Raw genomic sequence first — 57,671 nt, forward strand, 5'->3', positions numbered from 1 at the left:
AGTCCCAGGTGGCAGCTGCTCTGTTGCCGGTGCGGATAGCAGCAGTGCCGGCACCAGCGGCGGCGCTCAGCCTGCGCAGCGAGCGCGGCTGGACGTTGACCGTGCCGGGCGATGTGCCGGCCAGCTGGCTGGCCGAGTTGATGCGCGCGCTGTGATGCAGCTGGCAGCCGATGGGATCTGGCTGGCCACAGCGGCGGTGGACATGCGTACAGGGATCGATGGGCTGTCCTTGCATGTGCAGCAGGCCCTGGGGCGCCCGCCTTGCGACGGCACCGCCTACGTGTTTGCCAACCGCCGCCGGACCCGCCTCAAGCTGGTGTGCTGGGACGGCACCGGCGTCTGGATGTGCCTGCGTCGGCTGCACCGCGGGCAGTTCGTCTGGCCGCAAGCGGACGAGGCCTGCTGGCAGATGAGCGCCGAGCAATGGCGGTGGCTGGTGGCGGGCGTGGACTGGCAGCGCCTGTCGGCGCCGACACCGGCGCAATGGCGACTGTGAGGACGTAAACTGTTGTGCTTGTAAACGTGCTCGATGGCCGCTACACTGCTCAGTCATGGACCCGCTCGACGAACTTGCCCGCACCGACATTGACCCAGCGCTGCTGGCGCAAGTGCGCGCCCTGGTCGCACAGCAGCAGGCCGAGCTGCAGCAGCGCGATGCCGTGCTGGCCGAGAAGGACTTCAAGATCACCGCGCTGACCCATGAACTGGCGTACTACCGCCGGGTCCGTTTCGGCAAGGCCAGTGAAGAGCTCGCCGGCGAACAGCGCCTGCTGTTCGAGGAAACGGTCGAGATGGACCTGGCCGCCATCGAGGAAGAACTAGAGGGACAGGCACCAGCCGCCCGGCAGCGCAAGCGCGCCGGCCGCCAGAGTTTGCCGCCGGAGTTGCCGCGCATCGAGCACCGCCATGAGCCAGCGTCTTGCCAGTGCGGCCAATGCGGCGCCGACCTGGTCAAGATTGGCGAGGACGTCAGCGAGCAACTGGACGTGGAACCGGCACGCTTCTTCGTACACCGCCACATTCGCCCGCAATACGCTTGCCGTCCTTGCGAGACGGTGACGGCCGCGCCAATCCCGGCTGCCGTTATTGATGGCGGCATGGCCGCCGTTGGCCTGCTGGCATGGATCGCGGCGTGCAAATACCTCGACCATTTGCCCTTGTACCGGATCGAGCAGATCGCGGCGCGCCAGGGTGTGCCGCTGGCTCGTTCAACGCTGGCAGCGTGGATCGGCCGCATCGGTGTGGCCCTGCAGCCCTTGGCCGACCGCCTGGCCGAGCTGCTGCGGCAACACGCGTGCTTGCATGCCGACGAAACACCAGTGCGCCAGCTTGATCCCGGTAGCGGCAAGACCCATAGCGCCTACCTGTGGGCCTACCGTTCCGGCGTGCTCGATGCCGGCCCGCCTATCGTCGTGTTCGACTACCAGACCAGCCGTGCAGGCGCCCATGCGCGCGCCTTCCTGCATGGCTGGCGCGGCCATCTGATGGTGGACGACTATGCCGGCTACAAGGCCATGTTTACCGATGGCCCCATCGAATTGGCTTGCCTGGCCCACATTCGACGCAAGTTCTTCGACGTGCATGCCGCCAGCGGCAGCCCTGTGGCTGGGGAAGCATTACGCCGCATCGCCGAGCTGTACGCCATTGAGCAGCAGGGCGCCGGACTGGATCCGCCGGGACGCATTGCGTTACGCCAGCAATTGGCAATGCCGGCGCTGGCCGAACTGCACGCATGGCTTCTGGCGAGCCGGCGGACCATTGCCGTCGGCAGCGCCACTGGCAAGGCGATCGACCATGCGCTCAAGCGCTGGCCCGCGCTGCAGCGCTACGCCGGCTCCGGCAGTCTGCCCATCGACAACAATCCGGTCGAGAATGCGATCCGCCCAATTGCGATCGGCAAAAAGAACTGGCTGTTCGCGGGCTCGGAACGGGCGGGCCGTCGTGCTGCCGCTATCCAAAGTCTGTTTGCCACTGCCAAACTCAACGGGCTCGATCCGGCACGCTGGTTGGCTGACACCCTCGCCAAACTCCCAACTTGCCCCAACAGCAGGATCGACTCGCTGCTACCGTTCGCAAACTCTACACAGGCCTAAGCGCTGACGGAAGGTGGCTCGGTTAGCCGCTTACGTTTGACCGCCCTTGTCTATGCGACATCCAGACGAGGGCGCGTTGTCGCCTGTTCCAGTGGGACCGAAACACGGATGGTCGTGCCTGTGTGCGGGCTGCCGCTGATAGAAATCGAGCCGCCAAGGAGGTTGACGCGCTCCTCGATTCCCACCAATCCGAAGGAGCCGGACTTGTTGCGACTGCGCGCATGAAGGCCGACGCCGTTGTCGCTAATGCTCATACTCAGTACGCCCTCCTGCTGGCGTAGTTCCACCCGCACCAGACTGGCATGCGCATGTCGCAGTACATTGCTCAGTGACTCTTGCAAGATCCGAAAATAGGCGATGGCGCAAGCGTCGGCAACTGCGATTTCACCGTCTGGCTCGATCAATTCGCAGACGATGCCGGAACGTTGGTGAAACTGTGTGATCTGCCACTCGACCGCCGCGCCCAGCCCCAGGTCCAGCACATTGGGCCGCAGGTCGTTGATGATCTGGCGCACGCTCTTGATCGTGTAGTCGATTTGCGCCAGCGTGCAGCGGGCGCGCTCGTGCAGGCGCGGGTGGCGGTGGCTGGTGCGCGTGGTCAGCAGGTCGGCCTCGATGCGCAGCGCCAGCAGGTTCTGGCCCAGGTCGTCGTGAATCTCGCGCGCGATGCGCTTGCGCTCCTCTTCCTTGATCTGCTCGGCGTGCGCGGCCAGCCCGCGCAGCTTCTGGTGCGACAACTGCAGCTTGGCTTGGCTCTTGCGCAATTCCTTGGTCATCGCCTTGGCCATGCGGATCGCCCGCAGGTGCGACGACGACTGCGCGTGGAACAACGCGTAGGTCAGCATCGTACCTGCAAAGCCCGTTAGTAGAGCTAACCAGGGAAGGAGCGTGTCGAAGCTCGAATTCAATGACTCCTTGGGGGCTGTGAAGCGCGCGCGCCAAGTGTGGCCGTGAAAGTCGATTGGCATTTCGTAGGAGAACTCGCCGGCGTCTTGTTGCTTGGTCTTGTCCGGTGCGGCGCTGTCGAACAGAAGCGTGCCGCCGTTGTCGGATACCAGCATGGCCCTGTCGCTGTGCCCGCCAATGTCGTGTAAGATTAAGCGCGTATTGTTCACCGGCATTTTCTCCAAGGCTTGCATCAACAGGCGATATATGCAGAAGCCGATGCCGACCGAACCCTTGTAGGCGTCGTGCCGTTTTTCGACCGTGTCTAACGCATGGCTCCCCCGGTATGCCGGCAGGCGCAATGAGATCTCGGGCCGGATAGGGCTGGTATCCAAGGTGCTCGGCTGGGCCGATGCGATCATCGCGCCACTGTCACGCGATTGGACCAGCGCACGCGCCGTTGCGGGTAGTGTGGCAATGTCCGTGCCTAGCCGTTTCTTGAGGTCAGCCGTGGATTCGATCAGCGCAATCACGGCGGCGTCGTGCGGCTCCGCCGACTGTGTAATCGACACGCCCGGATGTTCGTCGACCCCATGGCTGACATCTGCATATCCATCCCGCTCGACCAGTGCTTGCCGCTTTTTCGGCACATCGAGGGCAAAATCGACCCTTACAATGGCGGGGAAGTTTCGTGCCAGGTCCAGTCCTTGAACGTAGCGGTGGAAGTTGTCGTGGGTGACCGTATCCACCGAATGGAAGAAGCTTGCCATACCTCTTAGCACATCCGTGTAGGCCTTGATCCCAGCGATGACATTGAGCTGGCTGCTCCGGGCTTGGCTGCGGAAGCGTTCGCTAGCATCATTCTCTATCGATCGCTGCGTCAAGCCGTACAGTAAGATGCCCACGGCGAGCGATAGCGGCAGTCCGATCCAATATAACGAATTGGTGAACCAGAAATATTTTCTTCTAGTAAATAAGGTGCACACGATGAATATCTCAACATGAAATTTCATTCAAATAGATCAATGGTCAGCTCCGTCAAATCCCTCTCTTCAGGCGTCGTACGCCATGTTGCTCCGCCCATCGCAATGGCCTGGGTAACCGAGGCGCGTGCGGATATGTGAAGGCGGTAGCGAGATGGGAATCGGATGTATTTAATTTGCCGCACGCGAACGAAAGTTGCGTTCGGGAACATGGCGCGCGGGGGGCATGACGGCAAATTGAGGGCTTCGTTGTTGAGGAAGCGATGCCAGTGTATCCCAGAATTGCGCTTTTTTATACCTTTAAGGAAACAAATAGTGCAAAATTGCACGTTTTCCACATCTGGTGAGCGCTGATATCCCCCGGTGATACGCCGAAGTACGTCGATCAGGTAATCGTAGGGATCGATGTTGTGCAGGCGGCACGTGACGACCATGGGCCTAATCACGCCGACGTACTCGGCACCGATTTCAGTCCAGCAGAAATTCCAATTTTTCCTGCCCCTGATAACGTAGGGCACGCTCCCAAGGTTTTTATCGGCAGGCACATCGGAATCGTCGAGGGCCACCTCGAGTTCGACGTGCTGTTCGCGTGAATCGGCTATCGCCTTGATCAATGGACTACTGGGCAGCAATCCCCGATGGGCGAACTGGACCCCAATCCGCGCGAGGAACTGCGGGACCGAAGGCCTGGCGTGCGCGATCCGATAGGGACGCGCTGGGTCGCGACCAACGGCGCTGACCACTGAGGCACTGGGCCGCATCGCCGAACTGTACGTGATCGAAGCCGAGATCCGGGGCAAACCCCCAAATGAACGAAGTCAGGCGCGGCAAGCTCGCGCGCGTCCCTTGGTCGATGATCTCGAACACTGTTTGCGCACCACGCTCGACACGCTGTCGCGCAAGTCCGACACTGCGGCGGCGATCCTGTACGCGCTCAAACTCTGGCCGGCGCTGCTGCTCTACTGCGATGACGGCACCATCGAGATTGATAACTCGGCGGCCGAGTGCGCTTTGCGCGGCGTGGCGATTGGCCGCCGAAACTACCTGTTTGCAGGGGCCGACAGCGGCGGTGAACGCGCAGCCGCGATTTATTCGCTGGTCGACACGACCAAGCTGAACGGTGTCGAGCCCGAAGCCTGGTTGCGTCACGTGCTGACGCATATCGCCGATCATCCCGACAACCGGATTGATGAATTTTTGCCTCGGAACTGCAGCCCACCAGCAGCCCTCTGAGATCACGCCGCTTCCCAGCGGGGTGATGCCATCATCGATCAAATTTCCACTGCGCTCAAGACGTCACAGAGCGGACGCTGACGGTGAACAGGTGGTTGATCCAAGTTTTTTGATGCTCATTTTCTCACCCAGAATCACCTTTCCCTGTGGTTCGGACGGACTACGGGCGTCAAAACGCCGAAATTCTCGCTTCCTTCGAGTAGCAAAGACGCCGCACATTGTAGGCGGCTGCCTTTCAGTTCAAATTCAACATGGCGCGCCAAGCCGATCGAGCGCAGCATCTTGCCGCCCAGTTGCGCCATGCCGGCGAAGACATGCTGAGAGGTCCACGTCCGGTTCTGCGAGGGGCTCTGGGTGCAACTCCCACGGTCTACTCACCCCTATAGCACCAACCGCGCTAGCGCACCGGCCGCAACATCGCCGCGCAGATGCCCGTAGTGTTTTTCAATCATTGCTACAGAGGTGCCGCTGATCTGTGCGACCGTTAGCAAATCGAGGCCACCATGAACTAAATCGGTAATTACGCTGTGGCGTATCGTATAAGCCGTGGTATTTGCCGGTAAACCTGCCTTTCTTGCGGCCGTTTTGATTGGCCCATTCCAAGAGTCCTTCGTCCACCTCGCACCATCTGCGCGGGAAAATAAAGGAGCCTGTTCTGACTTGTCGCGGGAAGTTGTCTGCAAAATCGGAACAGCCGCAGTTGGCAGCAATATCGTGCGGTCATGCCCACCCTTGTCCTTTCCAATGAGAAGTGCGGGTAGCCGTGGGTCGTAATCGCGCACATCGAGCGCAGCCAACGCGCCTGGCCGAAGAGGTAACAACGCCATACCTCTGATGAACAGACGGATGTCCTCTTGGGCGGCGTCCGCGAGCGCGCGTCTTTGATCCATCTCGAGGTATAACCTGCGTCTTTGAGTGGCGTTCGCGATGGCCTTTAGCGCAACCTTCCACGCCGAGTCCGAGCCGATTTTCCCTTCTGTATGGGCATAGTTGAGGGCTGCCCGGAGTGCGGCCAAGTCCCGGTTAACCGTGCTTTTCGCGCGTGCACGTGTTCCACCAGAGTAGTTGGCCTTTGCGGGCGTAGCTGCAAGTTGTCGCCGAAAGTCGCGTAGGTGATCGGGTTTTAGATCAGCTAGGGGCAGTTGCTGGATAGGATTTCCGTCGATCCACCTTTGGTAGCGTTCAGCGAGGTCGTTCGCCGCGCTGTCGCCACGGATATCTCGAGCCCTATGGATATAGGCTATGCACGCGTCCCATACTGTGAACGAGCTGGACTTCTGCGGCTCTTCGGAACAAGTCTGTGGCAGATTGTCTCCGAAGGCGAATGCTTGAGCTGCAACCAGGGCTTGGTCGAAGCGCTCGCTTGGCCTATATGCTTCCATCTTTCCCAAGCTGGTTTCGATTTTCTGGCCGTTTCTTAACGTCCGAACAGCCCAGTTGCCTTCGCCTTCCGGGCTCATCTTGCGATAGCCTAAATGAAGGCCTTGTTGTACACGATGCCAGTAGGGCTCGCGTCGGGGCTTCAAGCGAGCCCTAGCCGAAACGGTGTCAATTTTGTGTCCCATGATTGGGGGTGGAGTGCGAATCAAAGCCCCAAACTTACCTCAGATCGCGGGGAGAAGCCATTTTTGTGCACCGTAATCCAACTGAAGATTCTTTGGAAAGCAATGTACGGAGCCGGTACGGAAAACTGTCGCGCGCATGGGCACACGACTGGAGACATAGGCGGGAATTCGGGACTGGTAAACTTGGCTCTGGATGTCCACGCTCATGTCGGCTCACGGCATTCACACTGCAGGGGTCGCAAGTTCGAAACTTGCACTTCCCACCAGAATTCATTCAGTAAAGAAAACCGGCTCGCGCCGGTTTTTTTTTCGTCGTTGAAGTCGATGACGAAGATGTACAGGTCGCGGTCCTTGAACTGGCCGGCCTGGTCGTTGAAGGCCGGATAGGCCTTTTTCGCGCCGTCGGCCTTGTTTTTCTCCGAATATTGTTCAGGCGGCTGGTGATTTTCGCAATTGCCGCGCCGGTGCGCCGCGTGCAAAATCGCCCGACCACAGTCCCGCCCGCGGATTGAGCACCGGAGCCCAGACATGAAGAAAGCCATCCCCAAGCCACCCGCGGCCGTCCGCCTGCTGCTTTGCGGCGCGCTGCTCGCCTGCGGCAACGCGCCCGCCCAGGACGACGGCGCCCGGATCACGCCGGAGCAGGCGCGCGCCAACCTCTCCCGTGCCGTCGTGCTCGCGGCGGACGACAAGCGCGCGTTCCCCGCCGCGCCGGCCGGTTTCGCGGACACGCTGCCCGGCGTGGCGCAGGGCAGGGTGGAGGAGTTCGGCTATGAATCGCCCGTCACCGGCACGCGGCGCAAGGCCAGTGTCTACCTGCCGGCCGGCTACACGCCGGAGCGGCGCTACCCGGTGTTGTACCTGCTGCACGGCATCGCCGGCAACCAAGACGAGTGGCGCGGCTACGTGCGCGCGAACACCATCCTCGACAACCTGATCGCCGGCGGCAAGGCGCCGCCGATGATCGTCGTGATGCCCAACGGCCGGGCGCTGGCCGACGACCGGCCGCCGCCCGCCGAGGGCCTCTTCACACCGGGCCACGTGGAGGGCTTCGCCAAATTCGAACGGGAGCTGCTGGGGACATTGATCCCGGCGGTGGACGGCCGCTACGCGACCGTCGCCGAACGCGACATGCGGGGAATCGCGGGACTGTCGATGGGCGGGGGCCAGGCGCTGAACATCGGCCTCGGGCATCCGGACACCTTCGGCTGGATCGCCGGCTTCTCGGCGGCGCCGAACACCCGGCCGGCGGCGGAGCTGCTGCCCGGGCCCGGCCAGGCGAGCCGCCAGCCGCGGCTGCTGTATCTGTCGTGCGGGGACAAGGACGGGCTGATCAACGTGTCGCAGGCAGTGCACCGCCGCCTGAAACAGCTGGACATGCCGCACGTGTGGAACGTGGACGGATACGGCCACGACCGGGAGAGCTGGGCCGACAACCTGTACCACTTCGCCCGGCTGGTGTTCCGGCGCTAGGCGGCGCGCCAAAGCCGGGCGGGGGGCGCCGGCTCCCCCGCCGCGGCTGCGGAATTACTTGCCGTCCTCTTCGACGATGGCCAGGTCCCACGGCGCCAGCGTCACTTTTTCCGAGGCGGCGACGCGCCGGTTGGTCAGCAGGTCGGTGCCGGGCTTGTGGGCGTAGTTGAAGCTCACCTCCGCGCCGGAGTAGTTGAAGTAGTAGCGGATCTTCCGGTTGAAGGCATTGGTGCCCACGCGCGTGTGCACGTTCGGCGGCAATTGCTGGTCAGCCCCGATCAGGCCCAGCTCCTCCAGCGACGACTGCAACACCGCCTTCTGCAGTTTGTCCGACAGGTAGGTGCCCTCGTAGATCACCTTGCCGGCGCCGTACTGGTTGGACGTGATGGCGGGCCAGCGGCCGAAGAACGGATGGTCGTAATAGGCCAGCGCCTGCGCCGTGTCCAGCTGCAGGAACTCGGCCCAGTGCTGCACCTTGTTTTCCGCGCCGGTCTTGAACGGGTCGCCTTTCAGCGCGAGCGGCTGGGCCAGGTTGGAGAATTCCTGGTAGTGGAAGCCCAGCGCCTCGCGCAGCGGTCCGGGCGCCATGGTCCAGCGCACGGCGGTGTTCTCGTTCGTGAAGCCGCTCTTGAAGGTCATCACGACGCGGCCGCCCTTGCGGATGTATTCGGTGATGCGCTTCAGCAGCGCGTCGTCGGCCACGTACAGCGAAGGCACGATCAGCATCTTGTAGGACGAGAAGTCCTGCGACTCCGGGAAGACGAAATCGGTGCCGACGTTCAGGTCGTACAGCTGGCGGTGGATCTGGCGCACTTGCGAGGCGTAGTCGGCCTTGGTGCCGCCGCCGCCCCATTGCGAATCCTTGGCGAACGGCATGTCGTTGATGGCGTTCATCGAATCGCGGCTCCACAGGATCGCGACGTCGTTCTGCAGCTTCAGGTTCACCAGCTTGGGGCCGATCTTTTTCAGCTCGCGCCCGGTGCGGCCCATCTCGGCGTAGGCCCGGTTCGGCTCCAGGTCGTGCGACAGCACGCCCTTCCAGTAGGTCTCCTGGTTGGCGTGGACCGAGGCCCAGTGCCAGTATTCGACCATGTTGGCGCCGTTGGACAGGTGGGTGTAGACGTCCTCGCGGAACTGCCCGTCGTACGGCGGGAACTGGAAGGACGAGCTCCAGTCCGTGGTCTGCGCGTTGGTCTCGGTCACCAGGAAATTGCCGCGCTTGAGCGAACGCGTGAAGTCCGCGTCCAGCGTTTGGCCGGCGCCGCTGTAGTGCTCGCGCTGGCCCCAGTGGTAGATGTTCACGGCCGGCATGTCGAGCCCGCGCGAGACGGCCTCCTCGTTGATGTCGCCGTGCATGGAGCCGGCGAAGTCGTGCGTCACGAACTGCCGCGGCGACGCGCATTCGCGTATCAGCTTGGCCTGCCAGTGCAGGAAGTCGGTGACGCGCATCTGGCTCCAGCGCGACCACTCCAGCTTGTAGCCGGTGCTCTGGGCGCCGTCCGGACGCGGCAGGTCCACCCAGCTGTGCAGGTTCTGGCCCCAGTAGTTCAGGAACCAGGCCTTGCTGAGGTTTTCCGGCGTGCCGAACTTCTTCTCCAGGTAGTGCTGGAAGCGCAGGAACACGTCGTCGTTGGCCGCGCCGTAGCTGCTGGTCTCGTTGTCCACCTGCCAGCCGATGACGTTGGGATTGTCCTTGTAGCGCGCCGCGATCTTGCGGATCAGGCGCTCGGCGTAGAAGCGGTAGGCCGCCGAGTCGGTGTTCATGTTCTGGCGCATGCCGTAGGTGTTCTTCACGCCGTTGAACTTCTGGGCCAGGATTTCCGGGTTCTGCTTGGCCATCCAGGCCGGGATGGAATAGGTGGGCGTGCCCATGATGACCTTGATCCCGGCCTTGCCCATGGCGTCGATGACGCGGTCCATCCACGCGTATTCGAAGCGGCCGTCCTCCGGCTCCCACAAGCTCCACGTCGATTCGCCCAGGCGGACCACGTTGAAGCCGGCGGCCTTCATCATCTCCACGTCCTTTTCCAGGCGCTCGTAGGGCATGTATTCGTGGTAGTAGGCCGCGCCATACAGGATGGTGGGGAATTCGGGCGGGGCGGCGGCCGGCGTCTGGGCTGCGGCCGGCGCGCACGCGGCGGCGGCGATCACGCACGACAACGCGTATGAGAGCAGTGTCCTTTTGAGCATTCGATGTCTTCCTGGATGATGATGTGGGGATGGCTAGCCGCCTATTGTGGCGACTCCGCGCGTGGCCGCCAAGTATGAAATTCACCGGCACGAAGAACGATTTGTCTTGAATCCGCCGCCGGACACGGGGCCGTGCCCGGCGGCGGCGCGGTCTGCGCAATTTCATGTGCGGCGTTGAGGGTTTTGACAATTGCGGCGCCGCGGCGCTGCTCCCACAATACGACCTGATGCAAGGCCCGATCGCCCCAGTCGGGCCACCGTTTCACCCTGTGGTTAGCAGTCTCCTACTGGCCTTTGCAGGCAGTTTTTGGGGCGGCCCCGGCCGCCCCCTTTTTTCGCGACCAAGAAGGATGAGCATGAGTTCGAGCATGCCCAATGACTACCAGGACCGCTCCGAGGAACTCGGGCGCCACGAATTCACACTGAAGGCGGCGTGACATGCGCGCGGCGGACACGCTGGCGCTGCCGCGCGGCGGAGTGCGGCTCACCCGGCTGGGCATGGGCTGCGCGCCGATCGGCGGGCTGTACCACTCCGTGACGGAGGACGAGGCGCGCGCCGCGATCGACGCGGCGTGGGACCTCGGCCTGCGCTATTTCGACACCGCGCCTTACTACGGCGGCACGCGCTCGGAGCTGCGCCTGGGCGCCGCCCTGCGCGACCGTCCCCGCGACCAGTACGTCGTCAGCACCAAGGCCGGACGCCTGATGCGGCTGGATATTTCCGTGCGGCCGGGCGACGACGGCTGGGCCGACCCGCTGCCTTTCCGTCCCAGCTACGACTACACTTACGACGGCGTGATGCGCTCGCACGACGACAGCGTGCGGCGCATGTCGCTGGGCCGCGTCGACATGCTGTTCGTGCACGACATCGGCCGCTCCACGCACGGCGGGGACCACTGGCACCATTGGCGGCAACTGACCAAGGGCGGCGGCTTCCGCGCGCTGCGCGCCTTGCGCGAGGAGGGCCGCGTGCGCGCCATCGGCCTCGGTGTCAACGAGGCGGAGGCGGTGCACGCCGCGATGCAGGAATGCGAACTCGATTGCACCGTGTTGGCCGGGCGCTACACGCTGCTCGAGCAAGCCTCGCTGACGCCGCTGCTGGACGCCTGCGTCCGGCACGGCAACGCCATCGTCATCGGCGGCCCCTTCAATTCCGGCGTGCTGGCCGGCAACGGCAAGTTCGACTACGCCGACGCCCCCGCCCGCGTGCTGGCGCGCGTCGAGGCGATCGGGGCGGTGTGCCGCGAATACGGCGTGCCGCTGCAGGCGGCCGCGCTGCAGTTCCCGATGGCGCATCCGGCCGTGGTGTCCTGCATACCGGGCGCGCACGGCGCGGCGCAGCTGCGGCAGAACGCCGCCTGGTTCGACCAGCCCATACCGCCGCAGCTGTGGCGGGAGCTCAAGCGGCGCGGCCTGCTCGACGAGCGCGCGCCCGTGGACGAGGGGGCGCGCATCGCCTAGGCGCGCGTAGCATGGATTTTTGTCAAAAACTGCAATGAAAGCAATCATGAGATTCAAGAAGAAAATCACCCTGTTGTCCATCGCGGCGGCCCTGTGCTGCGGCGCCGCCGGCGCGAACGAGGCGCCGGCCGAAAAGCCCTGGATGAATTCGAGGCTGGGCGCCGCTGAGCGCGCGGAGCTGGCGGTCAAGGCGATGACCATGGACGAGAAGCTGAAGCTGGTCTTCGGCTACTTCGGCATGGACCAGGAATCGAAAAAGACCACCCGTCCGCCGGAGTCCTACAAGCAATCGGCGGGCTTTGTTTACGGCGTGCCCCGCCTGGGCATTCCGCACCTGTGGGAAACCGACGCCGGCCTCGGCGTGGCGAGCCAGGCCGGCCCGGACGTGCGGCACGGCACGGCGCTGCCGTCCGGCCTGAACACGGCGGCCACCTGGGACTTGAAGACCGCCTACGAGGGCGGCGCCATGATAGGCGCCGAGGCGCGCGCCCACGGCTTCAACGTGCTGCTGGCCGGCGGCGTCAACCTCATGCGCGATCCGCGCAACGGGCGCAATTTCGAATACGGCGGCGAGGACCCCCTGTTGGCGGGCAAGATCGTGGGCGCGCAGATCAAGGGCATCCAGTCCAACCGCGTGGTCTCCACGCTGAAGCACTTCGCGCTGAACGACCAGGAGACCGGCCGCACCACGCTCAACGTCAAGATCGGCGACCAGGCGGCGCGCATGTCGGATCTGCTGGCCTTGCAGATCGCCAAGGAGGAGGGCAATCCCGGCGCCGTCATGTGCTCCTACAACCGCGTCAACGGCGTGTACGGCTGCGAGAGCGAGTATCTGCTGAACGAGGTGCTGAAGGGCGACTGGGGCTTCAAGGGCTGGGTCATGTCCGACTGGGGCGCGACCCACAGCACGATACCGGCCGCCAACGCCGGCCTGGACCAGCAATCCGGCATGCCCTTCGACCTCGCCGACTATTTCGGCCCGCCCCTGAAGGAGGCGGTGCAGAACGGCTGGGTGCCGCAGGCGCGGCTGGACGACATGGCGCGCCGCGTGCTGCACGCCATGTTCGAGCACGGCGTGGTGGACCACCCGGTGGCGGCGCCCGATCTGAAAACGCTGGACTCCGCGGCCAACGCCGCCGTGTCGCTGCGGGACGCGCAGGCCGGCATGGTGCTGCTGAAGAACCGCGGCAACGCCTTGCCGCTGAGTAAGTCCGCCAAGCGTATCGCGGTGATCGGCGGCTACGCGGACAGGGGCGTCATGGCCGGCGGCGGCTCCTCGCTGGTGTATCCCGCCGGCGGCAACGCCGCGCCGGAGCTGACGCCCAAGACCTGGCCCGGTCCGGTCATGATCTATCCCTCGCCGCCGCTGAAAGCCATCCAGAAACGCCTGCCCAAGGCGGTGGTGGCCTACAACGACGGCGCCGATCCCGCCGCCGCCGCCAAACTGGCGCGGGAAAGCGACGTGGTCCTGGTGTTCGCCACGCAGTGGACGGCGGAGGCGATGGACGTGCCCAACCTGTCGCTGCCCAACAAGCAGGACGAGCTGATCGCGGCGGTGGCGGCGGCCAACGACAGGACCGTCGTGGTGCTCGAAACCGGCGGTCCCGTGACCATGCCCTGGCTGCCCAAGGTGTCCGCCGTGCTCGAGGCGTGGTATCCGGGCAGCAATGGCGGCGAGGCGATCGCCGGCGTGCTGTTCGGCGAGGTCAATCCCTCCGGCCATTTGCCGGCGACGTTCCCGGCCTCCGAGTCGCAGCTGCCCCGTCCCGCGCTGGACGGCTATCCCGAGGTGGCCGACCGGCGCTTCGACGTCGATTACAGCGAGGGCGCCGCCGTCGGCTACAAATGGTTCGACCTGAAGGGGCTGAAGCCCTTGTTCCCCTTCGGCCACGGCTTGTCGTACACGGAATTCGCGCTGTCCGACCTGGCCGCCGGCGTCAAGGACGGCGTCCTGAGCGCGGCGTTCACGGTGAAAAACACGGGCAAGCTGGCGGGCAGGGAGGTGGCCCAGGTCTATGTGTCCCCCGTCGACACCCGGTGGGAGGCGCCCAGGCGCCTGGTCGGCTTCCAGAAGGTCGACCTGAAGCCGGGCGCCCGCGTCAAGTCCTCCGTCACCGTCGATCCCCGCCTGCTGGCGATGTACGACTCCGCCACCAAGACCTGGCGGGTCGCCAAGGGCGCCTACAAGGTCATCCTCGCCGCCGACGCGGCCGAGGCGGGCGGCGGCAAGGCCGCCAGCGCCGTGGTGCACCTGGAGGACGCCGTCTACGACGTGAACGGCAAGCCGCTGGGCGGCCAGGCACGCTAAGGCCGGAAAAGAGCGGGGCGCGCGCCGCGCGGGCGGCGCGTGTCCTGGGCGCTCCGCCTCGCTCCGATGGCCGCTGTGGCGAAAACGCGCCACCCTTTCCCCCCGGTCGCGGAGGCCGGATTGAACTGTTATGATGGCCGCGGCGCTCCCGGCCGCGGGATGCGCGGGACAGTTCAACCAATAGTAAACAATGCTAGAGTTCTACAAGAAGGCGCTACTCGCACTCCTACTCCTCATGGTCGCCGACGCGCTGCTCGCGGCTTTCCTCGTTTACCAGAGCTACCTGACACTCACCCTTTTGCCGGCGCACGAAAGCGACGTCCGCTGGCGCTACGTCCCCAGCACCGATATCGAGCAGAACGGAACCTCGACCATCCGCATCGAGGACGCCCAGCGGGATCACCTGCGTTTCGACTTCCAGCTGACGGACGCCGCGAGCTATCCCTTCGTGTCCGCGGCGTTGCAGCTGGACGATGGCAGGGGACGGCTGGTCCAGGCGGACTGGACGAACTACAACACCATCACTTTCGTCGCCAAGTGCGCGCCGGCCTCCAATGCGATGGTGTTCGCCCTCTCCATCTTCGACGAGAAGATTTCCAGGCTGGGGGAATTCGTCAGTTACAGGCCGCCCGGAACCTACTTTTCCTGCAACCAGCGCGGCGTGCCGATCAACCTGGACATCACGCGGCTCACCATACCCGATTGGTGGCTGCTCTCCAGGCAACTGGACTTGTCGCATCAAAGCTACAAGCTGGACAAGGTATCGAAGCTGGTGTTCGGATCGGGCCCGTCCAGTCCGCGCCACCTGCCTTCGCACCTGGAAATCAGCGAACTCAGGCTGCATGGCCGGGATTATGGCTATATCGTCTGGCTGGCGGTGATTCTTTTGGCGAGCTGGAGCGCTTTCGGCATCTGGTTTTTCCGAGCTTATTCCAGCGCGCTGATATCGAGCATGGATTCCAGGCTGAAAAAGGATTTGCCCCTGGTCGCATACCGGCAACTAACGCTGGAACCGTATAAGGACAAGGAAAAGGCGTCCATACTACGGTTTATCGCCACCAATTACACCGACGCCGAGCTGGACCTCGAGTCCGTCGTCACCGGGAGCGGCGCGAACCGGACCAAGGTCAACGAAGTGCTGAAAACGGAACTCGGCATGACTTTCACCAGCTACCTGAATAAGCTGCGCCTGACGGAAGCGGCCAGGTTGCTGTCCGAGAAAAGCGGCGCCGCGATCGCGGAAATCGCCTATTCCGTCGGCTATGGCAATGTTTCCTATTTCAACAAGCTGTTCAAGGAAGAATACGGCTGCACGCCGAAAGCCTTCCGCACCGCCACCCAGCAAGACAAACCCGCCGCCCAGTCCCCGTCCGAGCCGTCCGTCCCCCCTGTGGACGCACAGGCATAGCCGACTTGCACTAACTACAGGACTCATCGCAATTTCCGCAATTTGGTGGCCGGTCAGGCACGCTAAGCCGGACGGGCGGGGCACGCATCGACATGCCCCGCGGATCGCGGACGCCGGGGTGAACTGTTATGATGTCGGCGGGACCCTGCGGGAGGGGCGCGCGCGGAAACAGTTCAATTGACACTAAATAATGCAAGAGTTCTATAAGAAGGCGCTGTTCGCGCTTATTTTCCTCGTGGTCGCGGACGCGCTGCTCGCTTCCTTCTTCATGTATCAGAGCTATCCGACCCTGACCCTCCTGCCCGCGCGTGAGGGGGGCGTGCGCTGGCGCTACGTTAGCCGTACGGATATCGAACAGGGCGGAACGTCGACCATCCACATCCACGAGCCCGGCCGGGAACGGCTGCGTTTCGACTTTCATCTGACCGCCATCGCCCCTTATTCCTTTGTTACCGCCGAATTGATGCTGGAGGATGGGAAGGGACGGCCGGTCCAGGCGGACTTGTCGAAGTACAGCACCGTCACCTTCGTGGCCAAGTGCGCGCCGGCCGTCACTTCGATGGCGTTCGCCCTATCCGTATTCGAGGATAAAGTCTCCAAGCCTGGCGAATTCGCTTCATATAGGCAACCGGGCACCTACTTTTCCTGCAATGAGCATGGGGTGCCGGTCTCCCTGGCCATGACCCGGCTCATCACTCCCGAGTGGTGGCTGCTATCGAGGAAGCTCGACCTGTCGGACCAGGACTATAGGCTGGACAAGGTGTCGAAACTCGTGTTCGGATCGGGGGCCACCAGTCCCCGCTACGTCGCTTCCTACCTGGAAATCAGTGAACTCAGGCTGCACGGCCGGGATTATGGGTATATCGTCTGGCTGGCGGTGATTCTTTTGGCGAGCTGGAGCGCTTTCGGCATCTGGTTTTTCCGGGCTTATTCCAGCGCGCTGATATCGAGCCTGGATTCCAGGCTTAAAAAGGATTTGTCCCTGGCCGCATACCGGCAATTAACGCTGGAACCATATAAGGACAAGGAAAAAGCGTCTATACTACGGTTTATCGCCACCAATTACACCGACGCCGAGCTGAACCTTGAATCCGTCGTCACCGGCAGCGGCGCGAACCGGACCAAGGTCAATGAAGTGCTGAAAACGGAACTCGGCATGACTTTCACCAGCTACCTGAATAGGCTGCGGCTGACGGAAGCGGCCAGGTTGCTGTCCGAGAAAAGCGGCGCCGCGATCGCGGAAATCGCCTATTCCGTCGGTTATGGCAATGTTTCCTATTTCAACAAGCTGTTCAAGGAAGAATACGGCTGCACGCCGAAAGCCTTCCGCGCCGCCACCCAGCAAGGCAAACCCGCCGGCCAGTCCGCGGCCGAGCCGCCCGTCCCCCCTGTGGACGCACAGGCATAGCCGACTTGCACTATCTACAGGACTAATCGCAATTTCTGCAATTTGGTAGAAGTCCCCCTACCGGCGTTAGAGCCGCCACGGCCCAGGCAATAAGCTTGGGCTGTGAGTTACCTTTTGGTACTCCCTCCGCGCCGTCCTCACGGCGCATGAATAAAACAATAAAACTGCGGCGAAAACAACAGTAGAACAGCACGGCGGCGAGACGCTTGTGTTTCTAATGTTCGTTATATATAGTAAACAACAAGATTTGCAAGGCGAATCGCCACCTCTGGGCGTTAGCCAAAATGTTTTTATTATAAAAATATAGGAGGAGACTAATGAAGCCCTTCAATTCCATTGATGCGCTACATCGCGCGTCGGGATTTTCCTGGTATTCGATAAAATGAAGACCACGAAAACGCACCGCATTGCCTTATTGTTCAACGCCAACAAGATATTCGACCGCGATATTATTTCCGGCATCGCCGCCTATTTGGGGAGCACGCGCGCGGCCTGGGATTTATATTTGGAAGAGGACTTCCGCCTGCGCCTGGGCGACATCGAGCGCTGGCAGGGCGACGGCGTCATCGCCGATTTCGACGACCCGGCCGTGGCCGAGGCCCTGTCGCGCTGCAGCGTTCCCGTGGTGGCGGTGGGCGGTTCCTATGCCAGCGAGGAGGAGTATCCACGCGGCGTGCCCTATGTGGCGACCGACAATTTCAAGCTCACCAAGCTGGCCCACGACCACCTGATCGACGTCGGCCTGCATCGCTTCGCCATGTTCAGCCTGCCCAAGGCCAAGGAGAACCGCTGGGCGCAGGAGCGCGAAAACGCCTTCAGCGCCCTGATGCGGAGCAACGGCATGGAGCCCGAGATCTTCCGCGGCTGCGAGACCAGCGCCTCGTCCTGGGACGAGGCGGTGCAGGGCCAGATCGCCTGGCTGCGCAGCTTGCCGAAACCGGTGGGCATCATCGGCGTCACGGACGCGCGCGCGCGCCAGTTGCTGCAGGCCTGCATCATCGCCGGCATCGAGGTGCCGGAGCAGGTGGCGCTGATCGGCATCGACAACGACCCGCTGGTGCGTGTGCTCACCCGCATACCGCTCAGTTCCGTGATCCAGGGCGCGCAGGAGATGGGCCGCACCGCCGCCCACTTGCTGGAGCAGATGCTGCACGGCGTGCGCCTGCCCAACACCCGCATCCTGGTGCCGCCGGCGGGCATCAACGTGTTCGCCTCCAGCCAGCACCAGCCGGTCAAGCATCCGCAGGTGATGCGGGCCCGCCATTTCATCCGCCAGTACGCCTGCCAGGGCATCAAGACCCACCAGGTGGCCGAGCACGTGGGCGTGTCGCGCTCCTCGCTGGAAGCCTACTTCCGCCAGGAATTGGGCTGCAGCGTGCACGACGTGATCCTGCGCTTCAAGCTCGACGCGGCCAAGGCCGGCTTGGCGAGCGCCGAACGCACCATCGCCGACGTGGCGCTGGGCTGCGGCTTCACCTCCACGCAGTATATGCACCTGGTGTTCAAGCGCGAACTGGGGTGCACGCCGCGGGCCTACCGGGACCGCGCGCTCAGCGCCAGCGGGTCCGTCTAGGGCGCCCGCGTCCCGGGATTTACGACGAAGAAGGAAGTGCATGAAGATTTACAGATATACCGCGATGGCCGCCGCCATGTTCGCGGCGTCCGCCTATGCCGCGCCGCAGGTCGGCGTCACGATCGAGGCCGCCAAGCCGGGTCCGGTCATCAGCAAATACGTCTACGGCCAGTTCGCCGAGCACCTCGGCACCGGCATCTACGGCGGCCTTTGGGTGGGGCCGGATTCACGCATTCCCAACACCCGCGGCTGGCGCAACGACGTGGTCGGCGCGCTCAAGGAGCTGCGCGTGCCCGTGGTGCGCTGGCCGGGCGGCTGTTTCGCCGACCAGTACCACTGGCGCGACGGCATCGGCCCGCGGTCGGAGCGGCCGGTGCGCATCAACACCAACTGGGGCGGCGTGGACGAGGACAACGCCGTCGGCACGCACGAGTTCTTCGAGCTGGTCGAGCAGCTGGGCACGGACGCCTACGTCAACGGCAACCTGGGTTCGGGCAGCGTGCAGGAAATGGCCGAGTGGGTCGAGTACCTGACGGCCGGGGGCAAGTCCAGCCTGGCCGCGCTGCGCGCCCGCAACGGCCATCCGGCGCCGTTCAAGGTCGCCTTCTTCGGCGTCGGCAACGAGGGCTGGGGCTGCGGCGGCAACATGCGGGTCGAGCAGTACGCGGACGCCTACAACCGCTACGTCAGCTTCCTGCATCCCGCGCCGGGCAGCAACACGCAATTCATCGCCGCCGGCGGCCACGACGAGGACACCAGCTGGACCGATTACCTGAGTTCGAAGATCCAGGTGGGCCGCTTCGACGGGATCTCCTTCCACTATTACACCTCGCCCGGCGCCGACAAGAACGGCAAGTTCGGCGCGACCGGATTCGACGAGAGCCGCTGGATCTGGACGCTGAGCCAGACGCGGCGCATGGAGGGTTTCATCGCCAACAACGTCGCCAAGATGGACCAGCACGACAAGAAGAAGAAACTCGCCTTCGTGGTCGACGAATGGGGCACCTGGTACGAGCCCGAGGCGGGCAGCCCGCCGGGCTTCCTGGTGCAGCAGAACTCGCTGCGCGACGCCATGGTGGCCGCGCTCAACTTCAACATCTTCCACGCCCACGCCGACCGCGTGCGCATGACCAGCATCGCGCAGATGGTGAACGTGCTGCAGGCCATGATACGCACCGACGGCGACAAGATGGTGCTCACGCCGACCTATCACGCCTTCAAGATGTACGTGCCGTTCCAGGACGCGACCTCGGTGCCGGTCAAGCTCGAGAACAATCCGCAATACACGCTGGGCGAGGTTTCCATTCCGGCCGTGAGCGCCTCCGCGGCGCGCGGCAAGGATGGCAAGCTGTATCTGGCGCTGGTCAACACCAATCCCCGGGAAGGAGCGGAAATCGCCGTCGCGGTGGACGGCGCCAAGGCGAGCTCGGCTTCCGGCACGGTGCTGACCGCCGCCGCCATGGACGCGCACAACACCTACGCGGCGCCCGGCGTGGTCGCCCCGGCGCCGTACGAGGCGGCCGCCAGCGGCGGCAAGCTGGTCTTGAAACTGCCGGCGAAGTCCATCGTGGTGGTGGCGGTGCGGGAATGACGGTGTGAAGCCGTAGCCGCGGGGAAGGGCGGCCGGAGCCGCCCCCCTATCAGAACGCCGGCAGCGCGCGCCGGCCCTTGACGGTTGTTTGCAGCCTGGCGCCGGCCGCCGGGCGCATGCCCGCCGCCGCGGCCGGCTGCCCGCCGCCCACCCACAGGTAGGCCGGACCCGGCTCCACGCTGCGGTTGCCGGCCTGGTCCACCGTGCTCAGGGCCTTGGCGTCCAGCGCGAACGTCACCCGCCGCGTCTCGCCGGGCTTGAGCGAGACGCGGGTGAAGCCGGCGAGCGTGCTGTTCGGCGCGGCGTCGCCCTTGCGGGTGACGTACACCTGCACCACCTCGTCCCCCGCGCGCTGGCCCTCGTTCTTCACGTCCACGGCGAGGTTGACGCCGCTGCCCGCGCGGATCTCCCTGGGAATGGCCGCCGCCGGCGCGTAGCTGAAGCGCGTGTAGCTCAGCCCGTGGCCGAAGGGGTAGAGCGGCTCGCCCTTGAAGTACTTGTAGGTGCGTCCCTTCATGCCGTAGTCCTTGAACGGCGGCAGGTCCGCCTCGGACTTGTAGAAGGTGACGGGCAGCCGGCCCGCCGGGCTGAAGTCGCCCGCGATGAGCTCGGCCACCGCCTGGCCGCCTTCGCCGCCCGGATACCAGGCCTGGATGATGGCCGGCACCTTCTTGTCGGCCCAGTTCAGCGCCATGGCGCTGCCGCTCATGTTGACCAGCACCATCGGCCTGCCGAGCGCGCCCAGCCGCTCCAGCAGCGCCTCCTGGGGCACGGGCAGGTCGATGCTGGTGCGGTCCCCGCCGGCGAAGCCGGGCGCGCGCACCGTCATCTCCTCGCCCTCCAGCTGCCAGTTCAGGCCGCTGACGTAGACGATCAGGTCGGCCTTGCCGGCCGCCTCCAGCGCGGCCGAGTCGTCGAAGCTGGGCCGGGTCCATTGCAGCCGCTGGTCGCCGCCCCAGCCTTGCTGCACGGCCTCGACCTCGATCCGGTACACCTTGCCCGCCACCAGGCCGACCTCGGTTTTCGAGGTCGGCCAGGCGATGTCCCACAGGTCGGTGACCAGCTGGCCGTCGACGCGGATGCGGTAGCCGTGATCGCTCTTCAGCCGGAAATTGTGGGCGCCGCTCTCGGTGGCGCGCAGGTAGCCGCTCCAGCGCATCGAGCTCTTGCGTTCGGTGGCGTCCGGCCAGCCCCATTTGAACTCGGCCTTGGCGACGTTCTCGACCGCGGCCGGGGCGCCCTCGAGGCCGAGGTTGTCGAAGCGTTCGCGCTTCAGGCCGGGCTGGGCGCAGGCCGCGTCCAGGCACAGGTCGGCCGCCGGCACGTCCTGCAGCGGCGGCGCCACCCAGCCCGTGCCTTCGATGTGGGTCAACTCCGCCCGCGGGAAGCGGGCCCGGATGCCCTCCAGCACGGTGATGGGCCGCGACGGCGTGCCGTTGTAGTTGCCGACCAGCGCGTCGACGCTGTCCGCGTTCGGGCCGATCACGGCGATGCGCCGCGGCGCCTTGGCCAGCGGCAGCAGGCCGTCGTTCTTCAGCAGCACCAGCGACTGGCGCGCCGCCTCCAGGTTCAGGCTCCGGTGGGCCGGGGTGTCGTAATCCTTGGCGCTGATCTCCTTGAAGGGCCGCTGCGCGGGGGACTCCAGCAGCCCCAGGCGGATGCGCGCCTCGAGCAGGCGCAGCACGGCGCGGTCGACGTCGGCCTCGGCCACCAGGCCCTGCTGGACGGCGCGCACCGTGGTGGCGGGATCCGCGGTCGGGCTGCCGCCGAATTCGCAGAACACGTCGGTGCCCGCCTTCAGGGCCGCCGCCACCGCCTGCTCGGGCGTCCTGGTGTAGCGGTGCGCCCCCTCCGTGTGGATGTCGGCCACCGCCCCGCAGTCGGACACGATATGGCCCTGGAACTTCCAGGAACCGCGCAGGTAATCCTGGAGCAGGGCGGTGTTGGCGCAGGCCGGCACGCCGTCCACGGCGTTGTAGGCGCACATCACGGACAGCGCCTTGCCCTCGGTCACGGTGGCGTGGAAGGCCGGCAAATAGGTTTCGGTGAGGTCGCGCCGCGAGGGGTGGATGTCGTCCTTGTGGCGGTCCGCCTCGGGGCCGCTGTGCACGGCCAGGTGCTTGACCGTGGCCGAGACCTTGGGCGCGCCCGTGTCGCGGCCCTGCAGGCCTTGCACATAGGCCACGCCCATGCGCGAGGACAGGTGCGGGTCCTCGCCATAGGTCTCCTGGCCCCGGCCCCAGCGCGGGTCGCGGAAGATGTTCACGTTCGGCGACCAGACCGTGAGGCCGCGGTAGATGCTGGAGCCGCCGTCGGGCTCCACGGTCTCCAGGAACTTGGCGCGGAACTCGGTGCCCACCGTGTCCGCCACGCGGGCCACGAGCGGGCTGTTCCATGTGGCCGCCAGGCCGATGGTCTGCGGGAAGACGGTGGCGTTGCCGGCGCGGGCCACGCCGTGCAGGCCCTCGTTCCACCAGTTGTAGCGCGGAATGCCCAGGCGCGCGACGGCCGGCGAATCGTGTTGCAACTGGCCGGCCTTCTCTTCCAGGGTCATGCGCGCCACCAGCGCCCTGGCCCGTTCGCCGGGGGCGGTTTGGGCGAGGGCGGAACAGCATAGGGTCATGGCCACGGCCGCCGCGAGGACGGTCCTGGAATGATGGGGATGTTTCATCGGGGTGGTTTCCTCTGGGTACGGGGGGATCGGCGGATGGTATCACCGCCGATTCGCGCCGGCGACGGCGGAAACCACGCTTGTCATAAATTGTTTTCGGCATTGGTAATTTTAGTAATTCGGCGCCTTTTATCAAAATCACCGAGCCGCGGAACAATATCTCCCAAGTGCCATTTCCGCGACGCATGGGGCGGATTGGAGGTGCTAGCATCGCCTCGTTTTCCACCCCATTCCATGCCCATGATGAATCACCACCTTGCCGTAGACGCACCGGCGCGACACGCCGGAACCAAGCTCAAGAAACTCGCCCTCGCGTGGACGCTGGCGCTCACCGCGCTCGGCTCCGGCCACGCCGGCGCGCAGGGCGCCGAGATCCGTCCGGACTGGCCCGGCGCGGGCCAGCTGTTCGTCGGCACCAACTACCAGCCGGTGGACCGCAGCCGCGAACAGGTGGTGCAAGACATCGCGCTGATGAAGCAATCCGGCTTCAAGATCGTGCGCATGGGCGACCTGTCGTGGGACTATTTCGAGCCGTCCGAGGGCAAGTTCGAATTCGCCACCTTCGACTGGATCATGGACCAGATGCACGCCGCCGGCATCAAGGTCATCCTCGACATTCCCGGCCAGCCGGCGCCGCTGTGGCTGCACCACCGCTATCCCGGCGCCAACCTGGTCAGCCAGCAAGGCACGCGCCTGGACCCGGCCGAGCGCTACATGGACAACAACAGCGACCCCGACTACCGGCGCCTGGTGAAACGCCTGGCCGACACCCTCACCAAGCGCTACGCCAAGCATCCCGCGCTGCAGGTGATCGGCTACAACAACGAGATCGGCAACGGCTACCTGTCGTACTCGGAGGCCGACCGCAAGCGCTTCATCGTCTGGCTGCAAAAGAAATACGGCACCATCGCCGCGCTGAACAAGGCCTGGGCCACGCAGCGCTGGTCGCGCAAGATCAACGTGTGGGACGAGGTGCGCCTGCCCTACGCCGAGGGGCCCGGTCCGTTCGAGCGCCAGCTGGACCTGCGCCGCTACTGGTCCGACGTCAACATCGCCAACCTGAAGGACCTGGACGCGATCCGCCGGAAAAACACGCCGGACAAGCCGGCCATCTCCAACCTGTGGGACAGCGCCGGACGCAAGGGCTTCGACTACCTGTCGACCTACCGCGAGTACGCCAACTACGGCGCCATGGGCTTCTACCCAGGCGCGCCGGTCAGCTCCGGCTACGAGGCGCTGATGATGAAGGCCGGCATGTCGACGCCGATCTGGTTCAACGAGTTCACCGCCGGCGGCCCGGGCTACTACGGCACCAAGGGGCGCTCGCGCATGTGGGCCCATTTCGGCCTGCTGCTGGGCTCGCAGGCGGTGCTGGCGTGGACCTACAACAGCCACCTGGGCGGCGAGGAGCAGGCCCTGTTCGGCCTGCTCGACCATGACGACCGGCCGTCCTGGAAGCTGGGCGAGTTCGCCACCATCGCGGCCGACTTCGCCAAGCTGGAAAAGCTGGGCTTCCCGCGCATGACCCAGCCGAAAGTGGCCTTCGCCTATTCGTTCGACAACATGCAGGCCACCAACCCGGTCGGACCGCAGGCGACCAACACCGTGCGCCAGTACCTCGCCACGCCCTACCTGGTGCAGGCGCACAACGCCTTCGAGCCGCTGTTCAAGGACAACATCGACGCCGCCGTCATCAACATCGCGCACGAGGACCTGAGCCGCTACAAGCTGCTGGTGGTGCCGGGCATGTACCTGATCGACAAGGCCGGCACCGAGGCGATCCGCAAGTTCGTCGCCGACGGCGGCACCGTCATCATGACCGCCGTGTCGGCCAAGGTGGACGGCCACAACCAGTGGCACGCCACGCCCCTGCCGGGCGGCCTGACCGACGTCTTCGGGCTGCGCACCAACGAGTTCTACAACGGCGGCACCCTGGTCACCAAGATCGGCGGCGAGGAAGTGAAGGGCTCGAACGGCCACTACGAGGTGCTGGAGCCGTCCACCGCGGAGACGCTGGCGCGCTTCTCGAACGTGGACGGCGCGCCGCCGTCCATCACCGTCAACAACTACGGCAAGGGCCGCGCGATCTACGTCGCCACGCCGGCGCAGCCGGAGATCATGCGCCCGCTGTACCGCCAGCTGTACGCCAGCCTGGGCATCTCGCCTGGACCGAAGACGCCGGACGGCGTGTACGCGCGCGCCGTCGAGGGCCGGGTGCTGTACGTGAACACCACCGGCGAGCCCAAGGACGTCGCCATCGACGGCGCCATGACCGGTGTGCTCTCGGGCAAACAATATTCAGGCACGCTGCGGCTCGAGCCGCTGGGCGTCGACCTGCTGGCCAAATGAGGAGGACGCCATGAAAGCAAACCCATCGATTTCCCTCGCTTCGGCGCTGGCGCTGGCGTTGTTGAGCGGCGGCGCGGCCGCCGCCGAAGTCCATCCCCTACGCCACCGGCCACGTCGTCGCCGAGGGCGACACGCCGGCCGTCATCGCCGAAAAGGCCGCGAAGGTCTTGCCGCGCCCCAACCAGAGCGCCTGGATGCGGCTCGAGCGCACCTTCTTCCTGCACTACGGCGTCAACACCGCCAACGAGGTGGAGTGGGGCAGCGGGCGCGAAACGCCGGCCATGTTCAACCCCAGCGCGCTGGACGCGAAGCAGTGGCTGCGCGCGGTCAAGCAGTTCGACGGCAAGATGCTGGTGCTGGTGGCCAAGCACCACGACGGCTTTTCGATGTGGCCGAGCCGCTACACCGGCCATTCGTCCGCCGCCAGCCCCTGGCGCGGCGGCAAGGGCGACCTGGTGCGCGAGGTGGCCGACGCCGCGCGCGCGTCCGGCGTCAAGCTGGGCATCTACCTGTCGCCGGCCGACCTGTACCAGCTCAAAACCAATCCGACCAACCCGGCCGGCTACTACGGCAACGGCAGCCCCAAGCTGAAGTCGACCATCCCCACCGATCCGGCCAGCTTCAAGAGCGACCCGTCGAAGGGCCGCGCGCCGACCCCGGGATTCAAGACCTTTTCCTACGAGGTGAACGACTACAACCGCTACTTCCTCAACCAGCTGTATGAATTGCTGACGCAATACGGCCCGGTGCACGAGGTGTGGTTCGACGGCGCCAACCCCGACCCCAGCGTGCCCGAGACCTACGACTACACGGCCTGGTACGACCTGATCCGCAAGCTGCAGCCGGACGCCGTCATCATGGGCAAGGGGCCGGACGTGCGCTGGGTCGGCACCGAAAGCGGCTACGGCCGCACCACCGAGTGGAGCGTGGTGCCGCTGCCGACCGCGCCCGAGCGCTTCCAGTGGCCGGACATGCACGGCGACCTGGGCGGGCGCGAACTGCTCAAGCCGGGATCGCACCTGACCTGGTACCCGGCCGAGACCAACGTGACCATGCTGGCCAACGGCCAGTGGTTCTGGGCCCGCGACAAGCGCCCGCGCCCGGTGACGCAGCTGGTGGACATCTATTATTCGTCGATCGGCCGCAACGGCAACCTGATCCTGAACCTGTCGCCCGACAGCCGCGGCCTGGTGCCGGACGACCAGATGACGGCGCTGGGCCAGATGGCCGAGATCGTGAAGAGCACCTTCGGCCGCAACCTGGCGGCCGGCGCCAGGGTCACGGCCGACCACGCCGCGCCCAGGCGCGCCGCGGCGGCCACGCTGGACGGCAGCCTCGACAGCTGGTGGGAAGCGGCGCCGGGCCGCCATGGCGGCGCGCTGACACTGACCATGCCCAAGCCGGTCAGCTTCGACGTGGTGTCGCTGCAGGAGGCCGTGGACCGCCGCGGCCAGCGCATCGAATCGTTCGCGCTGGAGACCTGGAACGGCGCCGACTGGGTGGCGGCCGAGCACATCGCCTCGGACACGCTGACCACCGTCGGCCACCGCCGCCTGGTGCGCCTGCGCGCGCCCGTGACCACCGACCGCGTGCGCGTGCGCATCACCGGCGCGCGCCTGGAACCGTCGCTGGCCGAGATCGGCCTGTACAAGCAGTCGGTGGACCTGCTGCCGCCGGCCATCGCCGACCGCGACGCCGAGGGCAGGGTGGGCATCAGCCACCCCGGCGGCGGCACCATTGTCTACACCACCGACGGCTCCGAGCCCACCGCCAAGTCGCCGGTGTACGGCGCGCCGCTGGCGCTGGCGGCCAGCGGCGTGGTCAAGGCCGCGCGGCTGCTGCCCGGCGGGCGCCTCGGCGTCATGGGCCGGCGCGACTTCATCGGCCTGTCGCCGCGCGGCTGGAAGGTGGTGGCGGTGGACAGCGAGGAAGCGGGGCAGGGCGGCGCCTCGGCCATCGACGGCGATCCGGCCACCCACTGGAACACGCGCTGGGAGTCGGAACGCCCGAAAACGCCGCACGCCATCACGGTCGACATGGGCCGGGCGCGGCGCATCGGCGGCCTGGTCTACCTGCCGCGGCAGGACGGCCAGCTCAACGGCACGGTCGAGAACTACCGCTTCGAGACCAGCGCGGACGGCGTGCACTGGGGCACCGCCGTCGAGCGCGGCACCTTCGCCAACATCCGCAACAACCCGGACTGGCAGCAGGCGCGCTTCACCCCGGTGGACGCCCGCTATTTCCGCTTCACCGCGCTGGACGACGTCTGGCGCAACGGCTCGACCAACGCCGCGGAGCTGTCCGTGATCCCGGCCGGATCCGATTGACCGGTGGCCCATTCCACGCCGACTTAAGACGACTTCATCCATGAATGTGATCCTCCAAGGGGGCGCCGCGCGCGCCGCCCTGCGCCGCCTCGCGGCGGTATTCCTCGTGGCGCTCGCCGCGCTGGGCTGCGGCCACGCCGCCGCCGGCGAGCGCCTGTCGCTGGACGCCGGCCGGCGCTTCCTGCAGGGCGACGTGCCGCTGCCCTCCATCACCACCGACGGCGTGCACGCCAACCCGGCCATGAAGGACGGCCGCTGGACGCTGCCGGTGGCGAAGGGGCCGGCGTGGCGCACGCTGACCGTGCCGCTGGAGGCGCGGCAGGACCAGCCTTCCGGCCTCGTCGGCCCGGTGCTGGTTGAGGCGGGCGCGCCATGAGGGCGGCGCTGATCCTGATCGCGCTGGCGGGCGCCGTGGTCGCCCCGTGCGGCGTGGCGGCCGCCGAGACCGTCGCCCGCCACGCCGCAGTCGCCGGCGATGCCTCCGGCGCCGGCAAAGTCGCCGTCCGCGACGGCAAGTCGCTGGCGGCGGCGCTGCGGCGCGCGCGCGCCGACCGGCGCATCCGGCATATCGAGCTGGCCGCCGGCACCTACGAGCTGGCGGCGCCGCTGCTCATCGACGAACGCCTGTCTGGCGGCGCCGGCGCGCCCTTCGTGCTGTCGGCCGCGCCGGGCGCGCGGCCCGTGCTGAGCGGCGCGACGCGCCTGCCCGCGCTGCGATGGCAGCCCTGGCGGGACGGCGTCTGGCGCGCCCGCTACGCCGGCCCGGCGTTCCAGCGGATGTGGCTGGGACAGCGGGCCCTGGTGCGCGCCCGCTATCCCAACGTCGACCCGGCGCAGGCCGGCTTCGGCGGCGCGGCCGACGCCACCTCGCCCGAACGCGTGGCGCGCTGGAGCGACCCGGCCGGCGCCGTGCTGCACGCGCTGCACGGCAACCAGTGGGGCGGCGTGCAAGTGCCGATACTGGGCAAGAACGCCGACGGCGGCCTGGCCTACGGCGCCCAGACCGGCAACAACCGCATCATGCCGCCCAGCGAGCGCGACCGCTACGTCGAGAACGTGTTCGAGGAGTTGGACGCGCCCGGCGAATGGTTCGACGACCGCAAGCGGGGCTGGCTCTACTTCAAGCCGCTGGCCGCGGCGCGGCCGCCGGCCACGGGCTTCCGGGCCGGCGCGCACGAGGCGCTGATCCGCGTCGAGGGCGGCAAGGCCGAGGTGCGCCACGTGCGCGTCCGCGGCCTGCGCTTCCAGGACACCGAACCGACCTTCCTGAAGGCGGTCGAGCCGCTGCTGCGCTCGGACTGGAAGTTTTACCGCGCCGGCGCGGTGACGATAGAAAACGCGCGCGACGTGCGCGTCGAGGACGGCGATTTCACCGAACTGGGCGGCCACGCCATCGTGGTCAGCGGCCGCGCGCGGGAAGTGCGGCTGAGCGGCAACCACATCCACGACATCGGCGGCACGGCGCTGGCCTTCGTCGGCCGTCCGGCGGCGGTGCGTTCGCCGCTGTTCGAATACCAGGAACGGCTCGACGTGGCCGCGCTGGATCCGGTCCCCGGCCCGCGGAGCGACGACTATCCCCGGGATTCGGCGGCGGTGGACAACCTGATCCACGACATCGGCCGGATCGACCGCCAGGCGACCGGGGTGCAGATCGCGATGGCGGCGCGCATCACGGTCGACCACAATTCCATCTACCGGGTGCCGCGCGCCGGCATCAACATCGGCGACGGCACTTGGGGCGGGCACCGCATCACCCACAACGACGTGTTCGACACGGTGCGCGAGACGGGCGACCACGGCGCCTTCAACAGCTGGGGCCGCGACCGCTACTGGCATCCGGACCGCAAGGAGATGGAGCGCCGGGTGGCGGCCGATCCCAAGCTGCCGCTGCTGGACGCGATCGAACCCATCCTCATGCGGCGCAACCGCTTCCGCAGCGACCACGGCTGGGACATCGACCTGGACGACGGCGCCTCGAACTACGTGATCGAGGAAAACCTGATGCTGGCGGGCGGCCTGAAGCTGCGCGAGGGCTTCGCCCGCGTGGTGCGCAACAACATCATGGTCAACGGCACCTTCCACCCGCACGTGTGGTTCGACGACAGCGGCGACGTGTTCGAGTCCAACCTCGTGATGGCGCCGTACCAGCCGATCGAGATTCCCCGCTGGGGCCGCAGTGTGGACCGCAACCTGTTCGTCGGCGGCGGCCTGGCCGAGGCCAGGGCGCGCGGCACCGACGCCGGCTCGGCCGAGGGCGACCCCGGCTTCGCCGCGCCCGCCAAGGGCGACTACACGGTCACCAACGCGGCGCTGGCCCGGCGCGTCGGCTTCGTCAACTTTCCGATGGACGACTTCGGTGTGCGCCCCGCGCGCCTGAAGGCGCTGGCCGCCGCGCCGGACTTCCCGGCGCCGTCCGCCGGCGGACCCGGCGCGCCGCGGCAGGCCGCCGGCACGCTGGCGGGCTTGCTGCTCAAACCGGTCGAAACGCTGGGCGAGCAATCGGCCGCCGGGCTGGCGTCGGCGTCCGGCCTGTGGGTGCTGGAGGTGGAGGCGGGCGGGCCCGGCCAGGCGGCCGGATTGCTGCCGCGCGACGTCATCGTCGGCGCCGGACGGGACACGCCGGGATCGTTCCGGCCGATCGCCGACCTCGCCTCCTTGCGCGCGCTGCTGGCGGCGGGCCGCGAGCTGGACCTGGTGGTGGTGCGCGCGCAGGCCAGGATCGCGGTCCGGTGGCCGCGCGCGGGCGGCGCCGGCGTCGAACGATGAGTTTTCAGTGGCTTCAACGACGGCTGGCCGTTGAAGCCGCGAACCCCGGCGCACCGCCGGGGGGGCGTGACGAGTCCGGCTTGATACACCTATAACGGAGATTACATGGACTTAAAGAAAAGCGTGTTGCTGATCATGGCCGCACTGGGCGCGCCGGCATGGGCGCAGACCTGCCAACCCAGCGCCACCACCCCTTACTTCAACCTCAACGGCACCACCGCATGGGTGGTGAAGTCCTCGGCCACCGTGAACACGGGCACCACCGTCGCGCTCGGGCCGCAGCCGTTCTCCGGCAGCTGGTCGTGGGCCGGCTGCGGCACCTCGGGTTCGTCCCGCGAGCAGACCATCAAGCTCACCAACACCGGCACCACCGCCACCACCTGCACGGCCACCGCCACCTTCACCAACAGCTGCGGCGCCCAGACCACCCAGCAGTACAACTTCACCATCTGGCCGGCGATGGCCGCCAACGCCGGCAAGTTCATCGTGGTCGACCAGTTCGGCTACCCGACCGACTCGAAGAAGGTGGCGGTGCTGCGCAGGCCCATGGTTGGCTACGACGCCAACGGCGAAACCTTCTGGCCCCAACAGCTCAGAGTGGTGAACTCGGCCACGGGCGCCACCGTGAAAGAGCCATGGTGGCCCACGGATTGGAATGGCGGGGCGACCGACCCGGTGTCGGGCGACAAGGTGTGGTGGTACGACTTCAGCGACCTCAAGACCCCGGGCACCTATGAGATCGTCGACAGCGGCGGCCAGCGGTCGGCGCGCTTCGAGATCGGCGACAACGTCTACCGCAACGTGCTGATCCAGGCCGTCAAGATGTTCTATTACCAGCGCGCAGGCCAAGCCAAGAGCGCGTCCCAGGTCGGCTTCCCCTGGGCCGACGGCGCCAGCCACCTGGGTGCCGGGCAAGACCCGCAGGCGCGGCGTTTCCTCGACAAGAACAACGCCAGCACCGCGCGCGACCTGCGCGGCGGCTGGTTCGACGCCGGCGACTATAACAAGTACACCCCCTGGGCGGCCGGCTACACCCAGGACTTGATGGACATCTACCGCGAGAACCCGACGGTCTTCACCGACGACTTCGGCATCGCCGAGTCGTACAACGGCATTCCGGACATCCTCGACGAAGCGAAGTGGGGCCTGGACTGGCTCAAGCGCATGCAGAACAGCAACGGCTCGGTGCTGTCGATCGAGGGCATCGGGGGCGCCACGCCGCCGTCGTCCGACACCGCCCCCAGCTACTACGGCGACGCCAGCACCAACGCCACGCTGGCGGCGGCCGGGGCCTTTGCCTCGGGCGCCAAGGCCTTGGGCGCCCTGAACAACCCGGCGCTGAACACCTATGCGGCGGACCTGCTGGTGCGCGCCAAGAATGCCTGGAACTGGGCGCTGGCCAACCCCAACGTGCTGTTCTATAACAACAGCGCGGCGCACGGGACCGAGGGCCTGGGCGCCGGCCAGCAGGAAGGTAGCGACGGCGATCGCGAGGAGGGGCGCCTGAACGCGGCCATCAAGCTGTACGCCGCCACCGGGGAGACCATCTACCGCGACTATGTCGATGCGAACTACACCAAGTCAAACCTGATGCAAAACTGGAACCTGTCGGGGTTCAGCGCCGGCCCGGCACGCACCCTGCTGTACTACACCTCGCTGCCCGGCGCGACCCAAACCGTGGCCAGCGCGATCCGCGCGCGCTACCTCGACCTGATGGAACGGACCGAATGGTACGACGGTTGGGCCAGGATCGATCAGCAGGCCGACCCGTACCGCGCTTTCATTGGCGGCTACAAATGGTCCAGCAATGCCGTCAAGGCCCATATGGGCACGCTGTACACGTCGGAAGGCTACTACGGCATCAGCCACCATACGCCCGACCAGGTGTCCAACGCCGCGCTGGACTACGTGCACTACCTGCACGGCGTGAACCCGTTTGGCAAGGTCTATCTCAGCAACATGAAAAGCTTCGGGGCCGAGAATTCGGTGAACCAGATCTGGCACGGCTGGTTCAACAACGGCAGCCCGTGGGACGACGCCCAGAACTCGCTCTACGGCCCTGCGCCGGGGTACCTGGTCGGCGGCCCGGCCGGCGGCGATTACAGCTGGGCCGAAGGCTGCCTCGCCAATAATGATTGCCCGGGCGCGACCAGGCCGGTGCCTCCTTTGGACCAACCGCCGATGAAGACCTACAAGGACTTCAACGACGGCTGGCCGTATAACACGTGGTCGATCAGCGAGCCGTCCAATGGCTACCAGTTGGCCTACATCCGGCTGCTGGCCCGCTTCGTGAAGTAAGACCCATGCGGACCGGGCGCCGGATTCGGCGTCCGGTCCCCTGGGAAATTTAAGCAAGTGCATATGAAAGGAATAATGATGAGGGGACATACAATGGGATTCCGGGTGTCGGCCATCGGCCTCGCCTGTGGCGCACTGCTGACCGCCTGCGGCGGCGGCGGTGGCGGCGACGGCGGCGGGGCGGTGCAGGCCATCACGTTCAACTTCCCGGGCGGGCCGGCGGTGGCCGTCCCGCCCGAGGTCGCGACCACCAAGCTGGTGGCGACGGCGAGCTCCGGCGGGCCGGTGACGTTCACCTCGAACACGCCGGCGGTGTGCACCGTCAGCGGCAGCACGCTGTCGCTGCTGAAGGCGGGGGAGTGCTCGGTGACCGCCAGCCAGGCCGGCCACGACGGCTACGCGCCCACCTCGGAGCGGCAACTGTTCGTCATCCCCAAACGGCCGCAGAGCATCGTCTTCCGCAACCCGGGGGCGCAGCCGCTGGACGCCAAGCCCGTGCCGCTGGCCGCGACCTCCAGCGTGGGTCTGCCCCTCGCCTTCGAATCCGCCACGCCGGCGGTGTGCTCGGTCAGCGGGACCTCGCTGCTCAAGCTGGCCGACGGGATTTGCACCGTCGCCGTCAAGCAGGGCGGCACCGACATCTTCGCCGAGGCGAAGACGGTCAAGAACATTCCGATCGGCGCGGCGAAGGCGCCCGCGCTGACTTTCCTGAGCGGCTACAAGGACAGCTCGAACACCAAGGAGGGGGGCAAGGTCGAGGGGGCCGCCGGCGCCGGAATGAACGGCTGGTGGTGCAACGGCTGGTGCGAGACGGTGGTCGCCGCCGACGGCGGCAGCATCAGCTTCGCCCACACCATCAAGCTCAACCAGCCCAGCGACGGCAAGTGGATCGACGGTTACTGGGGGGCGTTCACCGTGTACGGCGCCGGCGTGCAGGAACTGTCGAAGCTGGGCGACACGGCCGGCGGCGTGCGGATCGACGCCCAGGCGGGGGTGAATTTCAACCTCTCGCAGAACGCCGAATGGTTCAGCGCGGGCAACCCCGGGATCAACGTCGAGCTGGTCATGGGCCACCTCGTCGTCAAGAAAAAATCGGACGGCTCGGACGACCTCTGCCACGTGAAGCTGAAATCGACGGTGACGCCGGCCAGCGCGGCCCCCACCAACTACAGCATCGCCCTCAAGGACTTCACGATCGGCGAATCGTGCGGCCTGGCCGATCTGAACATGTGGAACGAGATACAGGACTACGCGATCTCCGCGGTCGCGTTCGGCGCGGTGGCCTACAACCAGACGGTGTCGAGCACGGGGACGGCCAAGCCGAGCTACCCGACCAGGCTCACGCTGACCGGCCCCATCACCTTCCAATGACGGCGGACGACCATACACCGCCACCGCCACCGCCAGGCGCGGTGGGCAAGACAGGCATTTATAAGAGGAAAAAAACATGAGCAGCATGGGGACAACGATGAAGAGAAAACCATTCAAAATGACCGCGCTGGCGTTCGCGGCGGCGCAGCTCGCGCTGCTGTACAGCGGCGGCGCGCTGGCGCAGGCGGATGCGCCGGCGGCGGAACCGGTCGCCAAGGAGGGCGCGGCGGTCACCGTCGTCGTGACCGGCCAGCGCCGGCAGGTGGAAACCGCGCAGCGGCTCAAGCAGGAAGCCGAGCAGATCGTCGACTCGGTCGTGGCCGACGAGGCCGGCAAGCTGCCGGACAAGTCCATCACCGAGGTGTTGCAACGGGTGGTCGGGGTCACCATGGACCGCAACCGCTCGCGCACCGGCTCCACCCTGGCCGCCAACGGCCTGGGATTCGACGTGGAGGGGTCGGGCGTGCAGATCCGCGGCCTGTCCTGGGGCTCTTCCACGCTGAACGGACGCGAGAGCTTCTCGGCGGGCTGGCCCGGGCGCGAATTGAGCTGGGGCGACGTGCCGCCGGAACTGATGGCGGGCGTGGACGTGTACAAGAACCCCTCCGCCGAACTGGTCGAGGGCGGCATCAGCGGCCAGATCAATCTGCGCACGCGGTTGCCGTTCGACTCCAAGGGGCAGCACGGCGCCATTTCCGCCTCGAACAACTATGCCGTGCTCGGCAAGAAAAACTCGCCGGCCATCTCCGGCTTGTATTCGAACCGGTGGAGCACGGACCTGGGCGAGGTCGGCGTGCTGGTGGATTTATCCTACGGCAAGAGCACCAGCCGCTACGACTCGATCGACCAATCCGCCTACTACCCGCGGTCCAACCTGGTCGCCGGCAAGACGGTGTGGGTGCCGGTCAGCGCCTCCTGGGGCACCGGCACGGGCGAGTCCGAGCGCGCGGGCCTGTACGGGGCCTTGCAGTGGAAGAAGAACGGCAAGGAGTCGTCGCTGACCTACTTCGATTCCGCTTTCCGCTCGACCAGCACCGGCACCAATATATTCGCCGGCGGGGAAGATCCCTACCTGACCAGGTATGGCGACGCCCAATACGACAGCAACGGCGTCTTCCAATCGGGCGTCCTCAGCTATCCGATCGGTGGGCAAGGCGCGAACCAGTTCGCGGCCGGCGGCCTGAAAATGGGCACCACCCGGAACTACAACAGCGCGAAGGGACGGACCCGTGAGCTGGCCTGGAACCTCAAGGCGAAGATCGATGAGAGCTGGTCTTTCCAGACCGACCTGCAGTGGGTGCACGCCACCAACAGCGGGGAGGGCGGCATGCTCAACCTTGGCACCTTCGTGCCCAGCATGGGCGTGGACGTCGCCGGCTCGCGGCCCGTGTTCAGTTTCGACGAGAACTCCCGCAAATTCCTGACCAATGCCGGCAACTACTACTGGGACATCTCGCAGCCCGACACCAACAAGGCCGAGGCCGACCTGTACGCGTGGAAGACCGACGGCAGGTTCAACTTCGACCACCCGGTGCTGCGCGATGTGCGCTTCGGCGTGCGCCTGACGGAGCGCTCCTCGACGAAACACAAGAACAGCGGAACCGGCTGGAAATCCTACGCCGAGCCCTGGGCGGTGCAGCCCACCAAGGTGGCGGGGCAACTCCCCAACCCCGCCGATCTTGGCTGGCAGCGGAGCAACTACGGCTACCTGAGCGACCCGAGGTACGCGGCCCTCGGTTCGGTCGAACAATACGCCTTCCCCAACTTCTTCAACGGCAGGATGAGTTCGCCGCCGGCGATCGTGGTGCCGACCATGGCCATGGTGAAGGACAAGCCGGCCGCGTACCGTCAACTGTTGACGGCGCTTCGACTGAATTGCGAGGACGCCAACGCGATCAAGGGCACCACCAACGATTGCACCACGGTGGCCAACGACTGGCGGCCGGACGGCTTCGACGACAGCAATCCCAAGAACATCAGCGAGCATAGCGAAGGCACCCAGGCCATTTACGGCACCCTGCGCTTCGGCTTCGAGGACCTGAAGTTCCCGGTGGAAGGCAACGCGGGCGCGCGGGTGGTCAGGACCAACACGGTGGCGCACGGCTACACGGTGTTCAAGCCGACCTATGGCGAAACCACGCCGCCCAGCGTGCCCCGCTTCGGCGAGGTCGACGAGCCGCTCGATGTCAAGTCCAGCCACATCGACGTGATCCCCAGCCTGAACCTGAAGGTCAACCTGACGGACAAGCTGCAATCGCGGCTGGCGCTGTCGCGTGGCATTTACCGTCCCGGCTTCGACCAGCTGCAGGAGTACATCACGTTGAGCCAGAAGGTGACGATGGACTCCGCCGGCCAGAACGTCAGCATGGTCACCTACACCGGCAACAACGATGGCAACGCGCATCTGAAGCCGCTCAAGTCGAACAACGTCGACATCTCGCTGGAATGGTATCCGCGCAGCGGGCAGTCCCTGACCGCCGTGCTGTTCTACAAGAAGGTGAAGGACATCATCCTGTCCGAAACGTATACCAGGACCATCAAGGATCTGGCCGGCAACGAGCAGGACTTCCGGGTCACCGGGCCGGCGAACGCGGCCAAGCTCTGGCTGGCCGGCGTCGAACTGGCCGGTTCGACCTACCTGGACGGACTGCCCGGCCTGGCCGAGCGCCTGCCCGACTGGGCCAAGGGCTTCGGCGTTTCCGCGAACTACACCTACCTGGACGGCGAGCAGGAACTGTATCACCCCTTCAAGATGCCGTATTGCCCCGGCGGCGGCAGCTCGATCGCCGGCAATCTCTACGGATGCGACATCAACGGCCTGCCCTTCAAGGACTTGCCGGTGCCGTACATGTCGAAGAGCGCCTTCAACCTGGGCTTCATGTACGACCGCGGGCCGGTTTCGGCGCGCCTGGCCTATAGCTGGCGCTCGCGCACCTTGCTGGCGACGGGCGTGTACGGCGCGTCGGGCGACCGGGGCACCAGCGCCGATCCGGCGCGCATCGCCGCCAACGGCGGCGTCGCGCCGACCGACGTGGTGTGGGGACTGCCGGTCTGGCAGGAGGCCGTGGGCCAGTGGGACGCGGGCGTCAACTACCGGTTCAGCGACCACCTGTGGGGCAGCTTCAATGTCAGCAACCTGACCAATGTGGTGACGAAGCAAACCCACCAGCAGGCCCCCGGCGATATGGGCCGGGCCTGGTTCGATCCGGGCCGCAGCTTCCGGGTCTCGATGGGCTACAACTTCTGATCCACCAACGCCGCGCCGGCGCGAGCCGGCGCGGAATCGAAGCGAACCCTCGTCAGCGCAACGGCGTCAGCGGTTTTCCGTTGACGTCGTAGCTGGCGGCCTTCAGCCGCAGCACCACGCCGCTGGCCTTGTCGTCGGCGGCGCTGGCGGCCAGGATCACCTTGTAATCGCCCTCGGCCACGTTCCAGGTCTTGCTGGCCGAATCGAACACCGCCAGCAGCCGCGGGTCGACGGTGATGGAGGACTTGACGCTGGCGCCCGGTTTCAGGTCGACCTTCTGGAAGCCGGCCAGGCGCTTGGGCGCCTCCCACCGGGCGTCGACCGGCGCGACATACACTTGCGCCACCTCCTTGCCGGCCACCTTGCCCACGTTTTTGGCGGTGAACGACGCGTGCAGCACGCCGTCCTTCACGCCGGCCTCCAGGCCCGACAGGGCGAACTCCGTGTAGGACAAGCCGTGCCCGAACGGGAACAGGGGCTTGAGGCCTTTCAAATCGAACCATTTGTAGCCGACCGCCGCGCCTTCGTGATAGGTGACGTCGAAGCGCTGGTCCTGCACCTGCGGATAGCCGTCCAGCTTGGGCCGCGGCAATTGCGATTCGGACGCAGGGAAGGTCATGGGCAAATGGCCCGAGGGATTGACCTCGCCGAAGAGGATGGAGGCGATGGCCTCGTGGCCGCTGGTGCCCGGATACCAGGCCTCGAGCACGGCGGCGACGTTCGGCAGCCACGGCATGGTCACGGGACCGCCGGTTTCCAGCACCACCACGGTTTTCGGATTGGCCGCCGCCACGGCGGCGATCAGGCCGTCCTGCTTGTTGGGCAGCGACAGATCGGGCACGTCCATCGCCTCCGCCGTCCACTGGGTGGCGAACACCAGCACCACGTCGCTGTCGCGCGCCGCCTTCGCGGCGGCGGCCGGGTCGGTGCCGTCGTGATAGGCGATGGCCGCCTGGGGCAGGCGCTTCTGTATGGCTTTCAACGGCGACGACGGATAGTACATGACGGGCCCCGGCCACGATTTGGGTTCCAGGCCCGGCACCGCGTTGCCGCCGACGGGATAGACCAGCGAGGAGCCGCCGCCGGCCAGCACGCCCCGGTCCGCGTAGCCGCCGATGACCGTGATCTTTTTCACCGATTTGCCGAGCGGTAAAACGCGATCCGCGTTCTTCAGCAGCACCATGCCCTCCTGCGCGTCCTTTTGCGCCACGGCGGCGTTGGCCTTGAAGTCGATCGCGTCGGAGGAGGGCGCCACCGGGTGGTCGACCACGCCGTGCTCGAACATGGGATGCAGCACGCGGCGCGCCATGTCGTCCAGGCGCGACTGCGGCACCCAGCCGTTCTGCACGGCCTCCTTCAGCTGCGGGCCGAAGTAGTCGGACACGTCGAACGGCAGGCCGGACTGCTGGTCCAGCCCGGCGATGGCGGCCGGTATCGTGCTGTGGGTCGCGCCCCAGTCGGACATGACCCAGCCCTTGAAGCCCCAGTCCTTCTTCAAGACCTCGTTCAACAGATAGCTGTTCTCGCAGGCGTAGACGCCGTTGAGCTGGTTGTAGGAACACATGACGGAACCGGGGTTGCCGTCCTCGTTGGCGATCTGCAGCGCGAGCAGGTCCGACATCCGCGCGGCCTGGTCGTCGATCTTGACGTTGAGCGTGGTGCGGCCGGTCTCCTGGTCGTTCAGCGCGAAATGCTTCAGCGTGGAGACGATGCGGTTGGACTGGATGCCCTTGATCTGCGCGCCGACGATCTTGCCGGCCAGCAGGGGATCCTCGCCCGCGTATTCGAAGTTGCGGCCGTTGCGCGGCTCGCGCGCGAGGTTGACGCCGCCCGCCAGCATCACGTTGAAGCCGAAGGCGCGCGCCTCGGCGCCTATCATGGCGCCGCCCTCGTAGGCCGTTTTCAGGTCCCAGGTGGCGGCCGTGTTCAGGCCGGACGGCAGCGCGGTCGCCTGGCGCGCGTCGGGACCGGCCTGGCTGGCCACGCCCTGGCCGGCGTCGGTCTCCCACAGGTGCGGAATGCCCAGGCGCTCGACGCCGTAGACGAAGCCGGCCGATTGGGTGCGGACCTCGGCCGGGCGCTTGAATTTCTTCCAGTCGGCGTCGCCGCCCAGATAGCCCATGACGAGCTTCAGTTTCTCGTCCAGCGTCATCTCTTTCAGAACCAGGTCGGCGCGTTCGGCCGGGCCCAGTTTCACGTTCATCCAGGGGCGGGCGCCCGCTGGCGCGTGGGTGGCGGCGGTTTCGGCGACGGCGGCCGGCGGCATGCCCGAACAAAGGGCGAGGACGGCCGCGGCGATGCCGGCCTGGCGGATTTTTCTCTTGAATGGCATAGCGATACTCATGTGTGCGTGGAAAGGAAAGGCGGCCTATTTTGGGGTGCCGTCCCATGCGCGGCAATTATAAAAACCGCCAAGGGACCGTATGATTTGATGCAGGCGCCGCGCCCTTTGTGGCGTCGCGGCCACACGTGGCGGCGGCCCGCGGCCATGGCCCTCGCCCGCGTTGGGCGATTTAACTCGCCCCTTTGAGTTTTTTTGTAATTGCCCCTCCATGACGCCACTTGCAGAATGCCGTCACGGCCATGGCGGCGCTTCGCCCGGCCGCCATAAAACGGAGACCGAGCTCGTGAAACAATCCTTTTATTCCATGATGGCGGCCGCGTCCGTCCTGTTGCTGGCGGCGGGCTTTTCCGGCTGCAGCGGCGGCGCGGGCGGCGCGTCGTCCCCGGCGGCGACCACGCCGACACCGACACCAACCCCGACGCCGACAACGGCGGGCATGCGCGACATGAGCAGCACGGAGCTGGCGAAGCTGATGTCGCCCGGCATCAACCTGGGCAACACGCTGGAAGCGATACCCAACGAAACCGCGTGGGGCAACCCGGTGCCGACGCAGGCGCTGATGAACGCCTACAAGGCGGCCGGCTTCAAGACGGTGCGCATCCCGATCGCGTGGAGCCAGTACGCCGACGCCAACAACAACATCAGCGCCACGTGGCTGGCCCACGTGCGCCAGGTGGTCGACTACGCCCACAACGCCGGCCTGTACACCATGATCAACATCCACTGGGACGGCGGGTGGATGAACCATCCCACCTACGACAAGCAGGCGGCGATCAACGCCAAGCTGGCCAAGTTCTGGACGCAGATCGCCAACACCTTCAAGAACGACGACGACACCTTGCTGTTCGCGGGCAGCAACGAGGTCGGCCAGGAGAACTTCTACGGCACGCCGAGCGCCGAATGGACCAGCGTGCAAAACAGCTTCAACCAGACCTTCGTGGATGCGGTGCGCGCGACCGGCGGCAACAACGCGGTGCGCCACCTGGTGGTGCAGGGCTACAACACCAACATCGACATCACGGTCGCGACCAATACCGTGCCCAAGGACACGGTCGCCAACCGGCTGTTCATGGAAGTGCATTACTACGACCCCTTCCATTTCACGCTCGACGCCGACAGCAAGATCTGGCAATGGGGCGCGACCGCCACCGACCCGGCCGCCGTGGAGCCCTGGGCCAACGAGGCGTGGGCCGACGCCGCGTTCCAGAAAATGAAGACCGCCTTCGGCGACAAGGGCGTGCCGGTGATCCTGGGCGAGTACGGCGCCGGCATGAAGGCGGCGTACCCGGGCATGAACGCCTACCACAAGTTGTGGAACCAGTACATCACGCGCTCGGCTTTCCAGCGCGGCCTGGTGCCGGTGTACTGGGACACGGGCGGCATGATCGACCGCAAGACCGGCGCGCACCTGGACCCGGACGTGATCGAGATGATCGTCAAGGCGACCAAATGAGCGTCGTCGTTGGGCGATTTTGTTCGGAAAACTGGTGATTTTTAGAATTGTTGGCCCGGGGCGCGGCCGACAAAATGAAGGTGCTTGCAATGTGAAGGTTCGAAGTAATCCCCGCGGCGCGCGACGCGTCGGAGCGGGGTGGTGTTCGCGGCGCGGAAGCGGCCGCGAACTTGTGGAGGCGAAAGGGAGATGACTAAATTGAACAACATTAAAAGAACGGCGATCGCAATGGGTGTGGCGCAGTTGGCCTGGATGGCGAGCGGCGCCGCGCTGGCGCAGAGCGCGCCGGCCGCGAACACCGTGGTCGTGGTCGGCCAACGCGGCGCGCTGGAGTCGGCGGCGAAGATCAAGCAGCACGCCGACGAGATCGTCGATTCGGTGGTCGCCGACGACATCGGCAAGCTGCCCGACAAGTCGGTGACCGAGGTGCTGCAACGCATGCCCGGCGTGACCATCGACCGCACCCTGAACCGTGTCGACCCGCAACAGGGCGTGGGCGACGGCATCGCGCACTTCGCCGCCGAGGGCACCGGCGTGTCGATCCGCGGCCTGGGCGCGGGCCACGTGCGTTCGGAGTTCAACGGCCGCGACTCGTTCTCCGCCAACGGCGGCCGCTCGCTGAGCTTCGAGGACGTGCCGCCCGAGCTGATGGCCGGCGTGGACGTCTACAAGAACCCGTCCGCCGAGCAGATCGAGGGCGGCATCGGCGGCCTGGTGAACCTGCGCACCGCGCTGCCGTTCGACTCCAAGGGCCGCAAGTTCGCGTTCTCCACCGACATCCACGGCTCCTCGCTGCGCAAGACACACTCGCCACCGTCGGTTTCCGCGCTGTACTCGGACCGCTGGGAAACCGAGCTGGGCCAGTTCGGCGCGCTGATCGACTTGGCGCACTCCAAGGTCATGACCCGCAGCGACAGCCTGTCCATCAGCCCGTACTCATCGCGCGACGACCTGGTCGCCGGCGACCTGGACGCCAAGAAGCTGCGCTGGGTGACGCCGGGCGCCTCGTTCGGCTCCAACACCTTCGAACGCACGCGCGACGGCCTGTACGGCGCGCTGCAGTGGAAGAAGGGCCCGCTGGCGTCCCACCTGACCTACCTGCGCTCGAAGTACAAGATGCACTCCGGCGAGAACTCGCTGTTCGTGGGCACCAATCCGCGCAACCTGACCGTCGATCCCGGCGCGACGTGGGACGCCGAGGGCGCCCTGTTGACCGGCACGCTGCGAGATCCGACCAATAGCGGCCTGGGCTTCGGCACCGGCCTGGGCTTCGGCACCGGTTCGCGCGCCAGCGGCCGCGACTCCGACACGCGCGACCTGTCCTGGTCCGGATCGTGGCGGGCCGGCGACCAGTGGACCCTGAAGGCGGACCTGCAGCACGTGCGCGCCACCACCGAGGGCTACGACAACACCATCGGCCTGGGCGGCTGGGCGCCGAGCCAGACGGTGGACCTGCGCGGATCGATCCCGGCCTTCACCTTCGACAAGGCGGCCCGCGATTACCTGGCCGATCCGAAGAACTACTACTGGGGCTTCACCCAGGTGCACTACGACGTCGCCAAGGCGAACATGAACACGGCCCGCCTCGACGCCAAGTTCACCTTCGACGACCCGGTGCTCAACGACCTGCGCTTCGGCGTGCGCATGACCGAGCGCAGCTCGCTGACGCGCTCCACCCGCGACTCGGAGTGGACGCAGATCACGCAGGGCTGGGCGGTCGGCCCCAACTCGTGGCAACCGCTGGCCAAGTTCGCCGCGCTGAGCGACCCGCGTTTCGCCGGCGACGTCAACCTGCACCAGTTCGACAACTTCTTCGGCGGCACCGTGCCGATGCCGGCGCCGGTGGTCGTGCCCGACATGGCCTTGACCGGCTCGCTCGACAGCATCGCCAAGCTGCACACCTACTACACCATCCTGTGCCAGGAGGCCAACGCCACCGGCCGCACCAACGACTGCAGCTGGAAGCTGCCGCCGTTCGGCGACCAGAAGGGCCGCAACGAGCAGAAGGAACGCACCCAGGCCGCGTACGCCCAGCTGCGCTTCGGCTTCGACAAGCTGCGCTACCCGGTCGACGGCAACGTGGGCGTGCGTGTGGTGCGCTCGCATCCGGAGTCGGTCGGTTTCACCATGTTCGATCCACCGGACAAGCCGCTGATCCCCGGCGTGCCGGACATTCCGGAGTCGTTCGAGGAGCAGACCTTCGAGAACGTCTACACCAAGGCGTTGCCCAGCCTGAACCTGCGCATGAAGGTCGGCGACGAGGTGCAATTCCGCGTGGCGCTGTCGCGCGGCATGTCGCGGCCGGACTTCTACCAGTTGCAGGCCTTCACGTCGCTGAACATGGACATCAAGTCCCACACCCCTCCCGGCGAAGGCCAGAAGCCGGTGCTGGATTCGATCTCGTACGTCGGCAGCCTGCGCGGCAACACCAAGCTGCAGCCGGTCATGGCGAACAACATCGACTTGACGGCCGAGTACTACAGCCGCTCCACCTCGGCGTCGTTCGGCTTGTTCAGCAAGTACCTGAAGGGCGTCGTCATCGGACAGACCTCGGTGTACCAGCTCAACGACGTCACCGGCAAGCCCTACGACTTCCTGGTCACCGGTCCGGTGAACGGCATGGACGCCCGCGTCAGCGGCGCCGAGCTGTCGTTCCAGACGTATTTCGACAAGCTGCCGGGGCTGTGGTCCGGCATCGGCGTCTCGGGCAACTTCACCTACATCGACAGCAGCACCAGATACCGCAATCCGGTGAGCAGCGCCTGGTGCACGCCGAAGGACACCTTGACCGCCAACCTGGTGCGCGACCTGCAGGGCTGCGACACCGACGGCAAGGTGTTCGGCAACATGCCGCTGTCGGGCCTGTCGAAGACCTCCTACAACCTGGCGCTGTTGTACGACAAGGGCGCGCTGTCGATGCGGCTGGCCTATAGCTGGCGCGACAAGTACCTGCAGTCGACCAACGCGTACGGCACGGCGGGCAACGACGGCATCGACCGCAACCCGTCCAGCCCGAACTACGGCCAGCAGTACTCGGTCAACTACGGCCTGCCGACCTGGGGCGGCGCGTACGGCCAGGTCGACCTCGGCTTCCAGTACAAGATCACCGAGAACCTGCGTCTCGGCGGCCAGGTGGGCAACCTGACCAACCAGGTCTACAAGCAGTACATGCAGCAGGGCATAGGCATGAAGTTGCGCTCCGCCTTCTACACCGGACGTAGTTTCGGCGCGCAGTTGAACTACTCGTTCTAACCACCCGCCGGCCCTCCCGCGGCGCAAGCCGGCCGCGGGAGACCGGCAATCAACTCTTTACCATGAAAAAAACCACCAGCCCCCTTTGGGCAATGATGTGCATGATCGCCCTGACGGGGGCGCCCGTCGACAGCAGGGCCGCCGCGCCCATTCCCCATCTCGTCGAGAAGGACGGCCGCTACGCGCTGATCGTCGACGGCAAGCCCTTCACCATGCTCGGCGTGCAGGCGCACAACTCGAGCAACTATCCCGGCGCGCTGCCCGAGGTCTGGGCCGCCGTCAAGGACGCCCACGCCAACACGCTCGAGATCCCGGTGGCCTGGGAACAGATCGAGCCGGTCGAGGGCAAGTTCGATTTCAGCTACGTCGACACGCTCGTGGAGCAGGCGCGCCGCAACAAGGTGCGCCTGGTGCTGCTGTGGTTCGGCACCACGAAGAACACCAGCCCGGCCTACACGCCCGAGTGGGTCAAGTTCGACAACGCGCGCTTCCCGCGCATGATCGACAAGGACGGCAAGGTGGGTTATTGCCTGTCGCCGCACAGCGAGGAAACCCTGAAGGCGGACAAGCGCGCCTTCGTCGCCCTGATGGGCCACCTGAAGAAGATCGACGAGTCGCACCGCACCGTGATCATGGTGCAGGTTGAAAACGAGGCCGGCACCTACGGCAACCCGCGCGACTTCAGCCCCAAGGCCGAGGCGGCTTTCCGCCAGGCGGTGCCGCAAACGGTGCTGGCGCGCAAGAAGTCGCCGATTTCGGGCGCGGCCAGCGGCAACTGGTCCGAAGTCTACGGCGCCTATGGCGACGAGTACTTCCACGCCTACGCGATCGCCAGCTACATCGGCGAGATCGCCAAGGCCGGCCGCGCGGTCTACAACCTGCCCATGTACGTCAACGCGGCCCTGCGCGATCCGCTCGAGCCGATGGCGCCATGGAAGAACAACTTCGCCAGCGGCGGCCCCAGCCACGACGTGATCGACATCTACAAGGCGGCGGCGCCGGCCATCGACATCGCCGCGCCCGACCTCTACGCCTCGGAGTCCAGCCGCGTCTCGGCCAACCTGGAGCTGTTCCAGCGCCGCGACAACGCGCTGTTCGTGCCCGAGATGGGCAACTCGGCCATCTATTCGCGCTACGTGTACCAGATCCTGGGCCGCGGCGCGATCGGCGTGGCGCCGTTCGGCGTCGATTACGCCGACTACACCAACTATCCGCTGGGCTCCAAGCTGACGGACAAGACCATGGTCGAGCCCTTCGGCAAGATCTACGCGACCTTCCGTCCGATGGCGCAGCTGTGGGCGGGCTGGGCCCTGGAGGGCCGCACCGGCGGCATCGCCGAGAGCGACGCGCGCACGCCGCAGACGCTGTCGTTCAAGGACTGGAACGTCACGGTGTCCTTCCGCCAGTGGCAGCTGGGCGAGCAGCCCGAGAAGCCGGACATGAAGGATATCCCGCCCGGCACCGAAACGCCGTCGGGCGGCGTCGCGGTGGCGCAGATCGGCGACAACGAGTTCGTCGTGGTCGGGCAGCACGCCCGCGTCAAGATCGGCCCCACCGGCGCCAACGCCGGCAAGTCGACCCTGTACGCCCGCGTCGAGGAGGGCCGGTTCGACGAGTCCGGCAAATGGGTGATGACGCGCAACTGGAACGGCGACCAGGCCGACCACGGCCTCAATCTGACGGGCCGCCCGGCGGTCCTGAAGATCAGGATGGGCAGCTACTGATGTTGGCTTAGTCTTGCCGCGCGACCGGTTCCGGTCGCGCATGAACACCCCGCCTCCGGAACCGCCGCCCGCCCCAGGGCGGCGGCGGGGACACGGCATGCTGTAAAATGCGCCCGTGTCCCTTGTTATGATCGCCTATCCGGCGACTTCCGATTCCCATGGCCCGACCTCCCACCGTCTTCAAGCGTAGCGCCAACCTGCTGCTCGAGCATATCGCGATCAGTGTCTCCATCGGGGACCAGCTGCCCACGGAGCAGCAGATGGCCGAGCTCGGCGGGGGTAGCCGCACGGCGATACGCAGCGCGCTGGCCTATTTCCACACGCAGGGACTGATCAACGACCTGAAGGATCGCCGCCTGCTGCGCAAGCCCCTGCGCGGGGATTACTTCGACATCGCCGATTTGCAGTCCGGCTCGGACCGGGTCCGGGAAGTGCTGATGGAGCGCATCTACCACAGCGACCTGCCGCCGGGGGCCGAATTCTCGGAGGCGGAACTGGCGCGCGCGGCGGGGGTCAGCACGATCAGCGTGCGCGAGTTCATGATCGAATTTTCACGGTATGGATTGATCGAGAAGAAGCCGCATGGCGGCTGGCGCCTGTGCGCCTTCGACCGTTCGTTCGCGATGGAGGTGGCCGACGTGCGCCAGATGTTCGAATTCGCCGCCATCGAGCGCTTCGGCACGCTGCCGCCGGGGGACCCGGCCTACGCGGTGTTGAGGGAGTTGATCGAGCGGCACGAGCAGCTGGGGCCGGTCATGCCGGCGCGCCACAAGGATTTTCCGGCGCTGGACCGCGACTTCCACACCTTCCTGATCGGCCTGTTGAACAACCGTTTCGCGCGGGGATTTTACGACATCGTGTCGCTGGTGTTCCACTACCACTACCAGTGGGACAAGGGCTCGGAGATGGCGCGCAACCAGTACGCGGCGCACGAGCACCTGGAGATACTGCGCGCCTTGGCGCGGCGCGACATCCCGGGCGCGCTGGACGCGATGCGCGTCCATTTGAGTTCCGCCCGCAGCACGCTGCTGCAAGCGATCCGTATCAGGGAACTGGGGCACGCCGCCTAGGCGGCCCCGTCTTTCCTTCCTACCACCAGGCGCCGTAGATCGTCGCCAGCGCCACGCCGATGACGGCCGAGCCGAAGGCGAAGGCGCCGTCGACGCGGAACAGCGAGGTGTCGATATGCAGGTGCTTGGTCGCGCCGTCGCGCTTGGCCTCGGCCATCTTGCTGATCAGCACCATGCCGGCGATGACGAAGAAGAACACGATGAACATGCGGTCCAGGAAGGGGATCTCGGCCACGCCGGCCTCGGTCGCCTTGGCGAAGCCGATCGGCGCCAGGAAGGACAGGTCCACCAGCGATGGCAGGAACTTGAGCACGATGGAGCCGGCCAGGCCGCCGACGGTGGCGAACATGGCCGCGCCGGCGGTGGTTTTCTTCCAGAAGAAGCCCATCAGGAACATGGCCAGGATGCCGGGCGAGACGAAGCCGGTGTATTCCTGGATGTACTGGAAGCCGCCTTTCTTGTCGATGCCCAGCATCGGCGCGATCAGCACGGCCAGCGCCATGGACACCACCACGCTGAGGCGGCCGATCCACACCATGCGCTGTTCGTTGGCTTCCTTGTTGAAGTTCTTTTTGTACAGGTCGAGCGTGAAGATGGTGGCGATGCTGTTGGCCTTGCCGGCCAGCGACGCGACCACGGCGGCCGTCAGCGCGGCGAAGGCGATGCCCTTCAGGCCCGATGGCAGCAGGTTGAGCAGGACGGGATAGGCGCGGTCCGGATTGACTTCGCCGCCATGCTGCATGGCGGTGCCCAGCGCGCCGGACTGGTCCAGCACATACGCGGCAATGCCCGGCAGCACCACGATGACCGGCATCAGCAGTTTCAGGAAGGCCGCGAACAGCAGGCCCTTGCGCGCGGTGGGCAGGTCGGCGCCCAGGGCGCGCTGCGTGATGTACTGGTTGCAGCCCCAGTAGTTCAGGTTGACGATCCACATGCCGCCCAGCAGCACGGACAGGCCGGGCAGGTCCATGTAGTTCGGATTGTCGCGCTTGAGCACCATCTCGAAGTGGCCGCCCGCGCGCACGAACAGTTCGGAGAAGCCCGCCAGCGCGCCTTGCTTGCCCGCCAGCGTCGCCACCATGTCCAGCGCCAGCCAGGTCGTCACCAGGCCGCCGACGACCAGGCAGGTCACCTGCACCACGTCGGTGTAGCCGATCACCTTCATGCCGCCCAGCGTGATGATCGCGGCGAACACGGCCAGGAACAGCATGCACGGCAGCAGGGCGATGCCCGACAGGCTGCTGATCGCCAGCGCGCCCAGGTACAGGATGGAGGTCAGGTTGACCACCACGTACAGGCCGAGCCAGAACAGCGCCATGGTGGTGGCCACGGCCTTGCCGTAGCGCTGCTCGAGGAATTGCGGCATCGTGTAGATGCGGTTTTTCAGGTAGACCGGCATGAAGAACACGGCCACGATCACCAGCGTGGCGGCGGCCATCAGCTCATAGACGGCGATCGCCATGCCGATCTTGAAGCCGGAGCCGCTCATGCCGATGAACTGCTCGGCGGAGATGTTGGAGGCGATCAGCGAGGCGCCGATGGCCCACCAGGTGAGGGAGCCCTCGGCCAGGAAGTAGTCGTGCGAGGCCGAGCCGGACCCTTGTTGCTTGCGGCGGTAGACCCAGATGCCATAGCCGGACACCAGGATGAAATAGGTAAGGAAGACGATCACGTCGACGGTCGAGAATGTACTCATGGGTGCTCACGGTGAAGAGTTTGTATCTGGGCGGGCGACCCGGGGGCGCCCACCCGCTGCGCTCGCATTATTACCCAAGACCGCGCGCCGTAAACGCCCGGGCGCGCGGCTTGGGAAGAATCGTTCGCCGGGTTGGTGATTTTAGCAATCGGGCGCGCCGCGGGGGCGGCCCCGCGGCGGGGCCGCCTCGCGTTGCGTCAGAAGGCGTAACGCAGCGACACGCGGTAGCTGCGGCCCGGTTCGAACCAGGCGCGGCCCATGGTGCCGATGTGCTGCTGCTGCGTCTGCTTGATGACGGTGTCCGTCAGGTTGGTCGCCGACAGGTTGGCCGAGAGATTGTCGTTGAACTTGTAGTCGATGCCAAAGTCCAGCTGTCCCATCGCCTCCTGCCAGGTCGGCAAGCCCCAGCTCACGTCCTGCATGCCTTTGCGGGCGGGATCGGCGCTGGTGCCGTCGTCGCCCCTGGTGCCGTTCACCTGCACGCCTTGCAGGAATCGGCCGCGCCAGCTGTACGCCAGCCGCGCCGACAGCGGGCCCCTGTCGTACAGGAACGTCAAGTTGTAGGCGTTCTTGGACAGGTACATGATGGGCAACGAGGTGAACGGCAGCCCGTTGGTGTCGCAGCCATACAGGTTCAATGAGCTGTTGTTGAACGATCCGACGGCGGGGCAGTACTTCAGGTCGAACGGGTGGTCGAGCGTCTGCTTGCTCTTGATATAGGTGTAGTTCGCGGAAACGCCGAAGCCCTTGGCCCAGTCGGGCAGCAGCCCCTTGAGCGCAGGCACGTGATCCAGGTAGGTCTGGCCGGCGATTTCCGCGCCGCTCACCGAGCCGCTGGCGGCGTTGGTCGGCGCCGTGATCAGGAAGCTTTGCGGATTGCCGTCCAGGGAGTTGTAGCTGCGGGTGAAGGCCGACTGCAGGACGATGTCGCGCACCTGCTTGTGGAACAGGCCCAAGGTCAGCGACGAGCCGCTGCCCGGGTACCACTCGAGCGTCAGGTCATAGCTGTTGGCCCTGACCGGCTTGAGGTTGGCGTTGCCGTCGTCGCGGCCGCTGTAGCTGATGTTCTGTACGCCGCCACCCGAGGGGGCGTCCTTGATGTTCTGGCTCAGCACGATGTACTCGTTCAGCTGGTTGAAGCCCGGCCGGTACATCGATTGCGCGAACGCGAAGCGCGCTTGCACCTTGTCCGTCAGGTCCGTCTTCAAATTGAGGCTGGGCAGGACGTTGACGTAGGTGTGCTCGACGTTCAGCGGGTCGTCGATCTCGCCGAACAGCGGAATCTCCGGCCGCGGCGCGCTGCCGTAATTCGGCTTGAACACCGTGTGGCCGTGGGCCGTCGTCTGGGTGCGGACCACCCGCACACCGAGGTTGCCCTCGACGGGGAAACGCAACTCGTCGAAGCCGAAGCGCGTCGACACGTAGGCGGCCTGCGTCTTCTCCTGCTGGCGGCTGGTCCTGGACGGATCGCCATCGTAGGTCAGCGGTGTCCAGGCGCTACCTGCGGTCGAGCAGTCGTTGTTGCTGCCGAAGGCCGTATTGCCGTCCTGGCACAGCAGCTTGAGCGCCTGCGACGCCTGCTGGTAGGCGGCGGGATAATCCCTGGTGAACTCCATGGACGGCATGACCAGGGCCGGTACCTGGCCGACCTTGCCGTTGAAGAAGTTGGCGAAATCAGCCATGGTGGTGGACGTCAGGGCCGCGTAGCGCGGATCCTTCAGGTAGCCGAAGGTGGCGCGGCTCTGCCAGTTTTGGCCATCGGTCGAGTTGGGCAGCCGGCCCGGCACGGAAGTCTGCTTGACACTCCAGGGCTCGGCGAAGCTGAACCACTCGCTGCCGCCGGCCTTGACGCGGTTCGCGCTGCGGTCGGTCAGCCGCAGGCCGAAGCGCAGGTCCCGCAGCACCGGATCGTCGAACTTGTACTTGACGTCCGCTTTCCAGGCGTACAGGTCGCCGTTCGCCTTGTCCATGCCTGGCATCACATGGTCCAGGTAGTAGTTGCCCGGATTGGCCAGGAAATCGCGCGCCGCCTGGTTGAAGCCGATGTTCACCGGCGCGCGCGTGAGGTCGATGTCCATGCTGGGCACGTACGTGACCAGGGCCATGTTGCTGCCCATGCTACGGTTCGTCGAATGCACCCACTGCAGGTCGTTCTGCAGCGACCAGCGGTCGTTGATGGTCCACTTGGTGTTCCAGGCGATCTCCCGCGTCTGCGAGCGCCGTTCGTTGAATCCGGTGTTGGTGTTGAAGTTCAGGCCGCCGGCCGCGAAGTTGTTCGCCCCCAGGCCGCCGAAGGGATAGGTGTACGTGGCCGATTGCAACACGCCGTTGGCGTTGAACACGGGGTTGACGAGCTTGGACCTGTACGCGTTCTCCACCCCCGTGTACAGCGCGTACTCTTCGTTGCTATCCTTGTAGCCCGAGTGGAAATAGGTGAGGGACGACTCGACGTTATCCTTCTTCCACTGCAGCGCGCCGTACACGCCGGCGCGCTCCGTCTCGCCCGAATTGCTGCGCCACGAGGCGGACTTGGGCACCCAGACGGTCTGGCCGTCCACGATGTCGGTGCGCGGGAAATAGGCGTCCAACTGGATCGTGTCGTTGCGGGTGGTGCTGCGGTTGTAGGACAAATCCAGCAACGCGCCGACCTGCCCGATGGAGGTGTCCCAGCGCTTCGAGTACAGGCCCGACACGCCGGGCGATTTTTTGCTGCCCAGCACGTTGTAGTTGCCGTTCGCGGTGAGCGCGAATTTGCCGCTCTTGTAGTCGAAGGGCAGCGCGGTGCGCAAGTCCACCTGGCCGCTGACGCCGCCTTCGATCAGTTCGGCGGGCGGGTTCTTGTGGATGATCACCGCCGACATCAACTCCGGCGGCACGTCGCCCCAGCTCAACTCGCGGCCCCCGGCGGAGAACGCCTCGCGCCCGTTCAGCGTGGACGATCCCCACGACAGGCCGCGGATCGAGACGCCGGAGCCCTCGACGGAGAAGTGCTCGGGGTCGCCGCGCGAGCGGTTGCGGTCGATCATGACGCCCGAGACGCGCTGCAGCACCTCGGTGATCGACTTGTCGGGCAGCTTGCCGGCCTCCTCGGCGACCACCGCCTCGACGATCTCCTCCGAGTACTGCTTGATCTTGGTCGCCGATTGCATCGCCGCGCGCTGGCCGGTCACGACGATCGTCTGTGTCGTATCGGCGCCTTGCTCGGCCCCGCCCGCGCCGCCCGGCGCCTGGGCGGCCGTTTGCGCGTACGCCGCGCCGCCCCAGATCAGCGCCGCTTGCGCCACCGCGACGGACAGCGCCGTTCTCTTGATATGTCTCCGCATTTCTTACTCTCCTGTAGAAAGACTTCCCCACGGCCCGCCGCTCGCAGCGATGGCGTGGGAATGATGTGTTCGTGCTTATTGCAGGGTGATGCCGCCGCTCAGCGTGATCACCGTTGGGTACGTCGGGCTGGCGGCCGACGGGCTCAATACCGTGGTGTTGATCTGCGCGGCCTCGATCTTGACCTTCACGACCGGATAGCTGGCCAGCTCCTTGGCCGGGTTCAGGCCCGCCAGGTCGCAGGAGTCGCCGAACGCCGTGAAGCTAGCCAGCTGCAGCTCGTACTTCTGCACCGCCGCGCTCTTCGGCGTGAAGGTCGTGTTCAGGGCGACATTGCAGGCGCTGTTGTTGTTGGAAGGCTTGTTGGCGAAGTGGCCGAGCACCAGCGTGACCTTCATGTCCTTGCCCGCGCCGCTGAACCATTCGGCGTTTTGTCCCAGGTTGAACTTCAGCGTGGTCTGCTTGTCGACCTGCGGGCCGGTCATCGTGTTGCCGGTCGTGCTGATGCTGCCGACACCGGGCGCCAGGAATTCGAGACCGGCGTAGCCGCCGATCCAGCCGTCGTTGTTGACGTGCTTGGGGTCCTTGGTCTGGATCAGGTACTGGAAGCTGAGGCTGTCGCCGCCGGCGCCGACGGTGCTGGCGCACCAGTTCGGATCGCTGCACCACCAGCCGTCGATGTTGCTGCCGGCGAAGGTGCTAAGCGTGCCGCCTTCCTTGGTCGCCGTCGCCGACGCATAGCCGGACAACAAGGTCAGCACGGGCGGCGGGGCGTCGCCCACGGTGAACGCGACCATCACCGGCAGCGCCGGCGCGTAGTCGTTGTTGCCTTCCTGCGACGCGGTGATCGCGCACTGGCCCTTCGACACCAGCGTCAGCGCGGCGCCGCTGACCGTGCAGACCTCGGGCGTGATGGAGGCCAGGCTGACCGCCAGGCCCGAATCGGACGTGGCGGCCAGCGCGGACGGCTTGCCGTTGATCGCCTGGAAGCCGGGCGATTCGAAGGCGATGGCCTGGACGTGCTTGAGCACCTTGAACAGCTGTTGCGACGACGCGGACGCGTAGGTGGCGTCGCCGGTCTGGGTGGCCGTGACCGAACATTCGCCCGGTTTGACCGGCACCAGCTTGCCGTCGGCAACGGTGCACGTTTGCGGCGTGTTCGACGCGAAGGTGACGGGCAGTTCCGACGAGGCCGTCGCGACCAGCGCCGCGGGCGCGGTCGCCAGATAGCGCGCGCCCGGATACGGGAAGTCGACCGACTGGAATTTGCTTCCCGACGCGCCGCCGCCGTTGCCGCCGCCACCGCCACCGCCGCAGGCGCTCAGCAGCGTAATGCAGGCCAGACCGATGGCCGAAACCTGGAATCTCATCGCTTGTCTCCTCATGATTTTGTTCCTTTCTGATGCGTTTGTTTTACATTGCTTGCCGCCGGCCTCGCCGATGACAAGGGAAAATTTGCCGGATGGATGGCGTCCCGCTGCCGCCGCGCGCCGCCGGCCGGATGGGCTGCTTCTTCCGATTGATGAATCAGTGGATCGCCGACGATCACCGCGTGGGCGTGGGATGGGCCGAACCGAGGACACGGGACCTTGGGTGTCCCGATGGTTTTAGTGTGTGCATTTCTCTCCCGACTAGTTTTTATTGCATGGTCAGCGACTGTCACCGCCATGCTTTGAGGCCATTATGCTGACGGCGGATTCACGCGGCAATTGCGAAAAAAACCAACGCAACACATGAAATTCCGCACGGCGGGCGGGGGGGCGCGCGGCCTTGCGCGTCAAGGCTTGTCACTGGATCAGTTTGCGGTCGCGCAGCCATTCCTCGGCGCGCCGGGGCCAGTTCGACGCGGTGCCCTGGCCCGCGCGCATCGCCATGCCATGGCCGCCGCGTTCGAAGATCATCAATTCGGCCGGCACGCGGGCGCGGGTCAGGGCCTGGAAGAACAGGATGCTGTTGTCGGCCGGCACCAGGCCGTCGTCCTGCGAATGGATCAGCAGGGTCGGCGGCGTCGCCGCGCCGACTTGTTTGTCGAGCGACATCAACTCCACCAGCTCCGGCGGCGCCTCCGCGCCCAGCAGGGCTTGGCGCGAGCCCATGTGGGCGACCGGCGGCGACATCGAGATCACGGGATACATCAGCATCGCGAAGTCGGGGCGCGCGCTGACCGCGTCGAGGGCGTCGCCGCCGCGGCCGGACGGATGGTTGAACAGCGTGGCGGCGCTGGCCGCCAGGTGGCCGCCCGCCGAACTGCCCATGACGCCGATGCGGTCCGGCGCCACCCCGTATTTCCCTGCCTGCGAACGCACCAGACGGATGGCGTGCAACACGTCCTGCAAGGGCGCCGGATGGCCGTAGCCGGACAGCCGGTATTTGAGCACGAAGGCGGTGACGCCCAGGCTGGACAGCCATTGCGCGTACTGATGGCCCTCACGGGTGTAGGACAGGAATTCGTAGCCGCCGCCCGGACAAATGACGACCGCCGTGCCGGACTGGCGGTCGTAGGCCGCGGGATAGACCGCCAGCGTGGGCAGGCTGACGTTGCTGATGCGTTCATCGTCGAGGCGCTCCGGCCCGGACACCCGCTTCGCGCGCGGCCCGCCATCCGGCACGCCACCGGCCCACAGTGTCACAACGCTGCTCTGGGCGAGCGCGCCGGTCGCGGCGAGGAGCAGCGCGGCGAGAGTCCATGATTTCATTTTGCCTGTTTCCTTTTATCGTTTAAGCCCATCATCCAATCCCCGATCTTTGCAGACTCGCCATCGCGCCACAATTGCGAAAATCACTTGGCCACCGAACGATTTGCCGTAAGCGCCATGCGGGACCGCCGCGCGGCCATCGGCGCGGCTGATTTCGTTCGCGACGCCCGTCATTTTCACAATTGCGGCACGCGTCGCCGGCTCGCACAATTCAACGCCAGAACATGTGCGCGTGCTTCCAAATCCATTTGAAGACGAAGTGTTCTGGGCAGGCGCCGCCATAAAGCGTCCGGACGCGGGCCGGTTCGCCCGAAATTTAAAAAATAGCAATAGGGGGATATGATGATTTTGAAACCAATTTGTGCGCTGCTGTCCGCGGCGCTGTTGCTGGCGCCTTCCGCGCGGGCGGAAACCTATAAATGGGATTCCATGGCCATGGGCAGCGGCGGCTATGTGACGGGTGTGATTCCCAGTAAATCCGAACGCGGCATGTTCTATGCGCGCACCGACGTCGGCGGCGCCTATCGCTGGGACAAACACAATGAGCGCTGGGTGCCGCTGCTGGATTGGCTGTCCGAAGCGAACCTTGGCTATATGGGCGTGGAATCGATCGCGGTCGATCCCAAGAACGCCGCCAATATCTACTTGATGACCGGCACCCCGTATTTTAGTTTCGGCAAGAGCGCCATCCTGCGTTCCACCGATTATGGCCGCAGCTTCGACATCGTTGACGTCACGTCGCACTTCCAGGTCCACGGCAACGGCTGGGGACGCGGAAATGGCGAAAAGCTGCAGATCGACCCGGGCGACAGCCGCGTACTGTACGCCGGTTCCCGCGGCAACGGCCTGTTCAGGAGCACGGACGCCGGCGCGACCTGGACCCGCCTGGAGTCCCTGCCGGTGACGTCGACCGCGAATGGCAATGGCATCAGCTTCGTACTGCTCGATCCGACCAGCGTCGACGGCGGCCCCGCCCAGCGCATCTTCGTCGGCGTGTCGCGCCTGGATTCGGCCGGCCCCAACCTGTATTTCAGCTATGACGGCGGCGAAACCTTCGAGCCGGTGGAGGGCGGTCCGGCCGGCTTGATGCCGCAGCGCGCCGTGATGTCGCCGGACGGCCAGTTGTACCTCACCTACGCCAACGGCGCCGGTCCCGGCAAAACCGGTGACGGGGAGCCGATGGATCGCGGCCAGATCTGGGAATACGATGCCGCCGGCGGTAACTGGACCGACATTACCCCGGCCAGCATGATCGGCAGCTACGGCGGCTTCGGCGGCATCAGCATCGACCCGGCCGATCCCCGGCATCTGGTGGCGTCCACCATTAACACCTGGAAACCGCAGGCCGGCCAATGGGGCGACCGCATTTTCACCACGCGCGACGCCGGCCGCACATGGGTGGATGTGATCGAGCGCGGTTTCGCGAAGGACCCGAAAGGGAAAAGCTATATCAACAACTACTCCATGCACTGGACCGCCGACGTGGAGTTCGATCCGTTCGACACCAAGAGCGCCTGGGTTACCTCCGGCAATGGGGTGTTCCGCACCACCAATATCGACGCGCCGACCACCACCTGGGCGTTCGAAACGGCTGGCATGGAAGAGACCGTGAACTTTTCCGTGCTGAGCTTGCCCAACGGGCAACTGATCACTGCGACCGGCGACGTCGGCGGTTTCCTGCTGAACGACCCGGCGCAATATGGCCAGCACGTGACCCCCGATATGTCCATCGTTACCGACGTGGCCGGCAGCGGCGACGGCTCCGTGCTGGCGCGTGTCGGCGACAGGATTTTCTATTCCACCAACAGTGGCGCCAGCTGGACCCAATCGGCCGTGATCATGGGCAGCTGGGGCGATCTCGCGCTGTCCACCGACGGCCAGGTGCTGCTGCACAGCCCGGAGCACGGGACCACCACCTACCGCTCCACCGACTTTGGCACCAACTGGACCATCGTGAGCGGCCTGAATGTGCTCAATGCGCACCCGGTGGCGGACCCGGTCAACCCCCTGAAGTTCTACGCCTACGACAACGTCAACGGGCGCATGCTGGTGAGCCACGACCGCGGCGTTTCCTTCGCCCCGCAAGGGACTTTGCCTGCCGGCGGCGCGCGCAAGATCGTCGCCACCCCCGGCATCGAGGGCGACCTGTGGGCCTGCGCGGGCGGCGGACTGTTGCACACCGCCGACGGCGGCGCGACCTTCAGCAAGATCGCCGCCGTCGCCGATTGCAGTGCCGTCGGGGTGGGCAAGGCGGCGCCGGACGCCAGCTACCCCACGCTTTACATCTGGGGCACGGTGGGCAGCACGCATGGCATGTTGCGCTCCACCGACAAGGGCTTGACTTGGGTGCGCGTGAATGACGATGCCCACCAGTACGGGGGCATCAAAGCCGGGATGTTCGTCACTGGCGACCTGCACACCTACGGCAGGGTGTATATGAGCTCCCCGGGCCGGGGCATCGTGTACGGCAGCACGGCGGGCGAGACCGGCGACGTGATCGTCACGGCCGCCGTCCCAACGCAGCAGCCGCTCAACAAGTGCGAATACGTGATCACCAACCCCTGGTGGGGCGGCCACGTCGCCGAGATCCGCATCACCAACAACCGCGCCAGCGCCATCAACGGCTGGACGGTCAATTGGACCTACAGCGAGAACTCGACGGTTGATGTCTTCTGGAACGCGAATGTGTCGGGCGCCACGCCGAACTACACGGCCTCCGGTACTTGGAACTCTTACATCGCCCCCGGCGCGACCGCCAGCTTTGGCCTGGTTGCAGGCAATTACAACGCTGCGGCGGCACCGGCCGTCACCGGCGACGCCTGCAACTGATTTTGACCGGAGGCGCCCGCGCGCCTCCCCACCATACAAGAGGACATCATGAAAAACTTTCTGATCGGCTTGATCGCCAGTGCCGG

At 66.0% G+C, this 57,671-nt stretch carries 33 protein-coding genes and 1 pseudogene (1 of these 34 running past the window's edge); 23 read left to right on the forward strand and 11 right to left on the reverse strand.

From position 1 onward, the window contains the following. Nucleotides 1–154: 154 nt before the first annotated feature. On the forward strand, nucleotides 155–496 hold the full coding sequence (gene tnpB / locus BM436_RS29225; protein WP_093559439.1) for an IS66 family insertion sequence element accessory protein TnpB: 342 nt from the start codon (nucleotides 155–157) through the stop codon (nucleotides 494–496). Between the two features lie 55 nt (nucleotides 497–551). Then, a complete protein-coding gene (tnpC, locus tag BM436_RS29230) occupies nucleotides 552–2,093 on the forward strand; it encodes an IS66 family transposase (protein WP_093559441.1) in 1,542 nt (513 codons plus the stop codon). A 50-nt stretch (nucleotides 2,094–2,143) separates the two neighbouring features. Here tnpC and BM436_RS29235 read toward each other — a convergent pair whose 3' ends face one another. Continuing rightward, nucleotides 2,144–3,991 (reverse strand): sensor histidine kinase, encoded by a 1,848-nt coding sequence (locus BM436_RS29235; RefSeq protein WP_093559443.1) that lies wholly within the window; start codon nucleotides 3,989–3,991, stop codon nucleotides 2,144–2,146. Beyond that, nucleotides 3,988–4,722 carry a transposase domain-containing protein gene (locus tag BM436_RS36520; protein ID WP_143133354.1) on the reverse strand — a complete coding sequence of 245 codons (735 nt, stop codon included), beginning with the start codon at nucleotides 4,720–4,722 and terminating at the stop codon, nucleotides 3,988–3,990. The genes BM436_RS29235 and BM436_RS36520 overlap by 4 nt, the downstream gene beginning before the upstream one ends. Between BM436_RS36520 and BM436_RS29240 the strand changes: the two are divergent. Beyond that, nucleotides 4,685–5,194 (forward strand): annotated as a pseudogene (locus BM436_RS29240) (IS66 family transposase); the annotation flags it as partial. The gene BM436_RS36520 and the pseudogene BM436_RS29240 sit on opposite strands and share 38 nt — an antisense overlap. Before the next feature lie 380 nt (nucleotides 5,195–5,574). On the opposite strand, the gene BM436_RS29245 reads toward BM436_RS29240, so the two are convergent. Next, complete coding sequence (locus BM436_RS29245; RefSeq protein ID WP_177307596.1) at nucleotides 5,575–6,654, reverse strand: tyrosine-type recombinase/integrase; 1,080 nt, start codon at nucleotides 6,652–6,654, stop codon at nucleotides 5,575–5,577. 308 nt (nucleotides 6,655–6,962) lie between these two features. Then, nucleotides 6,963–7,301 carry a hypothetical protein gene (locus tag BM436_RS29250; RefSeq protein ID WP_143133355.1) on the reverse strand — a complete coding sequence of 113 codons (339 nt, stop codon included), beginning with the start codon at nucleotides 7,299–7,301 and terminating at the stop codon, nucleotides 6,963–6,965. Here BM436_RS29250 and BM436_RS29255 point away from each other — a divergent pair. Further along, nucleotides 7,288–8,232, forward strand: coding sequence for an alpha/beta hydrolase (locus BM436_RS29255; protein ID WP_093559449.1), 945 nt, complete (start codon nucleotides 7,288–7,290; stop codon nucleotides 8,230–8,232). The two genes, BM436_RS29250 and BM436_RS29255, sit on opposite strands and share 14 nt — an antisense overlap. Nucleotides 8,233–8,286: 54 nt before the next feature. On the opposite strand, the gene BM436_RS29260 is transcribed toward BM436_RS29255, so the two are convergent. Next, nucleotides 8,287–10,422, reverse strand: coding sequence for a beta-galactosidase (locus BM436_RS29260; protein ID WP_093559451.1), 2,136 nt, complete (start codon nucleotides 10,420–10,422; stop codon nucleotides 8,287–8,289). 438 nt (nucleotides 10,423–10,860) lie between these two features. Between BM436_RS29260 and BM436_RS29265 the strand changes: the two genes are divergently transcribed. The 6 genes from BM436_RS29265 (at nucleotide 10,861) to BM436_RS29290 (ending at nucleotide 20,171) form a co-directional block, all read left to right on the forward strand. Next, entirely contained in the window at nucleotides 10,861–11,883 is a 1,023-nt protein-coding gene (locus BM436_RS29265; protein WP_093559453.1) for an aldo/keto reductase, read from the forward strand. A 46-nt stretch (nucleotides 11,884–11,929) separates the two neighbouring features. Beyond that, nucleotides 11,930–14,191, forward strand: coding sequence for a glycoside hydrolase family 3 C-terminal domain-containing protein (locus tag BM436_RS29270; protein ID WP_093559455.1), 2,262 nt, complete (start codon nucleotides 11,930–11,932; stop codon nucleotides 14,189–14,191). Nucleotides 14,192–14,381: 190 nt separating this feature from the next. Beyond that, nucleotides 14,382–15,599: a helix-turn-helix domain-containing protein gene (locus tag BM436_RS29275; protein ID WP_229490842.1), complete on the forward strand. Its 1,218-nt coding sequence runs from the start codon at nucleotides 14,382–14,384 to the stop codon at nucleotides 15,597–15,599. Nucleotides 15,600–15,789: 190 nt separating this feature from the next. After that, nucleotides 15,790–17,007, forward strand: coding sequence for a helix-turn-helix domain-containing protein (locus tag BM436_RS29280; RefSeq protein ID WP_229490844.1), 1,218 nt, complete (start codon nucleotides 15,790–15,792; stop codon nucleotides 17,005–17,007). Between the two features lie 382 nt (nucleotides 17,008–17,389). After that, entirely contained in the window at nucleotides 17,390–18,580 is a 1,191-nt protein-coding gene (locus BM436_RS29285; RefSeq protein WP_093559459.1) for a XylR family transcriptional regulator, read from the forward strand. 40 nt (nucleotides 18,581–18,620) lie between these two features. Beyond that, nucleotides 18,621–20,171 carry an alpha-N-arabinofuranosidase gene (locus BM436_RS29290; RefSeq protein WP_093559461.1) on the forward strand — a complete coding sequence of 517 codons (1,551 nt, stop codon included), beginning with the start codon at nucleotides 18,621–18,623 and terminating at the stop codon, nucleotides 20,169–20,171. A 49-nt stretch (nucleotides 20,172–20,220) separates the two neighbouring features. On the opposite strand, the gene BM436_RS29295 is transcribed toward BM436_RS29290, so the two are convergent. Then, entirely contained in the window at nucleotides 20,221–22,842 is a 2,622-nt protein-coding gene (locus BM436_RS29295; RefSeq protein ID WP_093559463.1) for a glycoside hydrolase family 3 C-terminal domain-containing protein, read from the reverse strand. A 234-nt stretch (nucleotides 22,843–23,076) separates the two neighbouring features. Between BM436_RS29295 and BM436_RS29300 the strand changes: the two genes are divergently transcribed. The 7 genes from BM436_RS29300 to BM436_RS29330 all read left to right on the forward strand — a co-directional run bounded on the left by BM436_RS29300 (nucleotide 23,077) and on the right by BM436_RS29330 (nucleotide 37,200). Then, a complete protein-coding gene (locus BM436_RS29300) occupies nucleotides 23,077–25,191 on the forward strand; it encodes a beta-galactosidase (protein WP_229490847.1) in 2,115 nt (704 codons plus the stop codon). A gap of 167 nt (nucleotides 25,192–25,358) precedes the next feature. Then, on the forward strand, nucleotides 25,359–27,518 hold the full coding sequence (locus tag BM436_RS29305) for an alpha-L-fucosidase (protein WP_229490849.1): 2,160 nt from the start codon (nucleotides 25,359–25,361) through the stop codon (nucleotides 27,516–27,518). Nucleotides 27,519–27,558: 40 nt separating this feature from the next. Further along, nucleotides 27,559–27,894, forward strand: a complete 336-nt coding sequence (locus tag BM436_RS29310) for a hypothetical protein (protein WP_093559467.1) — start codon at nucleotides 27,559–27,561, stop codon at nucleotides 27,892–27,894. Beyond that, complete coding sequence (locus BM436_RS29315; RefSeq protein WP_093559469.1) at nucleotides 27,891–30,284, forward strand: right-handed parallel beta-helix repeat-containing protein; 2,394 nt, start codon at nucleotides 27,891–27,893, stop codon at nucleotides 30,282–30,284. Before BM436_RS29310 ends, BM436_RS29315 begins: the two co-directional genes overlap by 4 nt. A 105-nt stretch (nucleotides 30,285–30,389) precedes the next feature. Continuing rightward, nucleotides 30,390–32,582, forward strand: coding sequence for a glycoside hydrolase family 9 protein (locus tag BM436_RS29320; protein WP_093559471.1), 2,193 nt, complete (start codon nucleotides 30,390–30,392; stop codon nucleotides 32,580–32,582). 93 nt (nucleotides 32,583–32,675) lie between these two features. Further along, entirely contained in the window at nucleotides 32,676–33,953 is a 1,278-nt protein-coding gene (locus tag BM436_RS29325; RefSeq protein ID WP_093559473.1) for a hypothetical protein, read from the forward strand. Nucleotides 33,954–34,050: 97 nt separating this feature from the next. Continuing rightward, on the forward strand, nucleotides 34,051–37,200 hold the full coding sequence (locus BM436_RS29330) for a TonB-dependent receptor (protein WP_177307598.1): 3,150 nt from the start codon (nucleotides 34,051–34,053) through the stop codon (nucleotides 37,198–37,200). A gap of 52 nt (nucleotides 37,201–37,252) precedes the next feature. On the opposite strand, the gene BM436_RS29335 is transcribed toward BM436_RS29330, so the two are convergent. After that, complete coding sequence (locus BM436_RS29335; RefSeq protein ID WP_093559477.1) at nucleotides 37,253–39,532, reverse strand: glycoside hydrolase family 3 C-terminal domain-containing protein; 2,280 nt, start codon at nucleotides 39,530–39,532, stop codon at nucleotides 37,253–37,255. Nucleotides 39,533–39,827: 295 nt separating this feature from the next. On the opposite strand from BM436_RS29335, the gene BM436_RS29340 reads away from it, so the two are divergent. The 4 genes from BM436_RS29340 to BM436_RS29355 all read left to right on the forward strand — a co-directional run bounded on the left by BM436_RS29340 (nucleotide 39,828) and on the right by BM436_RS29355 (nucleotide 47,043). Next, nucleotides 39,828–40,997, forward strand: a complete 1,170-nt coding sequence (locus BM436_RS29340; protein WP_229490851.1) for a glycoside hydrolase family 5 protein — start codon at nucleotides 39,828–39,830, stop codon at nucleotides 40,995–40,997. A 189-nt stretch (nucleotides 40,998–41,186) separates the two neighbouring features. After that, the gene (locus tag BM436_RS29345) at nucleotides 41,187–44,249 is read left to right on the forward strand and encodes a TonB-dependent receptor (RefSeq protein ID WP_229490853.1); all 3,063 of its coding nucleotides are present in this window, start codon (nucleotides 41,187–41,189) and stop codon (nucleotides 44,247–44,249) included. Nucleotides 44,250–44,350: 101 nt separating this feature from the next. Then, nucleotides 44,351–45,973, forward strand: a complete 1,623-nt coding sequence (locus BM436_RS29350; RefSeq protein WP_093559515.1) for a DUF5597 domain-containing protein — start codon at nucleotides 44,351–44,353, stop codon at nucleotides 45,971–45,973. A 158-nt stretch (nucleotides 45,974–46,131) separates the two neighbouring features. Continuing rightward, a complete protein-coding gene (locus BM436_RS29355) occupies nucleotides 46,132–47,043 on the forward strand; it encodes a GntR family transcriptional regulator (protein WP_093559481.1) in 912 nt (303 codons plus the stop codon). A 19-nt stretch (nucleotides 47,044–47,062) separates the two neighbouring features. Here the strand turns inward: BM436_RS29355 and BM436_RS29360 are convergent, their stop codons facing one another. The 4 genes from BM436_RS29360 to BM436_RS29375 all read right to left on the reverse strand — a co-directional run bounded on the left by BM436_RS29360 (nucleotide 47,063) and on the right by BM436_RS29375 (nucleotide 54,756). Beyond that, nucleotides 47,063–48,739 carry a sodium:solute symporter family transporter gene (locus BM436_RS29360; RefSeq protein WP_093559483.1) on the reverse strand — a complete coding sequence of 559 codons (1,677 nt, stop codon included), beginning with the start codon at nucleotides 48,737–48,739 and terminating at the stop codon, nucleotides 47,063–47,065. Between the two features lie 197 nt (nucleotides 48,740–48,936). Continuing rightward, a complete protein-coding gene (locus BM436_RS29365; RefSeq protein ID WP_093559485.1) occupies nucleotides 48,937–52,062 on the reverse strand; it encodes a TonB-dependent receptor in 3,126 nt (1,041 codons plus the stop codon). A 75-nt stretch (nucleotides 52,063–52,137) separates the two neighbouring features. Next, nucleotides 52,138–53,430 carry a hypothetical protein gene (locus BM436_RS29370; protein ID WP_093559487.1) on the reverse strand — a complete coding sequence of 431 codons (1,293 nt, stop codon included), beginning with the start codon at nucleotides 53,428–53,430 and terminating at the stop codon, nucleotides 52,138–52,140. Nucleotides 53,431–53,847: 417 nt separating this feature from the next. Beyond that, nucleotides 53,848–54,756 carry an alpha/beta hydrolase gene (locus BM436_RS29375; RefSeq protein ID WP_093559489.1) on the reverse strand — a complete coding sequence of 303 codons (909 nt, stop codon included), beginning with the start codon at nucleotides 54,754–54,756 and terminating at the stop codon, nucleotides 53,848–53,850. 348 nt (nucleotides 54,757–55,104) lie between these two features. Between BM436_RS29375 and BM436_RS29380 the strand changes: the two genes are divergently transcribed. After that, complete coding sequence (locus tag BM436_RS29380; protein WP_177307600.1) at nucleotides 55,105–57,585, forward strand: cellulose binding domain-containing protein; 2,481 nt, start codon at nucleotides 55,105–55,107, stop codon at nucleotides 57,583–57,585. A 48-nt stretch (nucleotides 57,586–57,633) separates the two neighbouring features. Then, nucleotides 57,634–57,671, forward strand: the 5' portion of a protein-coding gene (locus tag BM436_RS29385) for a PEP-CTERM sorting domain-containing protein (RefSeq protein ID WP_093559491.1). The gene runs 568 nt beyond the window's last position; the window shows 38 of its 606 coding nt (coding positions 1–38); the start codon lies at nucleotides 57,634–57,636; the stop codon falls past the right edge of the window.

It is taken from the genome of Pseudoduganella namucuonensis, from assembly GCF_900116645.1.
Lineage (GTDB): Bacteria > Pseudomonadota > Gammaproteobacteria > Burkholderiales > Burkholderiaceae_D > Rugamonas > Rugamonas namucuonensis.

Excerpts from the sequence above, each read along its gene's own strand:
- BM436_RS29320 (WP_093559471.1), top strand. The coding sequence starts at position 30,390 with ATGGACTTAAAGAAAAGCGTGTTGCTGATCATGGCCGCACTGGGCGCG.
- BM436_RS29355 (WP_093559481.1), top strand. The coding sequence starts at position 46,132 with ATGGCCCGACCTCCCACCGTCTTCAAGCGTAGCGCCAACCTGCTGCTC.
- BM436_RS29290 (WP_093559461.1), top strand. The coding sequence starts at position 18,621 with ATGAAGATTTACAGATATACCGCGATGGCCGCCGCCATGTTCGCGGCG.
- BM436_RS29265 (WP_093559453.1), top strand. The coding sequence starts at position 10,861 with ATGCGCGCGGCGGACACGCTGGCGCTGCCGCGCGGCGGAGTGCGGCTC.
- BM436_RS29350 (WP_093559515.1), top strand. The coding sequence starts at position 44,351 with ATGATCGCCCTGACGGGGGCGCCCGTCGACAGCAGGGCCGCCGCGCCC.
- tnpB (WP_093559439.1), top strand. The coding sequence starts at position 155 with ATGCAGCTGGCAGCCGATGGGATCTGGCTGGCCACAGCGGCGGTGGAC.
- BM436_RS29310 (WP_093559467.1), top strand. The coding sequence starts at position 27,559 with ATGAATGTGATCCTCCAAGGGGGCGCCGCGCGCGCCGCCCTGCGCCGC.
- BM436_RS29235 (WP_093559443.1), bottom strand. The coding sequence starts at position 3,991 with ATGAAATTTCATGTTGAGATATTCATCGTGTGCACCTTATTTACTAGA.
- BM436_RS29370 (WP_093559487.1), bottom strand. The coding sequence starts at position 53,430 with ATGAGATTCCAGGTTTCGGCCATCGGTCTGGCCTGCATTACGCTGCTG.
- BM436_RS29280 (WP_229490844.1), top strand. The coding sequence starts at position 15,790 with ATGCAAGAGTTCTATAAGAAGGCGCTGTTCGCGCTTATTTTCCTCGTG.
- BM436_RS29270 (WP_093559455.1), top strand. The coding sequence starts at position 11,930 with ATGAGATTCAAGAAGAAAATCACCCTGTTGTCCATCGCGGCGGCCCTG.
- BM436_RS29375 (WP_093559489.1), bottom strand. The coding sequence starts at position 54,756 with ATGAAATCATGGACTCTCGCCGCGCTGCTCCTCGCCGCGACCGGCGCG.
- BM436_RS29335 (WP_093559477.1), bottom strand. The coding sequence starts at position 39,532 with ATGCCATTCAAGAGAAAAATCCGCCAGGCCGGCATCGCCGCGGCCGTC.
- BM436_RS29285 (WP_093559459.1), top strand. The coding sequence starts at position 17,390 with ATGAAGACCACGAAAACGCACCGCATTGCCTTATTGTTCAACGCCAAC.
- BM436_RS29300 (WP_229490847.1), top strand. The coding sequence starts at position 23,077 with ATGCCCATGATGAATCACCACCTTGCCGTAGACGCACCGGCGCGACAC.
- BM436_RS29255 (WP_093559449.1), top strand. The coding sequence starts at position 7,288 with ATGAAGAAAGCCATCCCCAAGCCACCCGCGGCCGTCCGCCTGCTGCTT.
- BM436_RS29360 (WP_093559483.1), bottom strand. The coding sequence starts at position 48,739 with ATGAGTACATTCTCGACCGTCGACGTGATCGTCTTCCTTACCTATTTC.
- BM436_RS29345 (WP_229490853.1), top strand. The coding sequence starts at position 41,187 with ATGACTAAATTGAACAACATTAAAAGAACGGCGATCGCAATGGGTGTG.
- BM436_RS29250 (WP_143133355.1), bottom strand. The coding sequence starts at position 7,301 with ATGGCTTTCTTCATGTCTGGGCTCCGGTGCTCAATCCGCGGGCGGGAC.
- tnpC (WP_093559441.1), top strand. The coding sequence starts at position 552 with ATGGACCCGCTCGACGAACTTGCCCGCACCGACATTGACCCAGCGCTG.
- BM436_RS29260 (WP_093559451.1), bottom strand. The coding sequence starts at position 10,422 with ATGCTCAAAAGGACACTGCTCTCATACGCGTTGTCGTGCGTGATCGCC.
- BM436_RS29325 (WP_093559473.1), top strand. The coding sequence starts at position 32,676 with ATGGGATTCCGGGTGTCGGCCATCGGCCTCGCCTGTGGCGCACTGCTG.
- BM436_RS29295 (WP_093559463.1), bottom strand. The coding sequence starts at position 22,842 with ATGAAACATCCCCATCATTCCAGGACCGTCCTCGCGGCGGCCGTGGCC.
- BM436_RS36520 (WP_143133354.1), bottom strand. The coding sequence starts at position 4,722 with ATGCGGCCCAGTGCCTCAGTGGTCAGCGCCGTTGGTCGCGACCCAGCG.
- BM436_RS29315 (WP_093559469.1), top strand. The coding sequence starts at position 27,891 with ATGAGGGCGGCGCTGATCCTGATCGCGCTGGCGGGCGCCGTGGTCGCC.
- BM436_RS29365 (WP_093559485.1), bottom strand. The coding sequence starts at position 52,062 with ATGCGGAGACATATCAAGAGAACGGCGCTGTCCGTCGCGGTGGCGCAA.
- BM436_RS29275 (WP_229490842.1), top strand. The coding sequence starts at position 14,382 with ATGCTAGAGTTCTACAAGAAGGCGCTACTCGCACTCCTACTCCTCATG.
- BM436_RS29330 (WP_177307598.1), top strand. The coding sequence starts at position 34,051 with ATGAAGAGAAAACCATTCAAAATGACCGCGCTGGCGTTCGCGGCGGCG.
- BM436_RS29245 (WP_177307596.1), bottom strand. The coding sequence starts at position 6,654 with ATGAGCCCGGAAGGCGAAGGCAACTGGGCTGTTCGGACGTTAAGAAAC.